The sequence below is a fragment of the Taklimakanibacter albus genome (genome assembly GCF_016595235.1).
GTDB classification, from domain to species: domain Bacteria; phylum Pseudomonadota; class Alphaproteobacteria; order Rhizobiales; family Aestuariivirgaceae; genus Taklimakanibacter; species Taklimakanibacter albus.
Genome location: NZ_JAENHL010000003.1, coordinates 1 through 54,527 on the forward strand (window position 1 = coordinate 1; position 54,527 = coordinate 54,527).

At 63.0% G+C, this 54,527-nt stretch carries 60 protein-coding genes (1 of these 60 running past the window's edge); 35 read left to right on the forward strand and 25 right to left on the reverse strand.

Features of this window, described 5'->3' with window-relative positions:
- Nucleotides 1–188: 188 nt before the first annotated feature.
- Both JHL16_RS00015 and JHL16_RS00020 read left to right on the forward strand, forming a co-directional pair.
- Nucleotides 189–1,202 carry a hypothetical protein gene (locus JHL16_RS00015; RefSeq protein WP_200182862.1) on the forward strand — a complete coding sequence of 338 codons (1,014 nt, stop codon included), beginning with the start codon at nt 189–191 and terminating at the stop codon, nt 1,200–1,202.
- Between the two features lie 84 nt (nt 1,203–1,286).
- Complete coding sequence (locus JHL16_RS00020; protein WP_200182863.1) at nt 1,287–2,210, forward strand: dihydrodipicolinate synthase family protein; 924 nt, start codon at nt 1,287–1,289, stop codon at nt 2,208–2,210.
- 20 nt (nt 2,211–2,230) lie between these two features.
- On the opposite strand, the gene JHL16_RS00025 is transcribed toward JHL16_RS00020, so the two are convergent.
- The 4 genes from JHL16_RS00025 to JHL16_RS00040 are packed head-to-tail and all read right to left on the reverse strand — an operon-like array spanning nt 2,231 to nt 6,329.
- Complete coding sequence (locus tag JHL16_RS00025; protein ID WP_200182864.1) at nt 2,231–3,049, reverse strand: ABC transporter permease; 819 nt, start codon at nt 3,047–3,049, stop codon at nt 2,231–2,233.
- A complete protein-coding gene (locus JHL16_RS00030; RefSeq protein WP_200182865.1) occupies nt 3,046–3,942 on the reverse strand; it encodes an ABC transporter permease in 897 nt (298 codons plus the stop codon). Before JHL16_RS00030 ends, JHL16_RS00025 begins: the two co-directional genes overlap by 4 nt.
- Before the next feature lie 55 nt (nt 3,943–3,997).
- Nucleotides 3,998–5,185: an ABC transporter substrate-binding protein gene (locus JHL16_RS00035; RefSeq protein ID WP_200182866.1), complete on the reverse strand. Its 1,188-nt coding sequence runs from the start codon at nt 5,183–5,185 to the stop codon at nt 3,998–4,000.
- Entirely contained in the window at nt 5,178–6,329 is a 1,152-nt protein-coding gene (locus tag JHL16_RS00040) for an ABC transporter ATP-binding protein (protein ID WP_200182867.1), read from the reverse strand. Before JHL16_RS00040 ends, JHL16_RS00035 begins: the two co-directional genes overlap by 8 nt.
- A gap of 242 nt (nt 6,330–6,571) precedes the next feature.
- Here JHL16_RS00040 and JHL16_RS00045 point away from each other — a divergent pair, with 242 nt between their 5' ends.
- Genes JHL16_RS00045 through JHL16_RS00055 form a run of 3 tightly spaced genes read left to right on the forward strand, consistent with a single transcriptional unit; the run spans nt 6,572 to nt 11,076 of the window.
- On the forward strand, nt 6,572–7,228 hold the full coding sequence (locus tag JHL16_RS00045; protein ID WP_137856448.1) for an RraA family protein: 657 nt from the start codon (nt 6,572–6,574) through the stop codon (nt 7,226–7,228).
- An 8-nt stretch (nt 7,229–7,236) separates the two neighbouring features.
- A complete protein-coding gene (locus JHL16_RS00050) occupies nt 7,237–9,306 on the forward strand; it encodes a hydantoinase/oxoprolinase family protein (RefSeq protein WP_246770705.1) in 2,070 nt (689 codons plus the stop codon).
- A 9-nt stretch (nt 9,307–9,315) separates the two neighbouring features.
- Nucleotides 9,316–11,076, forward strand: coding sequence for a hydantoinase B/oxoprolinase family protein (locus JHL16_RS00055; RefSeq protein WP_246770706.1), 1,761 nt, complete (start codon nt 9,316–9,318; stop codon nt 11,074–11,076).
- Between the two features lie 126 nt (nt 11,077–11,202).
- On the opposite strand, the gene JHL16_RS00060 is transcribed toward JHL16_RS00055, so the two are convergent.
- Nucleotides 11,203–12,225 (reverse strand): LacI family DNA-binding transcriptional regulator, encoded by a 1,023-nt coding sequence (locus JHL16_RS00060; protein ID WP_137856450.1) that lies wholly within the window; start codon nt 12,223–12,225, stop codon nt 11,203–11,205.
- Nucleotides 12,226–12,325: 100 nt separating this feature from the next.
- Between JHL16_RS00060 and JHL16_RS00065 the strand changes: the two genes are divergently transcribed.
- From JHL16_RS00065 to JHL16_RS00105, 9 genes are all read left to right on the forward strand, one after another.
- Nucleotides 12,326–12,700, forward strand: a complete 375-nt coding sequence (locus tag JHL16_RS00065) for a RidA family protein (RefSeq protein WP_200182868.1) — start codon at nt 12,326–12,328, stop codon at nt 12,698–12,700.
- Nucleotides 12,701–12,961: 261 nt separating this feature from the next.
- A complete protein-coding gene (locus JHL16_RS00070) occupies nt 12,962–13,477 on the forward strand; it encodes a PTS sugar transporter subunit IIA (RefSeq protein ID WP_200182869.1) in 516 nt (171 codons plus the stop codon).
- Nucleotides 13,474–13,887, forward strand: coding sequence for an NUDIX hydrolase (locus JHL16_RS00075; protein WP_200182870.1), 414 nt, complete (start codon nt 13,474–13,476; stop codon nt 13,885–13,887). The genes JHL16_RS00070 and JHL16_RS00075 overlap by 4 nt, the downstream gene beginning before the upstream one ends.
- Nucleotides 13,888–13,893: 6 nt before the next feature.
- On the forward strand, nt 13,894–14,994 hold the full coding sequence (locus JHL16_RS00080) for a carboxynorspermidine decarboxylase (RefSeq protein ID WP_200182871.1): 1,101 nt from the start codon (nt 13,894–13,896) through the stop codon (nt 14,992–14,994).
- A gap of 39 nt (nt 14,995–15,033) precedes the next feature.
- The gene (locus JHL16_RS00085; RefSeq protein ID WP_200182872.1) at nt 15,034–16,317 is read left to right on the forward strand and encodes a saccharopine dehydrogenase family protein; all 1,284 of its coding nucleotides are present in this window, start codon (nt 15,034–15,036) and stop codon (nt 16,315–16,317) included.
- A gap of 198 nt (nt 16,318–16,515) precedes the next feature.
- Nucleotides 16,516–17,790 (forward strand): serine hydrolase, encoded by a 1,275-nt coding sequence (locus JHL16_RS00090; RefSeq protein WP_200182873.1) that lies wholly within the window; start codon nt 16,516–16,518, stop codon nt 17,788–17,790.
- 108 nt (nt 17,791–17,898) lie between these two features.
- Entirely contained in the window at nt 17,899–18,672 is a 774-nt protein-coding gene (locus JHL16_RS00095; RefSeq protein ID WP_246770707.1) for a copper homeostasis protein CutC, read from the forward strand.
- Between the two features lie 16 nt (nt 18,673–18,688).
- Entirely contained in the window at nt 18,689–20,161 is a 1,473-nt protein-coding gene (locus JHL16_RS00100; RefSeq protein WP_200182875.1) for an amidase, read from the forward strand.
- 81 nt (nt 20,162–20,242) lie between these two features.
- Nucleotides 20,243–20,599, forward strand: a complete 357-nt coding sequence (locus JHL16_RS00105) for an endonuclease domain-containing protein (RefSeq protein ID WP_200182876.1) — start codon at nt 20,243–20,245, stop codon at nt 20,597–20,599.
- Nucleotides 20,600–20,670: 71 nt separating this feature from the next.
- Here JHL16_RS00105 and JHL16_RS00110 read toward each other — a convergent pair whose 3' ends face one another.
- Nucleotides 20,671–21,450 (reverse strand): SDR family NAD(P)-dependent oxidoreductase, encoded by a 780-nt coding sequence (locus JHL16_RS00110; protein ID WP_200182877.1) that lies wholly within the window; start codon nt 21,448–21,450, stop codon nt 20,671–20,673.
- A 244-nt stretch (nt 21,451–21,694) separates the two neighbouring features.
- Here JHL16_RS00110 and JHL16_RS00115 point away from each other — a divergent pair, with 244 nt between their 5' ends.
- From JHL16_RS00115 to JHL16_RS00135, 5 genes are all read left to right on the forward strand, one after another.
- Nucleotides 21,695–23,074 (forward strand): ABC transporter substrate-binding protein, encoded by a 1,380-nt coding sequence (locus JHL16_RS00115; protein WP_200182878.1) that lies wholly within the window; start codon nt 21,695–21,697, stop codon nt 23,072–23,074.
- Nucleotides 23,075–23,240: 166 nt separating this feature from the next.
- Nucleotides 23,241–24,116 (forward strand): carbohydrate ABC transporter permease, encoded by an 876-nt coding sequence (locus JHL16_RS00120; RefSeq protein ID WP_200182879.1) that lies wholly within the window; start codon nt 23,241–23,243, stop codon nt 24,114–24,116.
- A 4-nt stretch (nt 24,117–24,120) separates the two neighbouring features.
- Nucleotides 24,121–24,993, forward strand: a complete 873-nt coding sequence (locus JHL16_RS00125) for a carbohydrate ABC transporter permease (protein ID WP_200182880.1) — start codon at nt 24,121–24,123, stop codon at nt 24,991–24,993.
- Between the two features lie 130 nt (nt 24,994–25,123).
- Nucleotides 25,124–26,266: a CobW family GTP-binding protein gene (locus tag JHL16_RS00130; protein ID WP_200182881.1), complete on the forward strand. Its 1,143-nt coding sequence runs from the start codon at nt 25,124–25,126 to the stop codon at nt 26,264–26,266.
- A gap of 18 nt (nt 26,267–26,284) precedes the next feature.
- Nucleotides 26,285–26,632: a Spx/MgsR family RNA polymerase-binding regulatory protein gene (locus JHL16_RS00135; RefSeq protein ID WP_200182882.1), complete on the forward strand. Its 348-nt coding sequence runs from the start codon at nt 26,285–26,287 to the stop codon at nt 26,630–26,632.
- Between the two features lie 2 nt (nt 26,633–26,634).
- On the opposite strand, the gene JHL16_RS00140 is transcribed toward JHL16_RS00135, so the two are convergent.
- On the reverse strand, nt 26,635–27,513 hold the full coding sequence (locus tag JHL16_RS00140; protein WP_200182883.1) for a dimethylarginine dimethylaminohydrolase family protein: 879 nt from the start codon (nt 27,511–27,513) through the stop codon (nt 26,635–26,637).
- Nucleotides 27,510–27,734, reverse strand: coding sequence for a sulfurtransferase TusA family protein (locus JHL16_RS00145; RefSeq protein ID WP_200182884.1), 225 nt, complete (start codon nt 27,732–27,734; stop codon nt 27,510–27,512). Before JHL16_RS00145 ends, JHL16_RS00140 begins: the two co-directional genes overlap by 4 nt.
- 82 nt (nt 27,735–27,816) lie before the next feature.
- Between JHL16_RS00145 and JHL16_RS00150 the strand changes: the two genes are divergently transcribed.
- The 8 genes from JHL16_RS00150 (at nt 27,817) to JHL16_RS00185 (ending at nt 35,758) form a co-directional block, all read left to right on the forward strand.
- Complete coding sequence (locus JHL16_RS00150) at nt 27,817–28,404, forward strand: MOSC domain-containing protein (RefSeq protein ID WP_200182885.1); 588 nt, start codon at nt 27,817–27,819, stop codon at nt 28,402–28,404.
- A 2-nt stretch (nt 28,405–28,406) separates the two neighbouring features.
- On the forward strand, nt 28,407–29,009 hold the full coding sequence (mobA, locus tag JHL16_RS00155) for a molybdenum cofactor guanylyltransferase MobA (protein WP_246770722.1): 603 nt from the start codon (nt 28,407–28,409) through the stop codon (nt 29,007–29,009).
- Nucleotides 29,006–29,515, forward strand: coding sequence for a molybdopterin-guanine dinucleotide biosynthesis protein B (gene mobB / locus JHL16_RS00160; RefSeq protein ID WP_200182887.1), 510 nt, complete (start codon nt 29,006–29,008; stop codon nt 29,513–29,515). Before mobA ends, mobB begins: the two co-directional genes overlap by 4 nt.
- A complete protein-coding gene (locus JHL16_RS00165; RefSeq protein ID WP_200182888.1) occupies nt 29,512–30,048 on the forward strand; it encodes a DUF924 family protein in 537 nt (178 codons plus the stop codon). Before mobB ends, JHL16_RS00165 begins: the two co-directional genes overlap by 4 nt.
- Before the next feature lie 80 nt (nt 30,049–30,128).
- Entirely contained in the window at nt 30,129–30,497 is a 369-nt protein-coding gene (locus JHL16_RS00170) for a hypothetical protein (RefSeq protein ID WP_200182889.1), read from the forward strand.
- A 219-nt stretch (nt 30,498–30,716) separates the two neighbouring features.
- Entirely contained in the window at nt 30,717–32,231 is a 1,515-nt protein-coding gene (locus JHL16_RS00175; protein WP_200182890.1) for an ATP-binding cassette domain-containing protein, read from the forward strand.
- Between the two features lie 245 nt (nt 32,232–32,476).
- Entirely contained in the window at nt 32,477–35,038 is a 2,562-nt protein-coding gene (locus JHL16_RS00180; protein WP_200182891.1) for a GcvT family protein, read from the forward strand.
- 336 nt (nt 35,039–35,374) lie between these two features.
- Nucleotides 35,375–35,758: a DUF1344 domain-containing protein gene (locus JHL16_RS00185; RefSeq protein ID WP_200182892.1), complete on the forward strand. Its 384-nt coding sequence runs from the start codon at nt 35,375–35,377 to the stop codon at nt 35,756–35,758.
- Nucleotides 35,759–35,781: 23 nt separating this feature from the next.
- Here JHL16_RS00185 and JHL16_RS00190 read toward each other — a convergent pair whose 3' ends face one another.
- The 8 genes from JHL16_RS00190 to hisB all read right to left on the reverse strand — a co-directional run bounded on the left by JHL16_RS00190 (nt 35,782) and on the right by hisB (nt 41,192).
- Entirely contained in the window at nt 35,782–36,411 is a 630-nt protein-coding gene (locus JHL16_RS00190) for a LysE family translocator (protein ID WP_200182893.1), read from the reverse strand.
- A gap of 253 nt (nt 36,412–36,664) precedes the next feature.
- Nucleotides 36,665–37,615: a type I pantothenate kinase gene (gene coaA, locus JHL16_RS00195; RefSeq protein WP_137856474.1), complete on the reverse strand. Its 951-nt coding sequence runs from the start codon at nt 37,613–37,615 to the stop codon at nt 36,665–36,667.
- A 3-nt stretch (nt 37,616–37,618) separates the two neighbouring features.
- Complete coding sequence (locus tag JHL16_RS00200) at nt 37,619–37,960, reverse strand: phosphoribosyl-ATP diphosphatase (RefSeq protein ID WP_200182894.1); 342 nt, start codon at nt 37,958–37,960, stop codon at nt 37,619–37,621.
- 29 nt (nt 37,961–37,989) lie between these two features.
- The gene (hisF, locus tag JHL16_RS00205) at nt 37,990–38,751 is read right to left on the reverse strand and encodes an imidazole glycerol phosphate synthase subunit HisF (protein WP_200182895.1); all 762 of its coding nucleotides are present in this window, start codon (nt 38,749–38,751) and stop codon (nt 37,990–37,992) included.
- A complete protein-coding gene (hisA, locus tag JHL16_RS00210) occupies nt 38,751–39,482 on the reverse strand; it encodes a 1-(5-phosphoribosyl)-5-[(5-phosphoribosylamino)methylideneamino]imidazole-4-carboxamide isomerase (RefSeq protein ID WP_246770708.1) in 732 nt (243 codons plus the stop codon). Before hisA ends, hisF begins: the two co-directional genes overlap by 1 nt.
- Entirely contained in the window at nt 39,479–40,129 is a 651-nt protein-coding gene (gene hisH / locus JHL16_RS00215; protein ID WP_200182897.1) for an imidazole glycerol phosphate synthase subunit HisH, read from the reverse strand. Before hisH ends, hisA begins: the two co-directional genes overlap by 4 nt.
- The gene (locus tag JHL16_RS00220) at nt 40,126–40,599 is read right to left on the reverse strand and encodes a DUF2628 domain-containing protein (protein WP_200182898.1); all 474 of its coding nucleotides are present in this window, start codon (nt 40,597–40,599) and stop codon (nt 40,126–40,128) included. Before JHL16_RS00220 ends, hisH begins: the two co-directional genes overlap by 4 nt.
- Entirely contained in the window at nt 40,599–41,192 is a 594-nt protein-coding gene (gene hisB, locus JHL16_RS00225; protein ID WP_200182899.1) for an imidazoleglycerol-phosphate dehydratase HisB, read from the reverse strand. Before hisB ends, JHL16_RS00220 begins: the two co-directional genes overlap by 1 nt.
- Nucleotides 41,193–41,418: 226 nt before the next feature.
- Here hisB and hslV point away from each other — a divergent pair, with 226 nt between their 5' ends.
- Genes hslV through hslU form a run of 3 tightly spaced genes read left to right on the forward strand, consistent with a single transcriptional unit; the run spans nt 41,419 to nt 44,304 of the window.
- A complete protein-coding gene (hslV, locus tag JHL16_RS00230; RefSeq protein WP_200183085.1) occupies nt 41,419–41,964 on the forward strand; it encodes an ATP-dependent protease subunit HslV in 546 nt (181 codons plus the stop codon).
- The gene (locus tag JHL16_RS00235; RefSeq protein WP_200182900.1) at nt 41,958–42,992 is read left to right on the forward strand and encodes a hypothetical protein; all 1,035 of its coding nucleotides are present in this window, start codon (nt 41,958–41,960) and stop codon (nt 42,990–42,992) included. Before hslV ends, JHL16_RS00235 begins: the two co-directional genes overlap by 7 nt.
- A 7-nt stretch (nt 42,993–42,999) precedes the next feature.
- Nucleotides 43,000–44,304: an ATP-dependent protease ATPase subunit HslU gene (gene hslU / locus JHL16_RS00240; protein ID WP_200182901.1), complete on the forward strand. Its 1,305-nt coding sequence runs from the start codon at nt 43,000–43,002 to the stop codon at nt 44,302–44,304.
- 66 nt (nt 44,305–44,370) lie between these two features.
- On the opposite strand, the gene JHL16_RS00245 is transcribed toward hslU, so the two are convergent.
- The 4 genes from JHL16_RS00245 to JHL16_RS00260 all read right to left on the reverse strand — a co-directional run bounded on the left by JHL16_RS00245 (nt 44,371) and on the right by JHL16_RS00260 (nt 47,297).
- Entirely contained in the window at nt 44,371–44,739 is a 369-nt protein-coding gene (locus JHL16_RS00245) for a helix-turn-helix domain-containing protein (RefSeq protein WP_200182902.1), read from the reverse strand.
- The gene (locus tag JHL16_RS00250; protein ID WP_200182903.1) at nt 44,736–45,323 is read right to left on the reverse strand and encodes a Smr/MutS family protein; all 588 of its coding nucleotides are present in this window, start codon (nt 45,321–45,323) and stop codon (nt 44,736–44,738) included. The genes JHL16_RS00245 and JHL16_RS00250 overlap by 4 nt, the downstream gene beginning before the upstream one ends.
- Nucleotides 45,320–46,483: a murein transglycosylase A gene (gene mltA / locus JHL16_RS00255; protein WP_200182904.1), complete on the reverse strand. Its 1,164-nt coding sequence runs from the start codon at nt 46,481–46,483 to the stop codon at nt 45,320–45,322. The genes JHL16_RS00250 and mltA overlap by 4 nt, the downstream gene beginning before the upstream one ends.
- A 100-nt stretch (nt 46,484–46,583) precedes the next feature.
- Nucleotides 46,584–47,297 (reverse strand): Tim44/TimA family putative adaptor protein, encoded by a 714-nt coding sequence (locus JHL16_RS00260; protein WP_200183086.1) that lies wholly within the window; start codon nt 47,295–47,297, stop codon nt 46,584–46,586.
- A gap of 118 nt (nt 47,298–47,415) precedes the next feature.
- On the opposite strand from JHL16_RS00260, the gene JHL16_RS00265 reads away from it, so the two are divergent.
- Both JHL16_RS00265 and secB read left to right on the forward strand, forming a co-directional pair.
- Nucleotides 47,416–47,877: an FxsA family protein gene (locus tag JHL16_RS00265; RefSeq protein ID WP_200182905.1), complete on the forward strand. Its 462-nt coding sequence runs from the start codon at nt 47,416–47,418 to the stop codon at nt 47,875–47,877.
- A 79-nt stretch (nt 47,878–47,956) separates the two neighbouring features.
- Complete coding sequence (gene secB / locus JHL16_RS00270) at nt 47,957–48,526, forward strand: protein-export chaperone SecB (protein ID WP_200182906.1); 570 nt, start codon at nt 47,957–47,959, stop codon at nt 48,524–48,526.
- 85 nt (nt 48,527–48,611) lie between these two features.
- Here secB and dnaQ read toward each other — a convergent pair whose 3' ends face one another.
- The 5 genes from dnaQ to JHL16_RS00295 are packed head-to-tail and all read right to left on the reverse strand — an operon-like array spanning nt 48,612 to nt 52,140.
- Complete coding sequence (gene dnaQ, locus JHL16_RS00275) at nt 48,612–49,307, reverse strand: DNA polymerase III subunit epsilon (RefSeq protein ID WP_200182907.1); 696 nt, start codon at nt 49,305–49,307, stop codon at nt 48,612–48,614.
- Nucleotides 49,308–49,317: 10 nt separating this feature from the next.
- Complete coding sequence (gene coaE, locus JHL16_RS00280) at nt 49,318–49,908, reverse strand: dephospho-CoA kinase (protein ID WP_200182908.1); 591 nt, start codon at nt 49,906–49,908, stop codon at nt 49,318–49,320.
- On the reverse strand, nt 49,905–50,747 hold the full coding sequence (locus JHL16_RS00285) for a shikimate dehydrogenase (protein WP_200182909.1): 843 nt from the start codon (nt 50,745–50,747) through the stop codon (nt 49,905–49,907). The genes coaE and JHL16_RS00285 overlap by 4 nt, the downstream gene beginning before the upstream one ends.
- Nucleotides 50,744–51,331, reverse strand: coding sequence for a Maf family protein (locus tag JHL16_RS00290; RefSeq protein WP_200182910.1), 588 nt, complete (start codon nt 51,329–51,331; stop codon nt 50,744–50,746). Before JHL16_RS00290 ends, JHL16_RS00285 begins: the two co-directional genes overlap by 4 nt.
- Complete coding sequence (locus tag JHL16_RS00295) at nt 51,328–52,140, reverse strand: pyruvate, water dikinase regulatory protein (RefSeq protein ID WP_200182911.1); 813 nt, start codon at nt 52,138–52,140, stop codon at nt 51,328–51,330. The genes JHL16_RS00290 and JHL16_RS00295 overlap by 4 nt, the downstream gene beginning before the upstream one ends.
- A gap of 384 nt (nt 52,141–52,524) precedes the next feature.
- Here JHL16_RS00295 and hemE point away from each other — a divergent pair, with 384 nt between their 5' ends.
- The 3 genes from hemE to rho form a co-directional block, all read left to right on the forward strand.
- Nucleotides 52,525–53,559, forward strand: coding sequence for a uroporphyrinogen decarboxylase (gene hemE, locus JHL16_RS00300; protein ID WP_200182912.1), 1,035 nt, complete (start codon nt 52,525–52,527; stop codon nt 53,557–53,559).
- Nucleotides 53,560–53,565: 6 nt separating this feature from the next.
- Complete coding sequence (gene hemJ / locus JHL16_RS00305) at nt 53,566–53,997, forward strand: protoporphyrinogen oxidase HemJ (protein ID WP_200182913.1); 432 nt, start codon at nt 53,566–53,568, stop codon at nt 53,995–53,997.
- A 204-nt stretch (nt 53,998–54,201) separates the two neighbouring features.
- Nucleotides 54,202–54,527: the beginning of a transcription termination factor Rho gene (gene rho / locus JHL16_RS00310; protein ID WP_200182914.1), read on the forward strand. It continues 958 nt past the right edge of the window; the window shows 326 of its 1,284 coding nt (coding positions 1–326); its start codon is at nt 54,202–54,204; its stop codon lies off the right edge, out of view.

The following is a 54,527-nucleotide window of genomic DNA, read 5'->3' on the forward strand; positions in this document are numbered from 1 at the left end:
CCTGGCTGCGTCCCAATAGAGTGTGGCGTGGCGTTCGCCACGTGGCGGACTAACCCTCTGAAATTCAAGGAGAATGACCCCTAAACTAGAAGACTCAAAATCTGTTGCTCGCAAGGGCGTGGGGGTTCGAGTCCCTCCAGGGGCACCACATCAAGCGGCCGGGCTGTTTCGAGCGGCGGTCTAGGACCATGCAGCATTCGCTCCCCAAGGAATCTCCACAGCCCGTATTCCTGGCGCGCGCACGCGCCGGCTTCGATTTGCCGGTCATCGATGTAACCCATCCCCGCTTCGCGATTGCCGAAGACGAAGCAGCGCTCATTGCCATGAAAGAGGCGTTCCAGCGCGACCACCGGCAACGGCGTTTCATCCCGCACTTTCTCTTGCGCTTCATGATCCGGCAGCTGGCGAAAAGGTCGCGGCTGGCCGCCGCCTTGTTCACCTCTAGGGCAAGCTATCTCGACAGCCTCAGCACCTATGCGATGAAGCTCGGCCCGGAAAACCTGGTGCCGCCCTATGACCATCCGGCCGACCGGCGCTTCGCGGCATCACCGCATGTGAAGCTGCTCCGTCTGCGCATGCAGCAGGTCGCGGGACTCATGGCCGAGGCGATCGCCGGCGATGACGCGTTTCACGGTGAGGAGCCGCTTCACCTCATCGATATCGCCGGCGGGCCGGCGCTCGATGCGATCAACGCCCTGATCCTGCTCAGGCAAAAGCGGCCCGAGCTGTTGCGCCGGGCAATCGCGATCCATGTCCTCGACCGCAATCCCGACGGCGCATTCTTCGGCGCCAATGCGCTTGCCGCGTTGACGCGAAGCGGCGGACCGCTCAGTGATCTCGATATTTCCTTCACGCCGCATGATTATGACTGGAGCGACACAAGCCCGCTGGCAAAGCTGCTGGTGGATATCAAAGCGTCGGGCGGGGTGATCGGGGCCTCGAGCGAAGGCGGCCTGTTCGAATATGGCAGCGACGACGCGATCATCGATAATCTGCGCATCTTGCATGACGGCGTCCGCTTCGTCGCGGGCTCGGTGACCAATGACGATGAGATCAGGCGGCGCATGATCGCGATGTCGGGCTTCAAGGTCATTCCGCGCGGGTTAAGAGGATTCGCACCGCTCGCTCAAGCGGCACACTATGAGATCATCGCAAGCCGCACGGCACTCCTCAGCGAGCAGGTTCTGCTGCGTCCCTGCTGATCGGCGGCAAACCGGCCCCTTTGACTAGATGCCAAAAGGCGGGCACTAAGACCTCATCCGCCTCGCCTTCGAAGGGAGAACTTCATGGCCAATGACACACTCGCCGGCGTTTTCGCGCCCGTGCTCACCCCCTTCGACAAGACGCTGAAGGTGGATGCGCCGCTCTTCGTCAAATATTGCAGCTGGATTCTGTCGCAAGGCTCGGGCCTTGCCATGTTCGGCACCAATTCGGAGGCCAACTCCCTCACCGTCGATGAGAAGCTCGAGCTTCTGGGTCTCGCCGTCGAGAACGAACTGCCGGTCGACAGGATGATGCCGGGCACCGGCGCCTGCGCGCTTCCCGATGCGGTGACGTTGTGCCAGGCCGCCGCCAAGGCCAAGACCGCCGCCACGCTGATGCTGCCGCCCTTCTATTACAAGGCGGTGTCGGATGACGGACTCTTCGCCTTCTATGCCGAGACGATCGAACGGGTCGGCGACGCCAATCTGAAGATCTGCCTCTATCACATTCCGCAGGTGTCAGGCGTCGCGATCAGCCTGCCGCTGATCGAGAGGCTCATCAAGCAGTATCCGGACACCGTCGTCGGCATCAAGGATTCGGGCGGCGACTTCGCCAACACCAAGGCCATGCTCGACGCCTTCCCGGAGTTCCGCGTGTTCTGCGGCTCGGAACGCTTCCTGCTCGAGACGATGAAACATAACGGCGCGGGCTGTATCTCGGCGATGGCCAATGTGCATCCGGGCGCCATCGTCAATCTCTATGAGACGCGCGCCAATGACGGCGCGCAGACCAAGCAGGACGCGCTTAACGCGACGCGTGCCGCCTATGACGGCATCCCGATGATCGCGGCGCTCAAGCGCACTGTCGCCGAATATGGCAAGGCGCCCGGCTTCAAGACGATGCGCCCGCCCCTCGTCGATTTCAGCGACGAAGGCTGGGAAGCGCTCAAGACAAAGCTCGGCGCGCTCAGCCTCAAGACGCCCAATCTCGATAAGGCGCTGAGCTAGCGGCTCTTCGGGCGGATGCGTTATTCCTTGCGCGTCAACAGCCGCATCGCCGCCAGCGTCAACAGGAAGCTCGCGACGGTGATGACGGCGCTCAGCGCATAGATGAGCGAGACCTGGGTGCTGTGCGAGGATGACGCCGTCCACAGATAATAAGGCAGGGTGATGATGCCGCCGCGCGCATAAAGCGTGCGCGGCAGTTCGTTGAAGGACAGCAGGAAGCTGAAGAACAGCGACGCCGAGATGCCAGGCATCAGCAAGGGCAGCTCGACATCGAGGAAACGGCGCAGGCGGCCGGCGCCCAAATCGCGCGCCGCATCGAGCAGGCGGCGGTCGAAGCGCACCACGACGATCAGGATGCAGAGCAGCGCGAAGGGCAGCGCCCAGATGAAATGGGCGAGGAACACCGACCAGAAGCCGGTGCGGATGCCGATAAGGCCACGATAGAAGATCAGGATGGCGATGCCGATGAGAATGCCCGGCATCACGATCACCGACAGATAGGTGGCGAGAAGACTGCCGCTCCTGCGGGCGAGCGGGACGGCGCGCCCGATCAGCAACGCCGCGGCCGTGGCACTGAACGAGACGAGGAGGCCGATGCCGACACTGGTGGCGAGCGGCTTCAGCCATCTGGCGTTCTCGCCCTCGAACAGCGAGGTGTACCACTCGATGGTGAGCGGCCAGGGAATGCCGGTCAATGGCTGCGCGCTGAAAGACAGCAGGATCAGGCCGACGATCGGCAGATACAGCAGGATCATGGCGAAGACGCCGCAGGCCACGGCGAAGCGCACGCCATTGCGGGTGAAAAGTCCGGCGGGCGGCAGGCTGTTCGGCTTCCTCATGCCTGCATCTCCGCGAAGATGCCGCCTTCGCCCGCCTGCCGGCGCGCCAGCACGAGCCGCGCGACGAGGAAGGCCAGCAGCATGGCGAGGACGAGCAGGCTCGCCAGTGCCGCCGCACCCGGATAATTCATCGCGCGGATGAGATCATCGAAGCTTTCGGCGATGAGGGCGACATTGCCGCCGCCCAGAAGCGTCGAGGCGACATTGTCGCCGAGCATCGGAATGGCGGTGAAGACGAGGCCGGCGGCGATACCGGGAAGCGCCAGCGGTACGACCACATGGCGCAAGGTGGTGAAGGCATCGGCACCGAGATCGCGGCTGGCCTTGATCAATTCGTCGTCGATCAGCGAGAAGGAAATGAACAGCGGCCATACCATGGACGGGAAATAGGGTCCGATCAGGCCCAGATGCACCGAAAATTCGGAGAACAGCAGCCAGCTCACCGGCTCGGGCGAGATGCCGGTCTGGGCGAGGAAGATGTTGACGAGGCCTTCGCTGCCGAGGATCGAGCGCCAGACGATGGTGCGCGCCGCGGGGCTCAGGAAAAACGGCACGACCAGCAGGATGAGCAGGGTCGATTTGAGCCAGCCCGGCTTCAGGCCTTTGGCGAGCCAGAGGGCGAAAGGAAAAGCGAGCAGCAATTCGATGAAAGTCACGGCGGCGACGATGCGCAAGGTCCGCAATACGATCTCGATGCGGAAGTCGACCAGGATGTCGGCATAGGCCTTGGTCGAAAAGGCCCAGACGAAACCGAGCCCCTTGCCCTGGATGAAGGAGATCACCAGAAGCGACAGGATCGGCAGGAGCACGCCCAGTACCCACAAAACGGTGATTGTGCCGATCGCCGCCTGCTCGACGCCGGTCCCAGCCTGGCCTTTGCGGATGGCGGACATGATCGCAACCTTGAGGAATACGGGCGGAACCGGAGACCGGCCCCGCCCTCAGTTATCAGGCGTTGCGGAAACGCGCCATTTCGGCGTCATGGGCTGCCAGATCGTCGGGTGCGCCGCCGATCCAGAAGTTCGGGTTGAGGAACTTGGTCTTGACCTTGGTGATATTGGCTTCGACCGCGGCGATCTTGTCGGCGGGCCAGCCGGCCGCCTTGGCGTATTCGAGGCCCAGATCCATACGCGAGCCGGTATAGCCGCGCAGGACCGCGAGCTCGGCCGCATAGGAGCCGCCCAGGAACCAGTCGAGGGCGCGATAGATCTCCTCGAGATTCTCACGCGCCGCCGCCTGCACCGGGATCGAGGTTGCATGCATCCAGTTGATATGGAAGTCGCTGCAGGTGGCGTATTCGACATCCTGGCCGCGGCCCTTGACGTCCTTCACCGCCGGCTCCCAGCAGCGCTGCACCAGCACCTCGCCATTGACGAAATTGGCGATCTGCTCGTCATAGGTCTTCCACAGATTGCGGAACTGCCCGGCCTTCTTGCGCTCGATCATGTAATCGGCGGCCGTCTTCACTTCGCTCGCCGTCATATTGGCGGGATCGGCGATCTCGGCGAGCTTGCGGTCCTTCAGATACATGCCGCCGATCATCAGCGCGATATTGTCGCCATCGATCGAGGCCTTGCCGAGCGTCTTTTCGTTGTTGAGCAGGATGTCCCAGTTGAGCGCTTCAGGCGGGCGGGCGAGGCCGAGCTTCTCGGGATAATAACCGAAGCTGTCGGCATTGTAGTAGAGCGGCACCGCCCAGTCCTTGTCGTCACCGGCATAGAGCACCGGGCTGCGCTTCACGCTGTCGGCGATGCCGGCATAGTTCTTGAGGCGTGACGTGTCGAGCTGCGCCACCTGGCCCTGCTTGACCATCGGCTTCTGGACGCCGGCCAGCGTGTTGATGAGATCGAAGCGCTCGCCCGCGTCATTGGCGAGGATCTCGTTATAGAGAGCGCCCACATCGTCGACATTGAACGAGGTGAACTCCATCTTGAGGCCGGTGTCCTTCTCGAACTGGCTCCAGTCCTTGAGCGCCACCGTCGGTCCGCCCATCATGCGGATGGTGCCGGGGGCGGCATGGGCGCGCCTGATGCTGTGATGGATGAGCGAGGGTGCGGCGAGCGCACCGACGCCGGCGGCAAGAGCCTTGAGCACCGAACGCCGGCGCAAGGGTCGGCCTTTCTTATGGTCAGTCATGTTTCTTCCCTTTCGATGATGTTTCTTCTTGGCCTGCACTTTCGGGCCCGATGCTGCCGATGACGCAGGTCTCGGGTGCGAAATTCAAATCGGCTTGTGGCGGCAGCACGTCATCGGCGCCGTCGAGACGGACCATCAGGTCGCCGACCGGACTCTTGAACGGCACGTCGGTGAAACGGCCCTTGTAGACGGGCGTGCCGGCCGTGCCGCGCAGATGATTGGTGCGGTCGGCGTTTTTTGCGACGTGGATATGCTCGGCCCGGATGGCGGCGAAGGCGGTATCGCCGGGACGCAAATTTTTGGCGACGACACGGCCGCGGATCGCCTGGCCGGCGATGTCGATCTCGGCGTCCTGGGCCGCGACACGAAGAATTCGGCCACGCAGGACATTTTCGAAGCCCATGAAACGCGCGGCGAATTCGGTGGCGGGGCTGGCAAACAGATCGCGCGGGCTTCCCATCTGCTCGATCGTGCCGGCGCGCATCAGCACGATGCGGTCGCTCATCGTGATGGCTTCCTCCTGGCTGTGGGTAACCAGGATGAAGGTGGCGCCGGTCTTGCGGCGCAGCTCGATCAGCTCGAGCTGCATGTCGAGGCGCAGCCGCTCATCGAGGGCGCCGAGCGGCTCATCGAGCAGCAATATGTCGGGACCCATGACCAGCGAACGCGCCAGCGCCACGCGCTGCCGCTCGCCGCCGCTCAATTGATGAATGCGGCGGCCATATTTGTCGGGCAGCCGCACCAGGGCCAGAGCCGCTTCGGCGCGGCGGCGGCGCTCCTCCGGCGCCACCTTGCGGATGCGCAGGCTGTATTCGACATTCTCGCCGACGCTCATATGCGGAAATAGCGCATAGTGCTGGAACACCGTCGAGACATTGCGCGCCTCGGGCGGCACGCCGACGATCGAATGGCCGTTGAGGCGCATCACATCGGCGGAATCGGGTTCTTCCAATCCGGCAATGACCCGCAGCAGCGTGGATTTGCCGGACCCCGACGGGCCCAGAAGCGTGAGGAACTCGCCCTTGGCGACGTCGAGGGAAATGCCCCGCAAAGCGAGCACGCCGGAATAGCTCTGCTGCACATTGGCCAGAGTCAGGATGGGGTCGGATTCTGTCCCAGGTCCGGTGGTCGCCAGTTCAGACATTGTCCCGCTCTGCTTGGATGAAGTCCGGATCGCCGCCTTTAAAACCGGCAACCGTTTACTTTATCGTTACAGATAAAATAGACCGCGCTTCAGAAAGAATGTCAAGCGCCACGTATTGCTGAAATATATGGCATATGATTGCTATTCGACAGCATCGACACAACACCTTCCAAGAGGGTGCCCTTGACGAATTCGTGATTTTAGCTTTAACGTTTTATATCTTCAATCGCGAGGTCACTCTCATGCATGCCACCGCCACGCTCCGCGAGCATCTCTATACGGCCGTCCTTTCCGACGTGATGGACGAGATGGGACTGACCAAGCAGGCGATGCGTCCCTTCGTGCGCCCCGTCGACGACACGCTGGTCTTCGTCGGCCGCGCCCGGACCGCGCTGTTCACCAACACCTATTCGGTGCTCGAGGGCGAAAACCCCTATGAGCTGGAGATCCGCCTGGTCGACGACCTCAAGCCCGGCGATGTGGCGGTCGTCGCCTGCGGCGGCCCGACCGACCGGATCGCGCCCTGGGGCGAGCTTTTGTCGACGGCGGCCACCGCGCGCGGCGCCGTCGCCTGCGTCACCGACGGGCTGGTGCGTGACGTGCGCCACATCAAGGCGATGAAATTTCCGGTCTTCCATGGCGGCATCGGGCCGCTCGACAGCCGCGGCCGCTGCCGGATGATCGAGATGGATCGCCCGATCGAATGTGCCGGCGTCTGGGTCACCGCCGGCGACTGGGTGTTCGGCGATATCGACGGCGTCGTCATCATCCCGCAAGGTGTCGCCGACGAGGTCTTCACCCAGGCGCTCGACAAGGTGACGCGCGAGAACCGCACGCGCGATGAATTGCGCGCCGGCAAGTTGCTGGCCGAAGTCTACGAAAAATACGGCGTGCTCTGAGGCGCGCCATGACCTTGCGCTTCGCGATCGACACCGGCGGCACCTTCACCGACCTCATCGTCGGCGAGGCGGATGGCAGCCTCACCATGCACAAGGCGCCGACGACGCCCGCCGATCCGGTGGCCGGCGTCATCGACGTGCTGAAGGTCGCGGCGGCCGCCAAAGGCGAGAAACTCGCCGATTATCTGGCGCAGGGCGAAGTGCTGGTGCACGGCACCACCCACGCGATCAACGCCATCGTCACCGGGCGCACCGCGCGCACCGCCTTCCTCACCACCGAAGGGCATCCCGATACGCTGGTGTTCCGTGAAGGCGGGCGCCAGGACGCGTTCAATTTCACCATCCCTTACCCCGAGCCTTTCATCCCCAAGGCGCTGACCTTCGAGGTCGAAGAACGGATCATGGCGTCGGGCGATGTGCGCACGGCGCTCAACGAGGCACGGCTCACGGCACTGCTCAAGGAACTGCCCGGCAAAGGCGTCGAAGCGATCGCCGTCTGCCTGTTGTGGTCGATCGTGAACCCTGAGCACGAGCTCGCGGTAGGCCGGTTGATCGAAAAACATCTGCCCGGCATGCCTTATACGCTGTCGCACCGGATCAATCCCTCGATCCGCGAATATCGCCGCGCCATGTCGACCTCCATCGATGCGGCGTTGAAGCCGATCATGGGCAGCTATATGCGCGGCCTTGACCAGCGGCTCAGCGATGTCGGTTTCGCCGGCAGGCTCCTGGTGGTGACCTCGCAAGGTGGCGTCATGGATGCCGCCGAAGTGGCAGAGCAGCCGGTGCATCTCATCAATTCCGGTCCGAGCATGGCGCCGGTCGGGGCGCGCGCCTATTGCGGCGGCAGCGATACGAATACGCTGATCGTCGGCGATACCGGCGGCACCACGTTCGACGTGTCGCTGGTGCGCAACGGCCGCATCCCACGCACCCGCGAAACCTGGCTCGGCAAGCCCTTCTCCAGCCATCTCACCGGCATGCCGTCGGTCGACACCAAAAGCATCGGCGCCGGCGGCGGCTCGATCGCCTGGGTCGATGAGGGCGGCCTCCTGCATGTCGGGCCGATCAGCGCCGGCGCGGTGCCCGGGCCTGCCGCCTATGGCCGCGGTGGCACGCGTCCGACGGTGACCGACGCGTCGGTGGCGCTGGGCTTCATCGATCCCGATCATTTTCTCGGCGGCAGGATGAAGCTCGACCGTCCGGCGGCGGAAGCGGCGATCCTACGCGATGTCGCCAAGCCGCTCGGGCAAAGCGTCGAGGCAGCGGCGGACGCGATCATCGAGCTTGCCACCGAACATATGGTGCAGGCCATTCTCGACATCACCGTCAATCAGGGTATCGATCCACGGGAAGCCGCCTTCGTCGCCGGCGGCGGCGCGGCGGGGCTGAACTGCGTGGCGATCGGCCGGCGGCTCGGCTGCCGCAAGGTGCTGGTGCCGGAAACGGGCGCGGCGCTCGCCGCGGCGGGCGCGCTGGTGTCGGATCTCGTCGCCTATCACCAGGCGATGCTGCATGCGACGAGCCGTGAGTTCGATTTCGCGGCGGTGAACAAGGTGCTGGCCGATCTCGAGGCGCGCTGCGATGCGTTCCGCCGCCAGATCGGGCCTGACGCGGTTTTCGTCGGCATCGACTGGGCGACGGAAGCGCGTTATCCCGACCAGGCCTGGGAGATCGAAGTGCCGCTGCGCGCCAGCCGATTCACCGGCGATGCCGATATCGCGGCGCTCGTCGCCGATTTCCACAAGACGCATCAGGAGATCTTCGCGGTGAGCGACGAGGCCTCGCCGATCGAGACGATCGGCTGGGCGGCGGCGGTGCATTGCCGCCTGGGGGCGACGGCGCCGGGCCGCATGAAGAGCCATGACGACAAGGCCATCGGCCAGGACCGGCAGGTCTATTTCAAGGACACCGGCTGGGTGAAGGCCAAGGTGGCCAGCATCGATGCGCTTGCCGGCGATGCGGTGATCGAAGGCCCGGCCATTCTCGAATCGGGCTTCACCTCGATCGTGATCGATCCGGGCGCGACGGTGGCGCGCGACGGGTCCGGCACGCTCGTCATCGATATCGGAGTTTAGGAGGGACGCATGCGTGAAAACCCATCGAATTCCATGAACCGCGTCCAGCTCGCCGTGCTCACCGCCCGTTTCGAAGGCGTGGCGCGCAAGATGGCCAATACGCTCCATCGCACCGGGCGTTCGGGCATCCTCACCATTGCGCGCGATTTCTCCTGCGTGATCCTCACCGCGCAACATGAGCTTCTCACTGCCTCCGACAGCCTGCCCATTCATGTGCTGCGCGGACCGGAAGTCATGTGCCGGACAATGACCGACAATCATCCCGTATTGCGGCGCGGCGATGCCTATCTACACAACTCGCCCTATCATGGCTGCACCCATCCTGCCGATCACAGCATTCTGGTGCCGGTGATCGACGATGACGGCGTCCATCGCTTCACGGTGCTGGCCAAGGGCCATCAGGCCGATTGCGGCAATTCGCTGCCGAGCACCTATATGGGTGCCGCCAAGGACGTCTATGCCGAAGGCGCGCTCATCTTTCCGGCAGTCAAGATCCAGAACGACTATCAGCATCAGATGGACATCGTGCGCATGTGCCAGATGCGCATCCGCGTGCCTGAGCAATGGTGGGGTGACTATCTGGCCACCTTGGGCGCGGCGCGGGTCGGCGAGCGCGAGATCCTGGCGCTCGGGCGTGAGATGGGCTGGCAGGTGCTCGCGGATTATGCGCAGGCCTGGTTCGATTATAGCGAAGAGCGCATGCGCGCCGCCATCCGCACCATGCCCAAAGGCCGCATCACCCGCACAAGCCGGCACGATCCGTTTCCGGCGACGCCCGCCGAGGGCGTCGAGGTCAGCGTCACGGTCGATATCGATCCGGAAGCCGAGCGCATCGAGGTCGATGTGCGCAACAATATCGACTGCATGGAGAACGGCCTCAATCTGTCGGAGGGCTGCGCGCGCTCGGCGCCGATGGTCGGCATCTTCAACTCCATCGACCATACGGTGCCGAAAAACGAAGGCAGCTTCCGGCGCATCTCGGTGCTGCTGAAAGACAACAGCGCGGTCGGCCGGCCGAGCCATCCGACCTCCTGTTCGGTCGCCACCACCAATCTCGCCGACCGGGTGTCGAATCCGGTGCAATGCGCCATCGCGGAACTGCGCGACGGTCTCGGCATGGCGGAATCGGGCGCCTGCATTCCGGCCTCTTCCGGCGTCGTCTCGGGCGTCCATGACGGCGAGCCCTTCGTCAACGAAGTCTATCTCGGCTGTACCGGCGGCGCCGGGACGCCCACCACCGACGGCTGGCTCACCATCATGCATACCGGCAATGCCGGCATGTGCTACCAGGATTCGATCGAGATCGACGAGCTTCGCCATCCGATCTTCGTGAAAGCGCGCCGGCTGATGGCCGACACCGAAGGCGCCGGTCGCTTCCGTGGCGCGGTCAGCGCCTATTCGGAATTCTCGCCGGTCGGCTGCGACATGACGGTCGCCTATGTCAGCGACGGCAATGTCAATCCGGCGCGCGGCGTGCGCGGCGGCCTCACGGGGGCGCCGTCATCGCAATATGTGCGCCGTGCCGACGGCACGCTCGAGCCGATGCCGGGCTGCGCCGAGGTCGTGGTGCAAGCCGACGAGGCGATGGTGTCGATCAGCTGCGGCGGCGGCGGTTACGGACCGCCCGATGAACGCGATCCGGCCATGGTGCTGCGCGATGTGCGCGAAGGCTGGGTCAGCCGTGAACGGGCGGAAAGCGTTTATCGCGTGGCGGTGACAGACGGATTGGAGATCGATGCGGCGGCCACTGAGGGCCTTAGGCGGGGATAATTCCTAACTCCTCATGCTGAGGTGCGAGCGTAGCGAGCCTCGAAGCATGATCCAGGAACAGAGATCATGCCGTTTGCCACCCTTCGAGGGCCGCTTCGCGGCCACCTCAGGGTGAGGGTTGTTCATTCAATCCGATCCACCCGGAACCAGCGTCACGTCGAACAGCATCTCGCGCTGCTTGAAGCGGCCTTCCGACAGACGCTGGAGCAGCATCGCGCCGCCCTGCTTGCCCATCTCATAAGCGGGCGAGGCGATCGAGGTGAGGCGCGGGCGGACATAATCGATGAAGGCGAAGCCGTTGCAGCCGGTGACACGCACATCGCCCGGCACGGCGAAATTGCGGTCCTGCGCCCAGGTGAGCGCGGCGCAGCCCATCTGGTCGTTGCCGCCGAGCAGCGCGTCGGGCAGGCCGCTCCGCTCGACATACCGCGCGATCGCCAGCTGCGTATCGGCGATCTCCTCGCTGCCGCAGGTCACCGTGTCGAGCTTGGCGCCATGACGCGTCGCCGCCGCCAGAGCGCCCGCCTGGCGCTCGGCCATCGCCGGCCAGCTTTGCGCCGGCACCAGCAGAGCAAGGCGCCTGGCACCGCGCTGGATGAGCCGCTCGGCCAAAAGCTCGCCGGCCTTGTGATCGTCCTGGCGGATCGACAGCGTGTCGGTCATGAAGTCCGGCGCCTCGTCCTGGAAGATCACGATCGGCTGGCCGGTGTCCTTGAACTGGCGATAAAGTGCCCGGCGCTCCTGCTGGGTGCCCGACGCCATGATGCAGAGGCCGTCGGTCTGGTCGCGGCGGAGCAGATGCAGGTCGGCGACCGCCGCCCGGCGGATGCCGGTGACCAGAAGACCGTAGCCATTGCCGCTCAGATAATTCGAGATGCCGGCCAGGATGTTGCTGGTCATCGGATCGGCGAGGAAACGCGGCGATTCATCCACGACGATGAGGCCGACGGCGCCGCGCTGCGAGAGCCTGAGATTGCGGGCGCCGGCATTGGGGCGGTAGTTCAATTCGCGAATGGCGGCAGCGACCCGCTCGCGCGTCGCCTCCGACATCAGCTCGAGGCGGCCATTGACGACGTTGGACACCGTCGTCATGGAGACGCCGGCCCGCCTGGCAATATCCCGCAAAGTCACTCGCCCGTCATCGGCCATGTCGTGTCGGCTCGTTTTCTCATCACTTTAACGTTACTCTAAACGAAAAACTCAGGCCCGCCAGCCGCCCGCCGCGCCCATCCCCATAAAGGAAAACACCATGTTCACAAGGATCATCGACCCCGCCGCCGCCCCCAATACCGGCGCCTATTCACCGGCCCTGAAAGTGGGCGATTTCGTCTTCGTCTCCGGGCAAGGACCGATCGATCCACACGGCAACATCGTCGCCGGCAGCATCGAAAGCGAAGTGGCGCTTACCCTCGACAATGTCAGACGTCTTCTCGCCGCCGCCGGCGCCCGCATGGATCAGGTGGTCAAATGCACCTGCTATCTCGCCGACATTGCCGATTTCGACGCGTTCGACGGCGTGTATCGCAGCTATTTCGGCGACGTGATGCCGACGCGCACGACTGTCGCTGCAGGTCTCGCCGGCATCAAGATCGAGATCGACGCGATGGCTTATGTCGGGAAGTAAGAAGTGAAAAGGTTGACTTCCCGGCGATAGCCACTACGTTCCCCACACCATGATCACGTTTCCGAAACGTCATATTAAAGGAGCCCGGCTCGCCAAAGCCGGCCTTTCGCCCGGGCGCGCTTAACACCATTCCCGCGTCCGGGATCATCGGGCTTTTCTCCATACCGTCTTGAACATCAGGCGCGCTTTCGCGTGCCCAGGGCATTTTCCTCGTGAGCCCTGGCACGTCCGGGCGCCCGCGGAGTTTTTGCCGTGAGTTTCGTGGATCTCTTTCAAACCGAAGACATCATCCTGGATCATCCGGCGGACACCGCGTCGCTGGTGCTGGAGGCCGTAGCCCTTCACCTGGCTGCCCGCAGCGGCGCCGACATGGAGACGATCCATGCGGCGCTCACCACCCGCGAGGATGTCGGCTCGACGGCCATCGATCACGGCGTCGCGATCCCGCATGCCAGGCTCGGCTGCGTCGCAACGCCCACCGCGATGCTGATGCGCCTCGCCCGCCCGATCGAATTCGATGCCCATGACGGCCATCCGGTCGATCTCGTCTTCGCGATGATCTGGCCGGCGCTGCCGAAAGAGAGCGCGCTCATCGGCCTTGCCGAATTGTGCCGGCTCCTGCGCGAGCCGCCGCTGCTGCATTGGCTGCGCGAAGCCGCCAATCCACGCGAGGCGCGCATGCTCCTGTGCTGTGCAGCTGAGATCATCGCGTCCCGCGATGCGCGCAGCCGCTTGCGCCTGCCGCCACGCGGCACGCTGGCGCCGGTGCCGGCATGAGCGCGCCGGTCCGGCTGCAATATGGAGCGCTGCCACTCCGTCCGTCGGCCTCAGGGAGGAGCGACATATTGCTGATTACCTCGCGCGACACCGGCCGCTGGATCATACCCAAAGGCTGGCCGATGCGCGGCAAGGACGGCTGGGAAGTCGCGGCGCGCGAAGCCTTCGAGGAAGCCGGCATCGAAGGCGAGATACAAGCGCAGGCGATCGGCGCCTATCATTACACCAAGCGCCGGCCCGCCGGACGGTCGCTGACCTGTCGCGTCGAGGTCTTTCCCTTCGGCGTGGTGAGCGAGCTCAAACGCTGGCCGGAACGGCATCAGCGCCGCCGCCAATGGTTCACCGCCGTGGAAGCCGCCAGCCTCGTCGATGAAGACGAGCTCAAATCCCTCATTCTCAGTGTCGAGTGAAGAACGATGACCGTGCAGACGCCTTATTACCTGATCGACAAGACGAAGCTCACGCGCAATCTCGCCCGGATCGACGAGTTGCGCGCACGTTCCGGCGCCAAGGTGCTGCTGGCGCTCAAATGTTTCGCCACCTGGTCGGTCTTCGATCTCATGCGCCCGCATATGGACGGCACGACATCCTCGTCGCTCAACGAGGTACGGCTCGGCGCCGAAAAATTCGGCGGCGAGACGCATGCCTACAGCGTCGCCTTCGCCGATCACGAGATCGATCAGGTCATGTCGCATGCCGACAAGATCATCTTCAATTCGATCAGCCAGCTCGAGCGTTTCGCCCACAAGGCGGCGGGAATCGGACGCGGCCTGCGTCTCAATCCCGGCATCAGCTCGTCGGGCTTCGATCTCGCCGATCCGGCGCGCGCCTATAGCCGGCTCGGCGAATGGGATCCGGAGCGGATCAAAACCGTGCTCGGCCGCATCGACGGCTTCATGATCCACAATAATTGCGAGAATGGCGATTTCGCGCTGTTCGACCGGATGCTGGGCGAGATCGAGGAACGCTTCGGGCTGCTCCTGCGTGAGGTCGACTGGGTGAGCCTCGGCGGCGGCATCCATTTCACCGGCGAGGATTATCCGCTCGCCGATTTCGCGGACCGCCTCAAGCGCTTCAGCGCACGCCATGGCGTGCAGGTCTATCTCGAGCCCGGCGAGGCGGCGGTGACGAAAAGCACGACGCTCGAAGTGACGGTGCTCGATACGCTGCACAACGGCAAGGATCTCGCCATCGTCGACAGCTCGATCGAGGCGCATATGCTCGATCTCCTCATCTACCGGCAAAGCGCCAAGATCGCGCCCGATGCCGGACCCTACCGCATCATGATCTGCGGCAAGTCCTGTCTCGCCGGCGATATTTTCGGCGAGTTTGCTTTCGCCGAACGGCTGAAGCCCGGCGACCGGCTCTCGATCCAGGATGCCGCCGGCTACACGATGGTGAAGAAGAACTGGTTCAACGGCGTGCAGATGCCTTCGATCGTGCTGCGCGAGCCCGATGGCAGCCTGAATCTCAAACGCGCATTTTCATATGAGGATTATCTCGCGAGCCTGTCGTGAGCCCTCGCTAACCCCCTCGAAAGGAGGCACCCACCCGAAATGAAGAAGAACGTCCTCATCATTGGCGCCGGCGGCGTGGCGCAAGTCGTCGCGCATAAATGCGCGCAATACAACGATCTCCTGGGCGACATCCATATCGCCTCACGCACCCTCGGCAAATGCGAGGCGATCATCCGCACCGTCCATGAGAAGCGCAATGCGGTGACCGGCCGGCATCTCGCGGCGCACCGGCTCGACGCGCTCGATGTCGAGGCGACGGCGGCGCTCATCCGCGAGACCCAAAGCCAGATCGTCATCAATGTGGGCTCGTCCTTCCTCAATATGTCGGTGCTCTCCGCCTGTCTTGAGACCGGCGCCGCCTATATCGACACGGCGATCCATGAGGACCCTGAAAAAATCTGCGAGACGCCGCCCTGGTACGGCAATTACGAATGGAAACGCCGTGACGACTGCGCCGCGAAGGGCGTCACCGCGCTCTTGGGCGCCGGCTTCGATCCGGGCGTGGTCAATGCCTATGCGCGCCTCGCACGCGATGAGTATTTCGACCGGATCGAGTCCATCGACATCATCGACATCAATGCCGGCGATCATGGGCGTTATTTCGCCACCAATTTCGATCCCGAGATCAATTTCCGCGAATTCACCGGGCAGGTCTGGTCGTGGCAGAAGGGTCAATGGACGGCGAACAGGATGTTCGAAGTGGCCCAGGAATGGGATCTGCCGGTGGTCGGCAAACGCATGACCTATATGACCGGGCATGACGAGATCCATTCGCTGTCGCGCACGCTCGATGTGCCCAATATCCGATTCTGGATGGGTTTCGGTGAACGCTACATCACCGTCTTCACCGTGCTGAAATCACTGGGCCTGCTTTCGGAGCAGCCGGTGGCGACGGCGGAAGGCCAGACAGTGATACCGCTGAAGGTGGTGAAAGCGGTGCTGCCCGATCCCTCGTCGCTGGCGCCCGATTACACCGGCAAGACCTGCATCGGCGATCTGGTCAAAGGCGTGAAGGACGGCAGACCGCGCGAGGTCTTCATCTACAATATCGCCGATCATGCCGAAGCCTTCCGCGAGGTCGGCAGCCAGGCGATCTCCTATACGGCGGGCGTGCCGGCGGCGGCCGCCGCCATCCTCGTTGCCCGCGGCGACTGGGATGTCGGCAAGATGGCGAATATCGAGGAATTGCCGCCCAAGCCGTTCCTCTCACTTCTCGACGAGATGGGCCTTGCTACAAGAGTCAGGGACGAAACCGGCGACCGGCTGCTGAATGAAACAGCGGATGTGAGCGAACAACCGGCGCAATTGCGGCGCCGGGCCTGAACGTATCCATGGCCGTCCGTAAGGGCGGCCATGGAACCCGGCACGGCAATCCGGGCGGCCTTACGTAATCTCGACAAAATTTGATCTTAACCTGATATTTCGCGGGATTTACCCTTCAGGCTATAGGTTGATCTTCGTCTCCGGCTGAGGTACTTCGGCAAGAGAGACGGGGCGTTAAGAGATTAGAAGGAAGACATTGTGGCGGCACGGTTACGTCTCAAAGCCATAAGCCTGATCATTGCAGGCAGCCTTGCCGCGACGCCGGCCCTCGCCGGACCTTCACTCGTCTTCGACGCCGCCACCGGCGAAGTCATCTCGCAGGATCGCGCCGGCGAGCCCTGGTATCCCGCCTCGCTCACCAAATTGATGACCGCTTATGTCGTCTTCGAGAAATTGAAGCGCGGCGAGATGCAGCTCGACCAGAAGCTCACCGTCTCCGAGCTCGCCTCGAGCCAGCCGGCGAGCAAGGTCGGCATGCGGCCGGGCTCGACCATCTCCGTCGATCTCGCTTTGCAGATGCTGCTCGTCTATTCCGCCAACGACATGGCCTATGTCCTCGCGGAAGGCACCAGCGGCACCTATACCGAATTCGCCAAGCGGATGAATGCCGAGGCCAAACGGCTCGGCATGACGGCGACGCATTACGCCAATCCGAACGGCCTGTTCGATCCGCGCCAGGTGACGAGCGCCCGCGATATCGGCGTGCTCGCCGCGGCATTGCTGCGCGACTATCCGGAACATGCGCATTATTTCTCGCAAGCCGCGGTGACGCTGGGCAAGCGGCAATTGCGCAACCGCAATAGCCTGTTGCGCCAGATGAAGACGGCCGACGGCATGAAGACCGGCTTCGTGTGCAATTCCGGCTACAATCTCACCGCGTCCGCGAGCGAGAACGGCCGCAAGCTGATCGCCATCGTGCTCGGCGCTCCCGGCGGCAAAGCGCGCGCCGATCTCGCCGAGATGATGCTGACCGCCGGCTTCGCCAAGCCGCCGCAGCCGCAACAGATCCGCATCGGGCAGATCGCCAATATGGAGCTGGGCTCGGTGGTGCCGGCCGACATGACATCGGCCATCTGCAAGGGCAAGCCCACCGCCGTCGCCAAGGCCTCGACGCTCACCGGCTGGGGCGTTTCCTTCGGCTCCTATGACAAGCCGGAAACCGCCGATATGGCGCTGCGCGGCCGCCTCCTCGGCGTGCGCGACATGGTCGACAACTCGGTCAACGGCGTGGTGCGGGTGCCGGGCGCCAATGGCTTCAATGCCATGGTGTGGAATCTCGACCAGTCCGCCTCGCTGTCGGTCTGCTCCACCTTCCGCAAGCAGAATGGCTATTGCGAAGTGATGACGCCGGAAAGCTTCGCCTCGATCGCCGCGCTGGCGCGTGCAACCGAAGAGCGCATCCAGCCCGCCGCGGCGCAGGAAACGCCGGCGCCGAAGAAAAAGAAGAAAGTGCAGAAGAAGAAGTCGCCGTAACGATCGGCCCATGAGTTTCCCGCACATCGGCTGATCCGAAAACGCTGCATCTTTTCACCTCCAGCGCAGCTTCCGGTCTCTTGAAATCTCCGCGCGCTTATGCGCTCAATGCCCGCGGTCCGCCGTGATCTGGGGTCTTTCGGGGTGATCTACGAAATTTGCGTGGATTCTGTCGCAGGCGTGCGCGCCGCCAAGGATGCGGGTGCGCAACGCGTCGAGCTGTGCGCCAATCTTCTCGAAGGCGGCACCACGCCGAGCCTCGGCCTCATCCGCGCCGCGCGCAAGGTCGCCGGCATCGGTATCCATGTGATCATAAGGCCGCGCGGCGGCGACTTTCTGTTCAACGATGATGAATATGCGGTCATGCTGACCGATATCGCCGCCGCCAAGGCCGAAGGCGCCGATGGCGTGGTGATCGGTCTCCTGACCGCCGAGGGCGACATCGACGCCGACCGTTCAGCCAGGCTGATCGCCGCGGCGCGGCCATTGTCGGTGACCTTCCACCGCGCCTTCGACATGGCGCGCGACCCCTTCGCGGCGCTAGAGACCCTGATCAGGCTCGGCGTGGAGCGGATCCTGACCTCCGGCCAGGAAGCAAGCGTGCTCGAAGGCCTGCCGCTCATCTCGGAGCTCATCCGGCGCGCCGGTGAGCGCATCATCATCATGCCGGGCGGCGGCATCACTTCCCGCAATGTCGCGCGCATCATCGCGGCGGCGCATCCGCAAGAAGTGCATTTCGCGGCGCTCACGGCGGAAGCCGGCGGCATGCAGTTCCGCCGTGGCCATGTCTTCATGGGCGGTGAATTGCGCCCGCCCGAATTCGACCGGCTCGTCACCTCGGGCGGCATCATCGCCCAGGTGATCAAGAACACAAAAGATTGAGGAGGAAACCCTGTCCATGAGCGAAGATCTTGCGAAAACCGAATCGGCGGCCAGCCTGGCGAAGCGCATCCGCGCCAAGGAGGTCTCGCCGGTCGAGGTGCTGGACGCCGCCATCAAACGCATCGAGACGCATAATCCCAAGATCAACGCACTCGTCATCTTCGGCTATGAGGATGCGCGCAAGGCCGCCAAGGCGGCGGAGGCCGCCGTCATGCGCGGCGACAAGCTCGGCGCCTATCATGGCGTGCCGATCGCGATGAAGGACTGCTTCGACTTCAAGCCGGGCTGGGTCACCACCTTCGGCGGCATCCGCGCGCTCAAGAACTATGTGACCAACATATCCTGCATGTTCACCGAGCGCATGGAGAAAGCCGGCGCCGTCATGGTCGGCAAGACCAACAGCCCGGTCTTCGGCTTCCGCGGCACCTGCGACAACTATCTCTTCGGTCCCTCGCGGAACCCGTTCGATCTCACCAAGAACACCGGCGGCTCATCGGGGGGTGCGGCCGGCGCGGTGGCGGCGGGCCTCCTGCCCATGTGCGAAGGCACCGATGGCGGCGGCTCGATCCGCATCCCGGCCTCCTGGTGCGGCGTCTTCGGCTACAAGCCGGCCTTCGGCCGTGTGCCGCTGGTGACGCGCCCCGATGCGTTCGGCGGCAATGTCCCCTTCATCTTCGAAGGCCCGATCACCCGCACCGTCGAGGACAGCGCGCTGGCGATGACGGCGCTCCAGGGCTACGATTCACGCGATCCCTATTGCATCGAAGGCGAAGCCGATTTCATGGGCGCGCTCAAGCGCTCGATCGCCGGCAAGAAGATCGCCTATACGCGCGACTATGGCATCTTTCCGGTCGACAAGCGCGTGATCGAGGTGACCGACAAGGCGGTCAAGGCGTTCGAGGAAGCAGGCGCCCATGTCGAGGAAGTGAAGATCGACATCCCGCATTCGCACATGGCGCTGAGCGACATGTGGTGCCGGCTCATCGCACCCAAGCAGGTGGCGGCGCTCGAAGGCTTCAAGCGCGAGGGCATCGATCTCAAGCGTGATCACTACAACGATCTCCCGCCGGAGCTCTGGTACTGGGACGAGATCGGCCGCAAGCTGACGGTGAATGACTTCATCAATGACGAGATCATGCGCTCCGACGTCTTCGACGCGCTGCGCAAGGTGCTCGACCGCTATGACTATCTGGTGGCGCCGACACTCTCCTGCCTCGCCGTCGACAATGCGACGGACGGCAATACGGTCGGACCGAAGGAGGTCGAGGGCGAAGAGATCAACCGGCTGATCGGCTGGTGCATGACGTTCCTCATCAACTTCATCGGCTATCCGGCGGCAACCGTTCCGGCCGGCCTCGCGTCGAACGGTCTGCCGGTCGGCCTGCAGATCGTCGGCCGGCGTTACGCCGATGAGGACGTCTTCGCCGCGAGCGCAACCTTCGAGCGCGTCAGGCCGTGGATGGACACGTATAAGCAGGTCAAGCTGTAGGGGGAAACCTTCTCCCTCCCCGGAACGGGGAGGGTGGCGCGTAGCGACGGGTGGGGTCTCTCCGCCGAGGGGACAAATTCCATGGACGATCGCATTGCCTTCGCCCGTTCATTACGCAAGAATATGACGCAGGAGGAAGCTAAGCTCTGGGTCAGGCTCAGAGCCTGGCGCAGCAAGGGCTATCACTTTCGCCGCCAAGCGCCGATCGATGGCTATGTCCTCGACTTCGTATGCAAGTCGCACAAGCTGATCGTGGAAGTAGATGGCAGTCAGCATGGTGAAGACCGCGGGCGCGCGCATGATGAGAAGCGCGACGCGCATTTCCGCGCCAAGGGATACCGGATCGCGCGTCTATGGAATGCGGATGTCAATCAGGATCCTGATGCGGCGGCGGATACTGTGTGGGCGTTTCTGCACGGGGAAAATCCCTTTGCATAGACGGTCGGCACGACCCCACCCGGCGCTGCGCGCCACCCTCCCCACGCTTCGCGTGGGGAGGGAGAGATGGTTCACCACAGCGTGTAGCCGCCGTCGATCACGAAGCTCGCGCCGGTGACATAGTTGGAGGCATCGGAGGCGAGATAGACGGCGAGGGGGCCGATCTCGTCGGGCTCGCCGGTGCGGCCCATCGGCACCTGGCGCACGAAGGTTTCGATGACCTCGGGATGCGATTTCGACCAGACGAGATTGGGCTCGGTCATGAACAGGCCGGGGCAGATGGCGTTGACGGTGACGCCGCGCGGCGCCCAGTCGGCCGCGGTGGCGCGGGTGAAATGGATCACCGCCGCCTTGGTCGTCTCATAATGGCGCCCGCCAATGCCGCGATTGGCGATCATGCCGCTGATCGAGGCGATATTGATGATCCGGCCCTTGCCGCGCTTCAGCATCTCGGTGCCGAACATCTTGGTGCAGAGGAAGACATGGGTCAGGTTGAGATCGACGCCGGTCTGCCATTGATCGAGCGAGGTTTCCTCGATCTTGGCCGCAAGATTGCGGCCTCCGACATTATTGACCAGGATATCGACGGGGCCGGCTTCGGCGATCACGCGGGCGCAGAGTGCCTCGCAAAAGGCCGGATCGGCGATGTCGCCCGGATAGGTCCGGACCTCGCGGCCGCGCTCGCGCACCTCGTCGGCGGTCTTGGCCAAAGCGGCCGGATCACGCCCGTTAATGATGATGTCGGCGCCCGCTTCCGCCGCCGCCAGCGCAATGACCCGCCCGAAACCGCGGCTGCCGCCGGTAATGAAAAGACGCTTTCCATCCAGGCGGAAACGATCGAGCACATTCATTGGCTAAACCCCATTGAGATGTCTTGGCACCTTCATATTATCTGATAATCTAGGGCTTCCGACCTGTCGAGGCCTCTTCAAGAGGAGGACACCGAATACGTGCAGATATGCCTGTTCCGTTCCGCTCGACCGGAACTCATGGTTCAGCGGCGGCAGCCATTGCAGGTACGGACATCTTCGACAATCGTGTTTGCCAACTAAAACGACAGCCCCCAAGGGCTGAACAACAATTCGGGAGAAAACGATGAAGATACGCAAGGAAGAGGAATATCTGGTTCAGGATGCGCTGGCCAGGCAATTGCGGCAGGGCCGCATCGACCGGCGCGAATTCCTGACCCGCAGCCTGGCCGCGGGGCTTGGCCTCGCCGGCGTCGGCGCCGCGGTGAAAGGTGGCATCGGCTCGGCGCGCGCGCAGGACCGGCCGCTGACCCCCACCTTCTATCAGTGGATCCAGGATCTCCACCCGAGCATTCCGAAGGTGAATGAGAAGTTCCCCGACATCAATTACCAGATCGCGCCGGTCGAAGGCTTCGGCATCGAGCGCTTCGTGGCCGAAGCCAAGAACAAGGAAAGCACCTGGGACGTCTATGTCGGCCAGACGCCATTCGTCGAAATGACGGCGATGAAGGAAGCCGGCGTCATCGAGCCGTGGGACGATTATATCCCGAAGGACGTGCTCGACGACATGATCCCCTCGATCCGCGCCGAGAACACGATCGACGGCAAGCTTTATGGCTGGCCGTTCTTCCTCGACGTGATCGGCAATTCCTGGCATTCGGGCCTGACCACCAAGGCCGGCCTGCCGGACGCCGCTCCCGCCACCTGGGACGAACATCTCGCCAATGCCAAGAAGATCATGGATTCGGGGACGGCTCCGTTCGGCGCCACCTTCGATTCGCATGGCTGGCGCTCGCTGGCGCCGTTTGCACACAGCATGAGCTCGAATGTCTACACCTCCGAGGGCCTGTTCGACTTCACCAGCGATGCGGCGGTCGAAGCCCTCAAGCTGATGAAGAGCATCATGGCGGTGTCGCATCCCGACATCCTGCTCGAAGGCGCCTCCGACGGCGGCGTCAACGGCACGCCGGACGAAGTGGCCTTCGCCGCCCAGCGCGTCGGCTACTTCACCAAATACTTCAACGCGCCGTTGCGCATGGCCCAGAACTGGGACGACCAGAAGGCCCTGCATCTCGGACCCTTGCCGAAATTCGCCAATGGCGAAGGCTCGACGGTGTTCTGGACCACCGGCAGCGCTTTGTTCAAGCACGGCAAGAACAAAGAGAAGGCGGCCGAATACATCAAGGCGCTCACCTATGACGCGCAGATCTGGAAAGACTCGATCGCCGGCACCGAAACCAGCCATCCCGGTCAGCTGCCGCCCTACAAGTCGATCTACGCCGAATGGGAAGCCAAGAAGCCCGACTGGATGCCGGACTTCGTCTCGCTGGTGCGCGGCCAGCTCGACAAGGCCAAGGCCATCAACAACCATATCTTCGGCCTGCAGCAATTCGTGATCGGCAAACCGATCTGGGAAACCTTCCTCAAGGGCGAGGAAGCCGATCCCAAGGCGGCGCTGCAGAAGGTCGTGGACGCCGTCCAGGCCGAAATGAAGCGCGGCAAATAACTTAAGAGGCGCGGGAACCGGATTCGGGTCCGGTTCCCGTTTGCTCTAATCCGCGTATTCTGCAAAGCTTGGATTAATGGTTGAGACGACCGCTTCCGATCGGATGACCACGAGTCTGGCGCCTCAGAGCCGTTTGGCCGAGCGCTTGGCCGCCTTACGAAATACGATGAGCGCCTGGTGGTTCCTGCTGCCGGCCATCGTCTTCTTCGTCGGCTATCAGGTCTATCCGATCTTCCGCGTCCTGTGGATCAGCTTCACGGACTATGAATTCCTGTCGAGCGATCCGGCGCAGTTCGTCGGCTTCGCCAATTACATCACGGCCCTCAACGATCCCCTGATGTGGGCGAGCCTGTGGCGCGCCGCCCTCTTCACCTTGATGTTCCTGCCCGGAACGATCATTCTGCCGCTGCTCCTCGCCATCCTCATCGACAAGGTGACGAATGCCAAGCTCGCCACCTTCTATCGCGTGGTGCTGCTGATCCCGGCGGTCATTCCGAGCACGCTCGTCTTCGTGCTGTGGAAGTGGATGTATAATTACCAGGTCGGGCCGATCAACCATTTCCTGGTCGACGTGACCGGCCTCTTCACCTTGCAGAACGCACCGCAGTGGCTGGGCGGCACGCCGCTGACCTTGCCCGCCATCGCGGTGATGGAATGGTGGTGGGGCCTCGGCTATCACACGATCTTCTTCCTCGCCGGCCTCGCCGCGATCCCCAAGGACCTGCCGGAAGCGGCGCGCATCGACGGGGCGAGCGAGTGGAAGATCTTCTGGCACATCACACGCCCGGCGCTGGCGCCGATCATGATGATCCTCGTCGTGCTGCGCTTCGGCAGCGCCATGGCGGTGATCGATGAATATCTGATCTTCGGCGGCTTCAACCGCGACACGCCGACCTATACCTGGACGATCTTCATGTATGACCAGGCCTTCAAGCTCGGTCTGTGGCGCCAAGGCTTCGCCGCGGCGATCGGCATGATCGGTGCACTCGGCATGATGGTGGTGATGGTGATCCTGATCCGCATCTTCAGGCCGAAGGGATAGGACCATGAGCGACGCCGCCCTCAGCGCAAAGCCGGAACGGAGCTGGTTCGCCGAGAACAAAGCCTCGATCATCCGCCATGGCGTGATCAACATCTTCATGCTGATCATTCTGGCGCCGCTCGCCTGGGTGCTGATGATGTCGATCAAATCGCGTCCCGACGCGATGCGCGGCGATTTCTGGCCGCGCAAATTCGACTTCGGCACCTATGCCTATGTGTTCGAGAAGATCGACACGCTGCCGGTAAACTTATGGAACAGCATCTATGTCACCGGCCTCACGACGCTGTTCACCAGCATCTTCGCGATCCTCGCCGGCTATGCGCTGGTCCATATGCGGCCCAAGGGCGGCGGCATCATCGTCGCCGCTTTGCTCGTCTCGCTCTATTTCCCGACCCGCGTGGTGTCGATCATCAGCGTCTATGAGATCCAGAGCTATCTGGGCCTCATCAACAAGACCTGGGGCCTGATCCTGCCCTATATCACGCTCAACCTGGCGATCAGCATCCTCATCATGCGCAGCGTCTTCCAGCTGGTGCCGCATGAGGTGGTGGAGGCGGCCAAGGTCGACGGCGCGGGACCGGTGCGCACCCTGTGGGAAATCGTGCTGCCGATGGCGCGCAACGGCCTCGTGGTGATCTTCATCGTCAATTTCGTCACCGCCTGGGGCGAGTTCCTGCTCTGCTCGACGCTCACCAACGACCAGACGGCGCGCACCATGCCGGTGGTGCTGGCGGGCGCGCAAGGCGGCCTCGGCCAATGGTCATGGCCCAATCTCGCCGCCGTCTACATGATCGTGGTGACGCCCGGCATCATCGCCTTCACTTTCGCGCAGAAGCTCTTCTTCAAGGGCCTGATGGAAGGCGTGGTGAAGGGGTAATCCCTTGAAATTCAAGGCGATCTGTCGCCCTTCGGCACGAGCTCCATGCGTGACCGGTGAATCGCCCATGCTCCCGGTGAGCTACCACAGGGGCTGACGGCGGGCGATCCATCCCCTATATCACCGGCCCATGAGTGACATGCAGATCCTGCCCGTTTCGGTCATCACCGGCTTTCTTGGCGCCGGCAAGACCACTTTGCTCAACAGCCTGCTCAAGGATCCGATGCTGGCCAATGCCGCCGTGATCATCAACGAGTTCGGCGAGATCGGCATCGACCATCTCCTGGTCGAGCGCTCGGAGGAGAATGTCTTCGAGATGTCGTCGGGGTGCCTGTGCTGCACCATTAGGGGCGATCTCATCGACACGATGCTGAAGCTGATCGCCAGGCGCGACGGCGGCGAGCTCAAGGCCTTCGACCGCATCATCATCGAGACCACCGGCCTCGCCGATCCGGCACCCGTGCTGCATACGGTGATGAGCGAACCCGACCTTCTCAAACGCTGCCGGCTCGAAAGCGTCATCACCGTCGTCGATGGCGTCCAGGGCGAGGCGACGCTCGATGCCCATGCGGAAGCGGTGAAGCAGGCGGCCGTCGCCGACCGACTGGTGCTGACCAAGCTCGACCTCCTCACCGGTCGCGAAGGCGAGGATGCGCTTCATTCCTTGATCGGCCGCTTGCGCGCGCTCAATCCGGCGGCGCGTATCCTCACCACCCATCGGGGCGAAGCGACGGCGGCACGGCTTCTCAACAGCGGCCTCTATAATCCTGAGACCAAATCACTCGACGCCCGCGCGTGGCTCAATGCGGAGGCCTATGAGGCGGGCGAGAAGCGCCGGCGCCACCGTCATCACGGCCATCATCATCACGATCACGGGCATGAGCACAGCCATGATCATCATGACGACGTGTCGCGCCATGACGATCATATCCGCTCCTTCACCTTCGCGGATGACCGCGCCATCAGCGCCGCCGGCCTCGACATGTTTCTGGGGCTCTTGCAGTCCTTCCACGGCGCCAACATGCTGCGCATGAAGGGCATCGTGAAGGTCGCCGACGATCCTCTGCGCCCGGTCGTTCTGCATGGCGTGCAACATATCTATCATCCGCCGGTCAGGCTCGCGGCCTGGCCCGACGGCGATCAGCGCACGCGTCTCGTCTTCATCGTGAAGGATATCGAGAAGCGCCTGATCGAGGATCTGTTCAAGGCCTTCACCGACCAGATCACCGGCGCCGGCGCCTTCCACACCGACAAAACCCTATCTCTCAACTAACTGTCCGGAGACTTCCCGATGCTCAAGATGTTCGGCCTCAAGAAATGCACGACCTGCCAGAAGGCGATGGGTTATCTCGACCAGAAGAAGAAGGCCTATAACTTCAGCGACGTCAGGGAAGATCCGATCAGCAAGGACCAGGTCGCGAAGTGGTCGAAGGCGCTGGGCGGCTGGGAGAAGATGATCAACCGCGCCGGCTATACCTGGCGCGGCCTGCCCAAGGGCGAAACCGAGAATCTCACCGAGGCCAAAGCGGTAACGCTGGCGGTCAAGAATCCCTCGCTCATCCGCCGCCCGCTCATCGAGCACAGAGACGGCTCGGTGACGGTGGGCTTCTCTGACAAGGTGAAGGGATTTATCGGGTAGATTTACCCGCGCACCAGCGGCCTGGTCATGCAGGTCGGGCCGCCTTCACCTTTACGGCAGATCTCGTCACCCTTGATCACCTCGACCTTGACGCCCGCCACTTTCATGCGGCGTTCGGTTTCGGGATTGCCGGCCACCATCATCGCATGGCGCGGGCCCAACGCCAGGACGTTGCAGCCCATCGAGTCGAATTCCCTGTCCGGCACCTCGACGAAGCCGATGCCGCGGCTTTCGAGGAATTGCACCAGACGCACCGGCATCAGCGGCAGATAGACCACCGCCAGATCCTTATCGAGCGGGCTTAAGACCGACATCAGATGGAAGACGTCGCTCTTGCCCTTGTAATGCGGCAGGTCGAATTCGAGAATCTCGACATCGCCGCCGGCGAGCTTGCGCAATTGGGCGACGCCCTCGCGGTTGGTGCGGTAGCCGATGCCGGCGAGCAGCGTATGGCGGTCGATCCAGACGAGATCGCCGCCTTCGACCGAGCCCGGCCCTTGGATCTCACCGGCGATCGGAATGCCCAGGCTTTCGAGATGGGCGCCATTGACGGTGGCCTCGCGCCGCCTTTGCGGCTTGCCCATGAAAGGCCTGACCAGACCCCGGGGCGTCACGATCAAAGCGTCATGGGTATAGATCGAATCAAGCGTCAGCCCGTCGCCATCGGGAAGGCCGATGACCTCGGCGCCGGCCGCCTCGAGCACCCGCGTCACCGCGGCGAATTCGCGGTTTGCCTCGGCGAGGTCGGGCCGCGAGTGATAATTGAGCGGCTTCCATTCGGCATCGAGCCGGTGATCGTCCTTGAAGGCGGTGGCGGGGCCGCGCACCGCGACCTTCTTGAGTGAACCCCAGTTGTTGAAGGCGCCGAAATCGTAGCTCATTTGTGCCGGATCCTGAAAATATGACGGCCGTCGCTCGCCTCCTGCGAGAGGAGCTCATGGCCCTGTTCGTTGCAGAAATGGGGAACGTCTATGACGGAAGCGGGGTCGGTGGCAATGAGCCGCAAAATCTCACCGGATTTGAGGCTCTCCAGGCGCTTGCGGGCTTTCAGCACGGGAAGCGGGCATAAGAGTCCCGCCGCGTCGAGTTCATGATCGGTCATGTCATGGTGGGTCATGGGGGCGCACTATAGCGAGCCCGGCTTCGACCTGCTATGCCGGTCCGCCTGACGGGAGGTGTTCGACATGCCGCTGATGACCAAGCTTGCCCAGACCGGACGGGTCGAGGCGCTGCTCAGGAATCCGGACCGCAAAACCGGGCTGGAAAAATCGCGCACCGATGGTTTTGTGCTGCGCTTCGACGGCATCGAGGGCGATTGCCATAGCGGGCTGACGCGCCCGGCCGATGTGCGCACAATCAAGCAATATCCGCGCGACACGCCGATCCGCAATGTGCGCCAGCTCACTCTGCTGTCGGTCGAGGAATTGGCTGATATCGCGGCGATCATGGAGATCCCGGCCGTGAAGCCGGAATGGGTCGGCGCCAATGTCGTGACCTCCGGCATAACCGATCTCACTTTGCTGCCGCCCTCCTCGCGGCTGCAATTCCCGTCCGGCGCCACCATCGTGGTCGACATGGAGAACGAGCCCTGCCGCTATCCGGCCGACATCATCGCCAGCCATAACCCTCAGCAGAAGGTCGGCTTCGTGAAGGCGGCCAAGCACAAACGCGGCGTCACCGCCTGGGTCGAGCGCGAGGGCGCCGTGGCGCAGGGCGATCAGATCACCATCTGGATCCCGCCGCAGCGCCTCTATGGCGCCGCCACCGCGTGACGATGCGGGACGACATTGCCGGCTGCATCCTGGCCGGCGGGCAATCGCGTCGCATGGGCGAAGACAAGGCCCAGCTGGTGCTCGACGGCGTAGCGTTGCTCGATCTCGCCATCGATCGGCTCAGGCCGCAGGTTCCGACATTGATCGTCAACCGCCATGACCTGAAGGTGCCTGTCGATACGCACGGGCTGCCGGTGGTGACCGATGCGGCCGGCGACCATCAGGGCCCGCTTGCCGGCCTTCTCGCGGCGCTCGACTGGGCCGGGCGTCACGGCTTCACGTCCGTCGCCACCGTCGCGGTCGACACGCCGTTCTTCCCGCGCGATCTGGTGACGAAGCTCGCAGGCGCAGCGCAAGGCCTCGACATGGCGGTCGCCAGCTCGGGCGGAAGACTGCATCCGGTCTTCGGCCTGTGGAAGGTGACGCTGGTCCCCGCTTTGGTGGACTTCATCCAAGGCAGCCGGCGCTCGATGCATGACTGGGCCCTATCGCATGGCGCGGGCATCGCGGAATGGTCCTCTCTGCCCTATGACCCGTTCTTCAATATCAACACGCCCGACGACATGGACATGGCGCTCAGGCTGCGTGGCGAGTTTCAGCCATGACGCAAAGGATCATCGGCGTCGCCGGCTTCAAGAATGCCGGCAAGACCACACTGGTCGAGAAGCTGGTGCACGAATTGACCCGGCGCGGCTATCGCATCGCCACCGTCAAACATGCCCATCATTCCTTCGACATCGATCACGAGGGCCGCGACAGCTTCCGCCACCGCGCCGCCGGCGCCAGCGAGGTCGCGGTGGTGTCGCGCCAGCGCTGGGCGATCATCCATGAATTGCGCGATGAAGAGGAGCCGTCCTTCGCGACGATCCTCGCCAAGCTCTCGCCTTGCGATCTGATCATCGTCGAAGGCTACAAACATGGCGACCACGCCAAGATCGAGGTGCGCAATCTGGCGCTCGATCATCCGAAGCTCGCCGGCGAGGACGGAAGCGTCGTGGCGATCGCCGCCACGGGTCCGGTGCCCGACGCACCGGTGCCGGTCTTCGACCGCGACCATGTCGAAGCGCTCGCCGAATTCATCATCACCCGCATGGAGCTCGACCCGAAATGACGCCCGACGACGTGATCGATTTCTGGCTCAAGGCCGGTGAAGAACGCTGGTTCACCAAGAATGTGGCTTTCGATGGCCAGCTGTCGGTGCGCTTCAAGGAGGCCTTGGCCAAAGCCCGCGACGGCGCCTTCGATCACTGGGCGGAAACGCCCAAAGGCATGCTGGCGCTGATCCTGATGCTCGACCAGTTCTCGCGCAACATCCATCGCGGTTCACCACTGGCTTTCGCCGCCGACAAGAAAGCACTGGCGCTCGCCAGGCAGGCGGTGGCGCGCGGCGATCATCTGGCCTTCCCGGCCCCGCTCGCCATGTGGTTCATCATGCCTTTCGAACATGCCGAGGATCTCGATGCGCAAAGGCGCTGCGTGGCGCTGTTCGCGGCGCGCGATCCCAGCGACATGGTCTATTGGGCAACGCTCCATCTCGAGATCATCGAACGTTTCGGACGCTTTCCGCACCGCAATGCCGTTCTGGGCCGGAAGTCGACGCCCGAGGAACTGGCGTTTCTGGCGGCGGGCGGGTTCAGCGGGTAACTTCTTCACCGGCCGGCTTTTCCGTGTTTCAGTTGACAAACTGAACCGATTCAGCTCACTCTGACGCCAGGCAAGGGTCGATGGGTGAAGGCATGCTGAAGCATTTGGGATCGACGATTGCGATCGTCCTCGGTCTGATCATGATCGCCGCGATCGCAGCGCAACCACAGAGCTCACTCCCGATTGCAGGAGCGGTCACCTTGTTTGGCGCCCTGGCCTATCGGTCGTGCAAACGCCGGGGCTTAGGCGAGGTCCCATCGACGGCGCTCCGTAAAGGGCTGGAGACCGCCGCCCTGGTTGCGGCGGTTCTGGTCATTCTGCTCCAGGCTGACCTGAAGCGGCGCCTCATCCTCGATCCCGTCCCCAATATTCTGCCGATCCTCTGGGCGCTGGTGGCCTATGCCATCGCCCTGTTCAGGAAATATCCCGCTTCATTGGCCAAAGGCTGAGGCGGTGTTGTCAATCCGGTGCAAACTGGTCTAGATAGGCCTTGCGCTTCAACCAGGAGGGGAAGGGCGATGTTGCATCAGCACTTCCAGTGCAGAACTCGTGGACCTGTTTCCGCCCCGCGCTCGACGTCGCGGGGCTGACTGAGGAACGCATCGCCGTCTCATCGTCAGCCTTTTTGGGCACAGCCCGTTGTGCCGCCCTGACTTGATGAGACTGCAATGTCCCTACTCTCCGCCAAAGACCTTTCCCTGACCCGCAGCGAGCTCCTGTTCAGAGGACTCAATTTCTCCGTCGCCAAAGGCGACCGCCTCGGCCTCGTCGCGGCAAACGGGCGCGGCAAATCCTCGCTTCTGCGCATCTTGGCGGGCGAGGAAGACGCGACGACAGGAACCGTGACACGCATGCGCGGCCTGGTCGTCGCCTTCGCCGCGCAGGACGTGCCCGCACGTCTCCTGCCTTTAAGCCTCCATGACGCGGTCAGCGACGCGCTCGCCCCCGAGGTCGCCGAAACCGAGAGCTGGCGGATCGATGTCCTGCTCGATGATCTCTTCGTGGACGAGGCCATCAGAGGCCGCGCCGTGGGCAGCCTGTCCGGCGGCTGGCAGCGGACCATGCTGCTGGCGCGCGCAGCCGTGGTCGAACCCGATCTGCTTCTTCTGGACGAGCCCACCAACCATCTCGACATCGGGCGGATCGGCGTGCTGCAACGGTTTCTCCTCGCCTTGCCGCGCGACTGCGCGGTGATCGCGGCGAGCCATGACCGCGCCTTTCTCGATGATGTCACCAACCGCACTTTGTTCCTGCGCCCGGAGGACAGCGAAGATTTCTCGCTGCCCTATTCCCGCGCCCGCGAAGTGCTGGACGAGCGCGACGCGGCGCGCGATCGTCAGTATGAAAACGACATGCGCAAGGTCAAAGCGCTCCGGCAGCAGGCGGCCAAGCTCAAGAATATCGGCATCAATTCCGGCTCCGACCTGCTGGTCGTCAAGACCAAGCAACTGTCGGAGCGGGCCGACAAGCTCGCGGAAAAAGCCCGGCCGGCGCATCAGGAACGCTCGGCCGGGGCGATCCGCCTGACCAACAGCGGCACTCATGCCAAGGCGCTGGTGACGATCAACGATACGGCGATCACGACACCGGACGGGCGGGTGCTGTTCCGCACCGGGAGACTGTGGATCGAAAACGGCGATCGGATCGCTGTGCTCGGCGCCAATGGGACGGGCAAGACCCGGCTGGTCGACAGGCTGCGCGCGGCGCTTGAGGGCGAGGATCCGCAGATAAGAGGTGCCGCGAGCCTCAAGCTCGGCATGTCCGATCAAGCGCTGGCGCAACTCGATGGGTTTCGCACACCCTGGGAGGCGGTCAAGCGGTCCAGCGACCTGACCGACCATCAGGCGCGGGCGCAGCTCGCCGGAGCGGGGATCAGCATCGACGCGCAGTCCGCCCCTCTCGCCAGGCTCTCCGGCGGCCAGCGGGCGCGGCTGGCGACGCTGCTGCTGCGGCTGGCCGAGCCCAATTTCTATCTGCTGGATGAGCCGACAAACCACCTCGATATCGAGGGGCAGGACATGCTGGAAGGCGAGCTGATCGAGCACGGCGCCGCCTGCCTTCTGGTCAGCCACGACCGGGCCTTCGTCAGCGCCGTGGCGACGCGGGTTTGGGTGATTTCTGGCAAGAAGCTGGTCGAGGTCGACGACCCCGGGCCGATCTTCGCCCAGCTGCTGGCGGGGTGATCATGCCAAGGAGGCGAATGACGGTATCGACGGTCATTCCCCTGGCCCCGCGTAGCGGGGCGAGGTAAATCCCGGTACCTCGCAAGATGCGTGTATCTGATAGGGGCTTTCGCCGGGATGACGGAGTTTGGCGAGGAAAGGCCTCGTGTCGGAATCGGCTCGCCCCTGGTCGTTCCATCTCACGACCGTTGAATCAGGCTCACTAATGTGCCCCAATCGGATCGAAGGACACTCGAGGAGTCAACATGTCGGCGTTCCCCGAAAAGGCGAAAGTTGTCATCATTGGGCTGGGCGGCATCGTCGGGGCCTCCATCGCTCATCACCTGATCGAGCGCGGCTGGGACGACATTGTCGGCATCGACAAGTCCGGCGTGCCGACCGATATCGGGTCGACGGCGCATGCCTCCGACTTCTGCTACACGACGAGCCACGATTACCTGTCGGTCTGGACGACGCAATACTCCATCGATTTCTATGAAAAGATGGGTCACTACGCCCGCATCGGCGGCCTCGAAGTGGCACGCACCGGCCATGATGTCTGGATGGAAGAGATCAAGCGCAAGCTCTCCTCGGCCAAGGCCTTCGGCACCCGCGCGCATTATGTCTCGCCGGCCGAAATCAAGAAGCTGTTCCCGCTGATCGAGGAGGATCAGGTGATGGGCGGCATGTTCGATCCCGATGCCGGCCTGGTCATTCCGCGCTCGCAGACGGTCGCCGGCAAGCTCATCGATGCGGCGGAGAAATCCGGCAAGCTGAAAGTTTTCGGCCATACGCCGGCGACCTCGCTCATCGTCGAGAAAGGCCGCATCAAAGGTGTCGTCACCCATCGCGGCACGATTTTGGCCGATCATGTCGTCGTCTGTGCCGGAATCTGGGGCCGGCTGATCGCCGCAATGGTCGGCGAGGACCTGCCGGTGATGCCGGTCGATCATCCGCTGTCCTTCTTCGGCCCGTTCAACCAGTTCGAAGGCACGGGCAAGGAGATCGGTTATCCGCTGCTGCGCGACCAGGGTAACTCCGCCTATATGCGCGACACCGGCGATCCCAAGACCGCCGAGGGCGGCCAGATCGAATGGGGCTATTACGAAGAGACCAATCCGCGCCTCTGCCATCCGCGCGACATTCTCGAAAAGAGCGAAGCGCGTCTGTCGCCCTCGCAACGCGATCTCGACATGGAGCAGATCATCGCACCGCTCGAGCGCGCCATGGCACTCACCCCCATTCTGGGCGAGCTCGGCTATAATGAAAGCCATTCCTTCAACGGCCTCTTACAGGTGTCGGCCGCTGGCGGCCCGTCCTGCGGCGAGAGCCAGAAGGTGCGGGGCCTGTGGTATTGCGTCGCCATCTGGGTGAAGGACGGCCCCGGCTACGGCAAGCTCATCGCCGACTGGATGACCGACGGCCGCACCGAGATCGATCATGCCTCGATCGACTATGCGCGTTTCTATCCGCACCAGCTCGGAGAAAAATTCATCGAAGGCCGCACTTTCGAGGCGGCCCAGAAGATCTACTATCCGGCGGTGCATACGCGCGAGCCCTATGCGACGGGGCGCAATGTCAAGCATTCGCCCTTCTATGAGCGCGAGAAGGAGCTCGGCGGCTATTTCATGGAGCTCGGCGGCTGGGAGCGCGCGCATGGTTATGCCGCCAACGAGCATCTCCTAAAAAAGTACGACAACCGCGTGCCGGTCCGCGAGAATGAGTGGGACAGCCGCCATTTCTGGCGCGTCTCCAATGCCGAGCATCTGGCGATGAGCGAGGATTGCGGCATCGTCAATCTTTCGCATTTCCACATGGTCGACATCGAAGGGCCCGACCATGTCGAGCTGCTCGAATGGCTCTGCGCCGCCAAGATCGGCGGCGACGGCAATGTCGGCAAGGGCATCTATACGCATTTCCTCGATGACGAGGGCATGGTGCGCGCCGATTTCACCGTCTTCCGCATGGCAGACCGCTGCCGTCTCGTGAACGGCGCCGATGCGGGCCCGCGCGACTTCCACTATATGCGCCGCGTCGCCGCGGATCGTGGCCTCGATGTCACCATCACCGACACGTCGGAGAAATATGTCACCATCGGCATCTGGGGGCCGAATGCCCGCGCGACGCTGAAGAAGGCCGTCGCCGATCCGGCCGGCCTCGATCCCGAAAATTTCCCCTTCGCCGCGATCAAGCAGATCGAGATCGCGGGCAAGAAAGTCACCGCCTTCCGCATCTCCTATGTCGGCGAGCAGGGCTGGGAGCTGCATATGAAATATGAGGATGGCCTCGCCGTGTGGGATGCGCTGCGCGCCACCGGCGTGATGGCCTTCGGCGTCGAGACCTATGCGAATTCGCGCCGCATGGAAAAGAGCCTGCGCCTGCAGAATGCGGATCTCCTCACCCAATATAATCTCATCGAAGCCGATCTCGCCCGCCCGAAAGTCAAGGACGCCGATTTCCGCGGCAAGGCGAAACATCTGGAATACAAAGCGCGCGCCCATCAGCCGGCGATGCTGTGCACGCTGGTGATGACGGAGAACACCGACAAAAAAGGTGTGAAGCGCTATCCCCTCGGCAATCTGCCGGTCATGGATCCGCAGACGGGCGAGGTGCTGGTCGATGCGCTGGGCCGTCGCTCCTATACGACGTCCATCGCCTTCGGCCCGACCATCGGCAAGAATATCGCGCTCGCTTATCTGCCCTGGGCCTATTGCCAGGAGGGCCGGAAGCTCCATATTGAATATTTCGCCGAGACCTATCCGGTCGAGGTCGCGAGCATCGGCTACAAGCCGCTCTACGATCCAGAGAATCTCAAGCCCAGGAGCTGAGCCGGCACAAGTTGGAACGCATTGTGCTCAAGTTGCTCAGGCGACACCTGAGTATCAAAAATGATACCGGGCGTGAATTGCATAGCACGTCTCCGCTTATCGAAAGCCTGACGTAACTGGCGCTTATACGGAGCTTTTTCTGAGCTTCGCGCCATCTCGCCGGAATCGCTCAGGATTCTTCGATGCAACCGTTATCGATGCGCGAGATTCAGCTTGCGCATGCCGCCGCCCGGCTTTTCCGCTGTAGAAAATTCTGTTTGCCGCCGCATCCCTTCGACACCACGTCAAGGAACGTAATGCCTTTGTTCCATGACCTTTAGTCAAGAGGATATCGCCATGCGGAAAACAATCATTGCACTGACGTTATTGACCCTCCCGCTACTCGGTGGCGCGGCACTCGCCGCGAGCGACAGCGGTATCGTGCGTTCGGCCGACACGCGAACCGGTATGCTTCAGCTCGCCGACGGCGCCAGCTATTATGTGCCCAACCGCCTGACCTTGAGCCGCCTGCAGAAAGGCGACACGGTGCGTGTCCAGTTCGAACGCCGTACCGGCGCTGCCGTCGCCAATGACGTGGTGCGCACCGGCCGCTCGCAAGCTGCCGTGCCGGTCGTGACACCGACGCGCGATACCGCCAATGTGAAGAAGAACTTCGCTATCGACAGCGGCATGTGCAAGGTCACGGCGACCAGCAATCCCTGTTACATCGGCGCCCAGTAACCAAGACTCGTGCCGTCGTCTGGTCAGGGCATCGTCGCCTGCAGGAATGAGGCGAGGGCCAGAACGCTGGTGCCCAGATAGACGGCGGCGCTGCACCATCTGGCGAGACGCGTGAAGCGGGCGCTGCGAAGGCGCTTTTGCGCAAGCCGCGCGATGAAGATCACGCAAGCCAGATCGAAGACGAGGCTCAGCACCACATAAAGCAGGGCCAGCAGGCCGAGTTGGCTGACCAGCGACTGGCTCGCCTGGACGAACGGCATGAAGAACGCCGAATAGAAGAGCAGCGCCGTGGGGTTGCTGACGGTGATGGCGAGGCCATCGATGAACGGCCGCGAGGAGAGACGATGCATCTCGCTTTGCGCCGGCTCGGTGGCGCGCAGGACCGTGTCCGCGGCGAGGCAGGCGAGATAAGCCGCGCTCGCCAGCGAGAACCAGGGGAAGAAGTCACCAAAGAACCGGCTGGACAGCAGGAAGGACAGGCCCAGCAGCCCGACCAGCAACACCTCGCCGAGCCCGATGCCCAGGACCGTGCGCAAGCCCACGACGTGGCCGCCATTGAGCGTGTTGCCGACAATGATGGCCATGACCGGCCCCGGCGTGACGAGCAGGATCGTCGTCGCCAGCAGGAAGGCGCTGATGGTCTGCCAATCCATTGAGTGAGATCTCCGATGTTCGATTGTGGAAGCACGGCGCTCAATTGGGATGGCATTCCTTACCGGGAGGTCAGGCGATCGCCTGTGGTATTTGTCACAAGATGGGAATTTTCTGATCGGGTGATGAAGCCGGCAATCTACCGTCATCCCGGCGAAAGCCGGGATCCATTGAGGGCTCTCAATCGTGAAGCGGACCGCCCAGATTGCGCTTATGGAATGGCCCCGGTTGCCGCCGGGGTGACGGGAAGCGTGCCTACAGCTTCCGGAGCCACACGCTGTGGATGATGTGGTCGGCGCCCTTGCGCAAAATGAGATCGGCACGCTGGCGCGTCGGCACGACATTCTCGCGCAGGTTCACGAGATTGATCGTCTCCCAGATGCGGTTGGCGGTGGCGCGTGCTTCCTTGTCGGTGAGCGAGGCGTAACGATGGAAGTAGGATTTGGGATCGCGGAAGGCGGTATCGCGCAGTGAGAAGAAACGCGTCACATACCAGTCGTGAATGACATCCTCGGCGGCATCGAGATAGATCGAGAAATCGAAGAAGTCGGAGATGAAGGGAATGATCTTGCCATCGCGCGGCGGCCGTCCCGTCTGCAGCACGTTCAGCCCTTCGACGATCAGAATATCCGGCTGGTCGACGGTGACGCGCTTGTCCGGCATCACATTGTAGGTCAGGTGCGAATAGACCGGCGCCGTCACATTGCGCCGGCCGGCCTTGATGTCGGAGAGGAATCGCAAAAGCGTCGGCAGGTCGTAGCTTTCCGGAAAACCCTTCCGGTTCATGATGCCTTCGCGCTCGAGAATCTCATTGGGCAGCAGGAAGCCGTCAGTGGTGACGAGATCGACCTTGGGATGATTGGGCCAGCGCGCCAGGAGACGCTGCAGGATACGCGCCGTAGTGCTCTTGCCGACCGCGACGCTGCCCGCCATGCCGATCACATAAGGCACCTTGGTGCCCTCGGCATGGAGGAACTTGCCGGTGGCGCGGAACAGCTCCTGGGTGGCGGCGACATAAAGATTGAGAAGACGCGACAACGGTAGATAGATCGCCACCACCTCGGCCAGATCGATGCGGTCATTGAGGCCGCGCAGTTCGTCGATATCGGCCTGGTCGAGCGTCATCGGCGTATCGGCGCGCAGTTTCGCCCACGCATTGCGCTCAAAATGGCGGTAGGGCGAGATCTCGTCGCGCAACGAATCCATCGGTTACACCTGCTTGCGGCTTGCCTTCTCGGCGATCCCCGACGTGCCGACGCGCTTTTCGAGCTCGCCCATCACATCGGCCAAAGGCAGGCCCGAAACTTCGAGCAGAACGACCAGATGATAGAAAAGATCGGCGGCCTCGAGCTTGAGATGGTCGCGATCACCCTTGACGGCGGCGAGCGCGGCTTCGATCGCCTCCTCGCCCACCTTCTTGGCGCATTTCTCGATGCCCTGGGACAGGAGCTTGGCGGTGTAGGAAATTTCGGGCGACGCTCCCTTGCGAGCGGTCACCGTGTCGGCGAGCTCGGCCAGGACGTCCAGCCGGTGGCGTAGTGGGTCTGTCATGTTCCGGTCCCTGCCTGGAGTCTTATCACTTATGCGAGCCGCATGGGAATTCCCCGTTCGGCCATGTGATTTTTGGCCTGGGAAATTGTGAATGTGCCGAAATGGAAGATCGAGGCGGCCAGAACCGCGGTGGCATGGCCGTCCCGGACGCCCTCGACCAGATGGTCGAGCGTGCCGACGCCGCCCGAGGCGATGACCGGCACCGGCACACTGTCGGCGATGGCGCGCATCAGCGCAATGTCGAAGCCTTTGCCGGTGCCGTCGCGGTCCATCGAGGTGACGAGCAATTCCCCGGCGCCCAGCGACACGACCTCCTCGGCAAAGGAAATCGCATCTATGCCGGTCGGATTGCGCCCGCCATGGGTGAAAATCTCCCATTTGCCGGGCGCCACCTCTTTGGCGTCGATGGCGACGACGATGCACTGGCTGCCGAATTTCTCCGCCCCCTCGCGCACGAAGCCGCGATTCTTAACCGCGGCGGTGTTGATCGAGACCTTGTCGGCGCCGGCGAGCAGGAGCTTGCGGATATCGTCGGTCGTGCGCACGCCGCCGCCGACGGTCAGCGGCATGAAGCAGGCTTCGGCGGTGCGGCTCACCACGTCGAAGATGATGCTGCGGTTCTCATGTGTCGCGGTGATGTCGAGGAAACACAGTTCGTCGGCGCCCGCCTTGTCATAGGCCTTGGCGATCTCGACCGGATCGCCGGCGTCGCGCAGATTGACGAAATTCACGCCTTTGACGACGCGGCCGTCCTTCACGTCGAGACAGGGAATGATGCGGGCCTTCAGCATCAGGCGGCCTCGGCGATGAGCTTGAGGGCCGCCCGCGCATCGAGACGGCCGTCATAAAGGGCGCGGCCTGAAATTGCGCCTTCGAGAATGGCGCAATCGGGGGCGAGCAGGCGTTTGATATCGTCGATAGAGGCAAGCCCCCCTGAAGCGATGACCGGAATATTCACGGCATGTGCCAGAGATAGTGTCGCCTCGATATTAAGTCCCTTCAAAACCCCGTCGCGATCGACATCGGTGAAAATGATGGCGGCGACACCGGCATCGGCGAAACGCCGCGCCAGATCGATGGCGGTCAATTCCGAGGTCTCGGCCCAGCCTTCGACCGCCACCTTGCCGCCCTTGGCATCAATGCCGACGGCGATGCGGCCGGGAAAGCGCCGGCAAGCATCCTTGACCAGATCGGGGTTGCGCAGCGCAACGGTGCCGAGGATCACCCGCTTGATGCCACGGCCGAGCCAGGTCTCGATCATCGCCATATCGCGGATGCCGCCGCCCAATTGCACCGGGATCTTGATGGCGGCGAGGATCGCCTCGACGGCCGGGGCGTTCACCGGCTTGCCGGCAAAGGCGCCGTCGAGATCGACGAGATGCAGCCAGCGGAATCCCTGCGCCGCGAAATCGCGCGCCTGGGCGGCCGGGTCGTCGTTGAAGACGGTGGCTTCGGCCATGTCGCCGAGCTTGAGGCGCACGCATTGGCCGCCTTTGAGATCGATGGCGGGAAACAGGATCATGGGCGCCATTTCAGGAAATTGGCGATCAGCGCCAGACCGAGGGCCTGGCTCTTTTCGGGGTGGAACTGGCTGCCGGCGATATTGTCGCGGCCGACAAAAGCGGTGACGGCGCCGCCATAATCGGCGGTGGCGATCAGCTGCTCACCGTCGCCCGGCGCCAGATGATAGGAATGCACGAAATAGGCATGCAGGCCTTGCGCGCCCAAAGTGATGCCGTCGAAGAGGGCATGCGGCCTTACCGCATCGAGCGTGTTCCAGCCCATATGCGGGATCTTGAGCGCGGAATCGGACGGCTCAATCACTTTTACATCGCCCTTGATCCAGCCGAAGCCCTTCGTCTCGACATGTTCGAGGCCACGCTCGGCCATCAATTGCATGCCGACGCAGATGCCGAAGAAAGGCTTGCCGCGGGCGACTTCGCCTTCGAGCGTTTCCCACATGCCGGGCACGGCTTTCAGCCCGTCATGGCAGTCGCGGAAGGCGCCGACGCCCGGCAGCACGATGCGCTCGGCCTTGCGTACCCGATCAGGGTCCGATGTCACCAGGATCGTCGCCGATGAGCCACCATCGCGTACCGCGCGCTCGAAGGCCTTGGCGGCGGAATGAAGATTGCCGGAGCCGTAATCGATGATCGCGACGTCGCTCATGTGCGGCTCAGTCCCGGGAAGATGAAATCGGGCTCCGATGATTTCCAGTTGCGCGACAGGCCCGGCGCCGGCGGGACTGGCGGCGGCGGTGGTGCGCTTTGCACCTGCAGATCGGCCGCGCTGAAGAAGCGGATCTCCGCCTCTTCGAGATCATCGCCCTGGACGAGGCCCACTTCCTCATAACCGCGCCTGGCATAGGTCCAGCGCAGCAGGTCATTGGCCTCGAAACCCATGATGATGTTGATCGCCAACCCGAAGATGAGCCGCATCGCCTCGCCGAAACCCAGCGCCTCGGCGACGGCCCAGATCAGCAACTGCGCCGCGACGGCGATGAGGAGGACGACCCACATGCCCTTGGCGGCAAGCCAGAGCAGCGGGAAGACGAGCGCCCACCGGTTGAAACCTTCGCGCACGAAGACGACGTCGTCGGCGCCGCGGCCCTTTTTGTTATGGGCGGTCCACCAGGCCATTATTTGCTGAGCGAGCCTTTGGTCGAGGGAATGCGGTCCTTCTGGCGCGGATCGATCTCGATCGCCTCGCGCAGGCAACGCGCCAGCGCCTTGAAGCAGCTTTCGGCTATGTGATGATTATTGTCGCCATACAGCGTCTCGACATGCAGCGTGACGCCGGCATTCATGGCGAAGGCCTGAAACCATTCGCGCACCAGCTCGGTGTCGAAGTCGCCGATCTTCGGGCGCGAGAACTCGACCTTCCAGATGAGATAGGGCCGGCCCGACACGTCGATGGCGGCGCGCGTCAGCGTCTCGTCCATCGGCAGATGGAGGCTGGCATAACGGCGGATGCCTTTGCGGTCGCCAAGCGCCTTGGCCACCGCCTGGCCGAGCGCGATGCCGGAATCCTCGGTCGTGTGGTGGAAATCGATATGGAGGTCGCCCTTCGCTCTGAGCTTGATGTCGATCAGCGAATGGCGGGCCAGCTGCTCCAGCATATGGTCGAGAAAGCCGACGCCGGTCTTGACGTCATAGGCGCCGGTGCCGTCGAGCGCGACGCTCGCGGCGATCTCGGTCTCGGTGGTCTTGCGTTCGATGCTGGCCTTGCGCATGGCCCTTAACCCCTTGTTGCGGCGGCTCTCTTAGCAGGTGCAGCAAGCCAGTGCCACCCTTTCGCTGCCCCCCGGTTAACCTCATTTTGCCCTGCGCGCTCCCTTGTCGCCAAAGTCGGGGGACTTTGGCGGGAAGCGCGTGCCGGCCTTTTCTTACGCCCCTCCAGGGCTTACATGACGGCCAGCCGGGCCCCCAGGCCTGAGACGGATGACGAAAAGGACTGATATGAGCGATCCCCAGCAGTGGCACGGCACGACCATTTTGAGCCTCAGGAAAGGCAACCGGGTGGTGATTGCGGGCGACGGCCAGGTCTCGATCGGCCAGACGGTCATCAAGTCCAATGCCCGCAAGGTCAGGCCGCTCGCCGGCGGCTCGGTGATCTCGGGCTTCGCCGGGGCCACCGCCGACGCCATGACGCTGTTCGAGCGGCTCGAGGCCAAGCTCGAGCAATATCCGCTGCAGCTCACCCGCGCCTGCGTCGAGCTCGCCAAGGACTGGCGCACCGACCGCTATCTGCGCCGCCTCGAGGCCATGATGATCGTCGCCGATGCCCAAGTAAGCCTGGTCCTGACCGGCACCGGTGACGTGCTCGAACCCGAGCGCGGCGTCATCGGCATCGGCTCGGGCGGCAATTATGCGCTGGCCGCGGCGCGCGCCCTCATCGATACCGACATGGAGGCGGAAGCGATCGCCCGCAAGGCGATGGCCATCGCCGCCGAGATCTGCGTCTACACCAACAACAACCTGACCGTCGAAAGCCTGGCATGCTGACACGCGCCGATCTCGATGAGGCCGTGAGGAGCGGCATCATCACGGAAGGCCAGGCGGCGGCCTTGCAGGAGCTGCCGGCGAGACGACACGCGGCGCGCCACAGCCACGCGCTGAGTGACGAGCGTTTCGTGTTCATGAAGAACTTCAACGAGTTCTTCATCACGCTCGGCATCGTGCTCTTGAGCATCGGCCTCTTCGTGGCCGACAGCACCTTCTTCGGGCTCGGCGCGGCATTTCCGGTCATCTTCATCGCGCTGATGTGGGCGCTCGCCGAATTCCTGACCCGCAAGCACAAGCTCACTCTGCCGAGCATCGTCCTCGCTCTGCTCATCGTGCCGGGCATCGCCTGGTATCTCCACGCCGCGATGAGTACCGGCAGCGACGAGACCGGATGGCGCGGCATCCCGCAGGATCTGATCATCCCGCTCGCGGCGAGCCTTGCGGCGCTTCTTTTCTATCTGCGCTTCCGCCTGCCCTTCACGCTGCTGCTGCTCGCCGGCAGCCTGGTGGTCGCCTTCATCGCCGCCTATGCCCGGTACTTCGACTCCTCCTCCGAGCCTGTCAGCTACGGGCTGGTCCTGTTCACCGGCCTCGCCACGCTGGCCGCAGCGCAATGGTACGACATGTCGGACCGCGAGCGCCTCACACGGCGCGCCGATTGCGGCTTCTGGCTTACCCTCATCGCCGCACCCCTGATCGTGCATCCGATCGCCGGACTGATTTCCTCGGGCGCGGAGATGACGGCGCAGACGAGCCTCATCACCATCGCGGTGGTGATCCTGTTCACGCTGGCCGCCCTCATCATCGATCGCCGGGCGCTGCTCGTCTCCTCGCTCGCTTATCTGGGCGGCGCCATGGTTTATACGTTCACCAGCCTCGGCGGCGAGCAGAACGCGCTGTGGATCACGCTTCTGCTCATCGGCGCCAGCGTCATCCTGCTGGGCGTCGGCTGGCAGCGCGCCAGGCGCGCCGTGATGTCTTTCATCCCCTCACTCCTCACCCAATATCTGCCTGTCGTCAGAAACTGAGTAATCCATGACCGACTTTTCTCCCCGTGAAATCGTTTCCGAGCTCGACCGCCATATCGTCGGCCAGAAGGACGCCAAGCGCGCCGTCGCCATCGCCCTGCGCAACCGCTGGCGGCGCAAGCAGCTCGAGGGACCCTTGCGCGAAGAGGTGATGCCCAAGAACATCCTGATGATCGGGCCGACCGGCGTCGGCAAGACCGAGATCGCGCGCCGCCTCGCCAAGCTCGCCAATGCGCCCTTCATCAAGGTCGAGGCGACGAAATTCACCGAGGTCGGTTATGTCGGGCGCGATGTCGAGCAGATGATCCGCGACCTCGTCGAGGCGGCGATCGGCATGGTGAAGACCGCGCGGCGCAAGGACGTCGAGGCGCAAGCCCATATCAATGCCGAAAACCGCGTGCTCGATGCACTGGTCGGCGTCAATGCCGCGGAAGCGACACGCGACAGCTTCCGCAGGAAATTGCGCACGGGCGAGCTCGACAACAAGGAGATCGAGGTTCAGGTCGTCGATTCGCCCGCCGTGCCGAGCTTCGATATTCCGGGCATGCCGGGCGGTTCGGCGAGCGTCATCAATCTCTCCGACATGCTGGGCAAGGCCTTCGGTCATCGGCTCAAATCCAAGCACATGACGGTGAAAACGAGCCACGAAGTGCTGCTGGCGGAAGAAAGCGACAAGCTGCTCGACCAGGACCAGATCACCCAGGAGGCGATCGACGTCACCGAAAACAACGGCATCGTTTTCCTCGACGAGGTCGACAAGATCTGCGCCCGCTCCGAGCGCCAGGGCGCGGATGTGAGCCGCGAAGGCGTGCAGCGCGATCTCCTGCCGCTCATCGAAGGCACGACGGTGTCGACCAAATATGGACCGGTCAAGACCGACCATATTCTCTTCATCGCGTCGGGCGCCTTTCATATCGCCAAACCTTCCGACCTGTTGCCGGAGCTGCAGGGCCGCCTGCCGATCCGCGTCGAGCTCAAGGCGCTGACGCGTGACGATCTCCGCCGCATCCTCACCGAGCCGGAAGCGAGCCTCATGAGACAATATAAGGCGCTGCTCCTCACCGAAGGCGTGACGCTCGATTTCAGCGACGACGGCATCGACGCGCTCGCCGACATCGCCGCCGAGATCAACGCGTCGATCGAGAATATCGGCGCCCGCCGCCTGCAGACGGTGATGGAGCGGGTGCTCGATGATGTCAGCTATTCAGCGACCGACCGCTCCGGCGAGACGGTGAAGATCGACAAGGCCTTCGTCGAGAAGAATCTCGGCGACCTCGCGCGTAATACGGATCTGTCGAAGTTTATTTTGTAGTTGCTTCTCTTCAACTCCCCCTTCTCCCGCAGGGCGGGAGAGGGGGAAAATTCGGGGAGGGTAAGCTTACTTCTTCTTCTGCTTCTTGCGGTTCAGCACCGCGAGCAACTCCGTGAGCTCTTTCGGATCGAGATCGGAAATGTCGTCCGCCAGGCGGTTGGCGAGCTCGGTCGCTTGCGGCGCCAGGCCGGACGTGTCGATGACGACGCGCGGATGTGAGATGCGGGCGAGCTTTACTACATCCTCGGCTTCATCCCAGATGATGTTGAAGTAGCTGATGATGCGCTGAAGCAGATGCCAGCCGGGGCGCCCGCGTTTGCCATGCTCGAGGGCCGAGAGATAGGCACTCGACACGCCGATCGCCTCCGCCATGTCCTTCAAGGTGACATTGCGCTCAGCCCTGAGCTTGCGCATGCGCTCGCCGAAAGGCGTCATCGCATACCTTTCTCCTTCTTGCGCAACTTCACATAATAGGCGCCGCCACCGCCATGGCGCGGATGGGCCGGCTGGAAGCCGGCGATATGCTGGCGGAAGCGCGGCTCGTGAAACCATTCCGGCGCCAGGCGGCGCAAGCGGCCCTGGCGCTCGGGCGCGTGATAGGTATCGGAGCCATGCAGCGTGTGGCGCGCAAAGGGCGACGCGCCCTTGCCGGTGATGACGAGCACGAGACGCAGGCCTTGCGCGCGTGAATCGACCAGGAAGTTCAAGAGCCGCTCATGCGAGCGTTCGATGCCGGTGCCATGCAGGTCGATACGCGCCTCGATCTCGACCTGGCCGCGGGTCATGCGCCGCTCCTGGCGCCGGTCGAGGCCGGTGATCGGCGGCGGCTCGTGGCGGTGCGCCGGCGGTCGCGCGATCGGCTTCGCGGGTTCGGCGGATTTGGACTTGGCTTTCACCGCGGGCGCCGGCGGCTCGGCCTTCGGCGGCGCTTTCTTCTTTGCCCTGGCCTTGTGGAGCGGCTTGACGGTCCGGGCGACATCCTCCCACAGCGCATAGTCGGGCGGGAGCTTGCGGGTCATTGCTTGCCGAGGAGCCTCTTCGCCAAAGGCTTGGGCAGCAGCACGATCATGCGGCCGGGGCTTTTCATATGGCCGGCGGTGAGGGCGGCATCTTCGCCGGCACCCCAGAAGACATCGCCCCGGGCGTGGCCCTTGATGGCGGTGCCGGTATCCTGCGCCACCAACAGGCTGCGGAAGGGCGTCAGCGTGCCGCTCTCACCCCTGGGCGCTTGCGTGTCGAGCCAGACCGGTGTGCCGAAGATCCAGAGAGAGCGGTCGATGGCGAGCGAATGATAGGGCGTCAGCGGCACCTTCTGGGCGCCGGGGGGCCCGAGCTTCAGATCCTCCGCCGTCACCTGTCGGAAGAACACGAAGGATTTGTTCTCCCACATGAGGGCGCGCGCGTCCTTGGGGTTCTTCCGCATCCAGGCGCGGATCGCCTGCATCGACACGTCCTCGCGAGGGAGGATGCCGCGTTCGACGAGGAGCCCGCCAATGGCGGTATAGGGCAGGCCGGTCTTGGCCGCATAACCGAGCCGCATCAGCTTGCCATTGGGTAGTCTTACGCGCCCCGAGCCCTGGACCTGGATGAAAAAGGCGTCGGCCCAGTCCTTGAGCCAGACCAGCTCGAGGCCGCGGCCCTTGAGTGCGCCCTCCTCGATTTCGCGCCGGGTGAAATAACCGTGCGGCGCGCCGTCGACCATGCGGCCGTAAGCGAGCCCCAACTTCTTGGCGGCGCGGGTGTCGAAGGCAACGAGATCGTCGGGCCTGGCATAGACCGGCACCTTGTAGTCGCCGCCGGGCTTCAGGCTGCCTTCGGCTTCCGGTTCATAATAGCCGGTGAACAGGCCTTGCGGCCGTGCCGGGTCACGCACGATCAGCGGCGTGAAGGTTTCCTCGAAGAAGCGGCGCGGATCGGCGCTCGCTTTCAACTTGGAGCAGACGGCGAGCCAGTCGCGCCTGGTGCCGCCAAAGACGACCTTGCGCTGAAAGGCGCTTCCGCTCGCCTCGATCTCGGCGCAGGAGCGTTTGAACGTCGCCAGCGCCTGGCGGTGGTCGGCCTCATGCCAGCCGGCGATGCGGTCGAAGGAGGTCGGTTCGAGAATCGGAGCCGCGGCGCTCATGATCGACGAGATGACCACAAGCACGGCGGAACTCAAGAGGACATTAAGCTGGCGCATCGGCTTGTCCGAAAAACCGTTTCACACTTTTCGGGCCGATGAAGTCATTCTTGCGCATCGGCTTATCCGAAAAACCGTTTTACACTTTTCAGGCCGATGCTTAGCCCAGCTCGTCCGTCGCCACCAACTTCCAGTTGGGATCACGCGAGGCGGTGTCGCGCTCGAAGGTCCACACATCGGTGACCTGGCGCACCTGCTTGGGGTCGCCCTCGATGACCTCACCCGCCTTGTTGAGCGTGGAGGAGATGAATTCGGCGACGAAGCGCAGCGTGATGGAGGCCTTCTTGCCTTTGAGATCGGCATTGGCGATTTCAGCCTTGTCGATGCCGACGAAACGCGATTCGAGGACATTGCCGGCTTTCTCGCGATCGTCGATCGCCTTGGCGAAGCCTTCATAGACATCGCGCGCCAGCAGGTTCTTGAGCGACTGACGGTCACCTTGCGCGAAAGCCGTCACCACCATCTCATAAGCGACCTTGGCGCCGTCGACGAAGATACGGGTCGAGAAGTCAGGGTCGGTGCCGGCGATCTTCTCCAGGCCCTTGGCGACGGGGGACTCGGCCTCGGCATAACCCGACCAGACGGGCTCCACCGGCTTCTCCAGGCCCAGATGTTCGGGCGCGTTCTCGCGCTGGGGCATATTGATGACATTGCCGTTCGGTTGCGGCTTTTCGGCGCGGCGTTGCGCGGCATAAGGATCGAGAGGCGGACGCTCAGTGCCGGTCCGCTTCCCCAGGACCGACCGCAGGCGCAAAATGACCACCACTGCAATCGCAAGGATCAGCAAATTGAGTGGATCAAAAGCCTGATTCATCATTTCGGCGGGTCTTTCCGTCTGGCATAAATTGAAGTCTGGGTCGTTGCCTCCTTATATAGGAGGGCTTGGGCACGGTCCAAAGACCGTAGTCCTTTCAGTTTCCTACAGGTTTCAGGTGATCAGAACCATATTTTTTGTCCTTTTTGCGCTGGGGCTGTTCGAGCTGTTCCTGCTGGTTAAGACCGGGCAGTGGTTCGGCGCCTGGTTTCCCGTCCTGGCGGTGATCCTGGGCTTCATGGCGGGCGGGGTGACCATCCGCCATACCGGCATCAAATCCCTGAACGAGATCGCCCAGGCCAGCCGCACCGGGCAGACCGGCGCTCAGGCGGCGATTGGAGGAATCCTGGGCTTTTTCGCCGGTGTCCTGTTCATCCTGCCGGGGCTGTTATCCGACGTGGCGGCGATCCTGCTGCTCATTCCGGTCAGCCGGCGTCTGGTCGAAGCCTATATGGTCCGCAATGGCGTCCGCCAGAACCGGGCTCCGGGCTCGGTGGTGATCGATGGCGAGGCGGTCGAAATCATCGACGACCGCCTGCCGCCCCAGGATAAGAACGACAACTCCCCCTGGAGCCGGTAGTGCCGGAAAGCTTGCGGCCCCTCGGACATTCATGATAGCTGGCGGGCCGACATCCCCTTCAGGAAAGGCATGACAGCCCATGGCCAAGACGCCAAAGAATCCGGCCGCCAATTCGACCAATGGCGGCGCGCATGACGACGAGGCGACCGAGGCAGCCGCCGCGCCGGAAATCGGCACGATCGATCTCGAGGCGACGACGCCGCAGGCAGGTGCTCAGCCGTCGATGCGCATTCTCGGCCAGTATTTGAAGGATCTGAGCTTCGAGAACCCGAATGCACCGGCCTCGCTCGCGCCGCAGAAGACGCAGCCCGAGATCAGCATCGGCATCAATGTGAATGCCCGCAACCTGGCGCCCAATGATTTCGAGGTCGAGCTTCACATCGACGCCAAGGCGACGTCGGAAGGCAAGGTCGTCTTCGCCGCCGAGCTTCTCTATGCCGGTGTGTTCCGGATGGAGAACTTCCCGCAGAACATGCTGCATCCGGCCGTGCTCATCGAATGCCCGCGCATGTTGTTCCCCTTTGCCCGCCAGATCCTCGGCGAGGCGACGCGCAATGGCGGCTTCCCGCCCCTGATGCTCGACCCGATCGATTTCGCCGGCATGTATCAGAAGCGCATGGCCGCGCAGGCCAACCAGGTCACGGCCTGAGCCGACCGACCACAACATCTTCCGTGTACTGAGTTAAATTCGTGAAAGCCGGACAGCCCTCCTCGCAAGGGGAGGGCTGAACGTATCAATTCAGAATTTCGTTCCACATCGCCTTATCGCCAAGCTCGGCAAGGAGCGCTTTGTGGGCGGCGATCTCGGCTTCGGTGAGCCGGCTCGGCAAGGGATGCGGCCTCGCCCTGACAATGCCTTGCGGCGTGATGGCGGCGGCGCGGGCCGTCATTGCGATGGCCGACAGCGAAAGTGCTGTCTGGCGGCCGCCGATCAATTCCAGATAGACATCGGCCAGCAATTCCGAGTCGAGCAGCGCGCCGTGCTTCTCGCGCTTCGAATTGTCGACGCCATAACGTTTGCACAGCGCATCGAGGCTGTTCGGCCCCATCGGATGCTTCTGGCGCGCCAGCGCCAGCGTGTCGATGACGCGCTCGGGCAGGATCGAGGGGCCTTTGACGCGCGCCAGCTCGGCATTGAGGAAGCCGACGTCGAAGGCGGCATTGTGGATGACCAGGCTCGCGCCATCGATGAACTCGATGAATTCCTGGGCGATCGCGGCAAAGACCGGCTTGCCGCGCAGGAACTGTGTCGACAAGCCGTGAATGGCCTCGGCATCGGGCGGCATGTCGCGCTCGGGATCGATATAGTGATGGAAGGTCTTGCCGCTCGGTATGTGATTGACGAGCTCGACGGCGCCGATTTCGACGACGCGGTGGCCTCTCGAATGATCTATGCCGGTGGTTTCGGTATCGAGGACGATCTCGCGCATTGGGCTCGAATCACTCAGGTTTAAGCTCGGCAATTATACGCCGGACCTGAGCGCGGGCGTGATCGAAACCACGGTCGCTGTCCACAATGAAATCAGCGCGGGCGCGTTTTTCAGCATCGGGCAGCTGACGCGCCAGAATGCTCGCGAATTTCTCTTCCGTCATGCCGGGACGCGCCAGGACGCGCTCACGCTGCACGGCTTCGGGGGCGGAGACGACAACGATCTTGTCGACGTCGCGATAACGCCCGGTCTCGAACAGCAGAGGAATATCGAGGACCGCCAAGGGCGCCTTGCGCCGGCGCGCCTGACTCAGGAAGTTTTCCTGCTCGGCCCGCACCAACGGATGCACGATGGCTTCGATCTTCTTGAAGTCGTCAGGGTGGCCGGCGAGATGGCGCGCCAGTTTCTGCCGGTCGATCGCCCCATCGGTGATGACAGCGGGAAAGGCATCAGCGATGGGTGCCACCGCGGCGCCGCCTTTTTCATAGAGCTGATGCACTACGGCGTCCGAATCCGCCACGGGTACGCCCTCCTCGGCGAACATCCGGGCCGTCGCCGTCTTGCCCATGCCGATCGATCCGGTGAGACCGATGACGATCATCGCCGGTAGCCGGGATCGATGTCGCGGGCGACCAGGTCATAGAGCTCTTCGGTCACTTCCGGCCGGGTGCCGAACCACAGATCGAAGCCGCGCACCGCCTGGTGCAGCAACATGCCGAGGCCCGGCACGATGGCGTTGCCGCGGGCCTTGGCGCGCTGGAGCAGATCCGTCTCGAGCGGCGTGTAGACGATGTCGGTGACGAGTGCTGTTTTCGGCAGATTGTCCAGGTCGACGGTGAGCGGCGGCTGCCCGGTCATACCGAGCGACGTCGTGTTGATGAGGAGATTGGCGTGCCGCAGGATTTCGGCCGCTTCCGTCCAGTCGCGCGGCTCTACCTTCGCTCCGAAGTCGCGCTGGAGTTCCTCGGCCTTGGCGCGGGTCCGGTTGGCGATGAGGAGGCGCGCCGCGCCGGCATCGATGAGCGCCCCGACGAGCGCGCGGGTGGCGCCGCCGGCGCCCAGTATGACGACCGTCTGGCCCTTGGCGCACCAGCCGGGATGGCCGGCGGTGAGGCTGGCGAGGAAACCTTCACCATCGGTGCTGGTGCCCCAGAGCTCGCCGTCGCGGGCGAAGACGGTGTTGACGACGCCCAGTCGGGACGTGGCCGCATCGGCCGTGCCCACGGTGCGGAAGGCGGCCTCCTTATGCGGCAAAGTGACATTGCAGCCGGCGAAACCCTGGCCAATGAGGCCTGAGAAAAAGGCGGGTAGCTCCTCCGGCTTGACCGGGATGCGCTCATAGCTGCCTTCGATGCCATAACGCTTGAGCCAATAGCCGTGAATGATCGGCGAACGCGAATGGCTGATCGGCCAGCCGATGACACAGGCTTTCCGGGTCATGCCGGCAATACTCCCTTGCGCCGCAGGAAATCGAGCAGCGGCAGCAGCGGCAGGCCCAAAATGGTGAAGTAGTCCCCCTCGATCCTGTCAAAGAGCTGCGCGCCACGGCCCTCGAGCTTGTAGCCGCCGACCGATGTCGTCACGTCCTGCCCCACTTCGCGCAGATAATCGGTCAGGAACGCCTCGGAGAAGTCCCGCATGGTCAGGCCGGCCTGGCCCAGATGCTGCCAGGCGATCTTGCCGTCCTGGGCGCAGCACAGGGCGGTTTCCAGCACATGCCGACGGCCGCGCAGATCGGTCAGTTGACGGCGGGCGGTTTCGACCGAATCTGGCTTGTCGAAGGCCCTACCTTCGAGATTGAGGACTTGATCCGCCCCAATCACCAGGGCGCCTGGATATCGATTCGTCACCGAAACGGCTTTTGCGGCAGCCAGTTTTAGCGCCAGATCTCCAGGAGATAGCCCGGGGGATTGTCGTTTCAGCTCCGTTTCGTCCACCTCCGGCTTCACGGACTCGAAGGTAATACCGGCCTTGGCCAGCAGCTCGCCGCGGATCCGGCTGGTCGAGGCCAGGATCAGTTTCATGAATCGGAGCCCTTCGCCTCGTGACGCTCGCGCATCAGATTGATCACCGCGGCGGCGGTTTCCTCGATCGAGCGGCGGGTGACGTCGATGATCGGCCAGCCATGGCGGGCACAGAGCTTGCGCATATGAGACAGTTCGGCAGCGATCGACTCCTGATCGACATAGTCGGTCTCGCCCTGCTCGTTCATGGCGAGCAGCCGGTGCTTGCGGATCTGGGCGATGCGCTCGGCACTGGCGATGAGGCCAACAACCAGCGGCCGCGTCACGGTTTCGAGTTCCTTCGGCGGCGGGATATTCGGCACGATCGGGATATTGGCGGTCTTGATGCCGCGATTGGCGAGATAGATGCTGGTCGGCGTCTTGGAAGAACGGCTGATGCCGGTCAGCACCACATCGGCCTGATCGAGATCCTCCGCATGCTGACCATCGTCATGGATCATGGTGAAGTTCAACGCATCGATACGGCGGAAATACTCCGCGTTGAGTGCATGCTGGCCACCGAGCTGCGGTCGCGACTGGGCGTTGAGATATTGGGCGAGGCTGGCGATGACGGGATCGAGAATCGAGATGCAGGGTATGGTGAGCTCGCCGCATCTTTTCTCGAGCTGCGCCCTGAGCTCGGTGTCGATCAAGGTGAAGAGCACGACACCAGGCTGGCTTTCGATCTCGGCGAGAGCGCGCGACAACTGTTTCGGCGTCCGCACCAGCGCATAGATATGCTCGACCGGCTGATAGTCGGCATAATAAGCCATGGCGGCGCGCGCCACTGTATTGAGCGTTTCGCCCGTCGCGTCCGAGATCAGGTGCATGTGGAAAAATCTAGGCGAGGACACTGGAGCGCCGGTTACTCAATTGTGGATAAGATGGGCTCGGTTAAGACCCTGGAAAGGTTTCTATCATTTAGTCCAGGATGTAATCCACAGTTTCGCCACGAAGAATTCAGGTGGCTCATTGTGTGGAGAAGCGTGCTCCTGTTGAAGAGACCGCAACATTCTGTGGACAAATTCCGCAGGCTTCCCGCAACGCCTTGAAATACTTATATTATTCTGACCGCGCTGTTTTATGCCGACGGCCTGGATAGTTGTGATAACACGTCGCGGTTGGCAAGGGCTGGGCAAGATCGTTATTCATGACTCTCGGCCCCCATCATCCTAATCAGAATCTATTCTCTTCTTCTTTATTGGTATGTACTCATGAGTCATTCGGCACTGCTCGACGTCTTGAAGGGAAGGAAGCCTTCCCGCCGACCCGTGTGGTTCATGCGCCAGGCCGGACGCTATCTTCCGGAATATCGGGAAACGCGGGCCAAGGCCGGATCGTTCCTGAAATTGTGTTATGCGCCGGAGCTCGCCAAGGAAGTCACACTGCAGCCCTTGCGGCGCTACGATCTCGATGCGGCGATCGTCTTTGCTGACATCCTGGTCGTGCCGCAGGCGATGGGGCTGGGTCTTGCCTTTGCGGAAGGCGAAGGGCCGATCGTGGAGAAGATCACCGGGGCCGAGCGGGTCAATGCGTTGCGGCCGCTCGATGAAGCAGATGAGGTGCGTCTCGTCTGCGAGACGGTGCGTCTGGTGAAAGCGGAACTGCCTGCCGATATTGCGCTCATTGGGTTTTGCGGCGCGCCGTGGACGGTCGCGAGCTACATGATCGGCGGCGGCGGTGAAAATGGACGGGAAGCGGCACGGGTCGTGGCGGCGGCGAGACCGGATTGGTACGCGGAACTGATGGACCGGGTGATCGAGGCCTCAGCGACCTATCTGGTGCGGCAGATCGATGCCGGGGCGGATGTGGTACAGATCTTCGATTCCTGGGCGGGAGACTTGCCGGGCTATCTGCAGGAACGGCTGGTCGCCGAGCCGATTGCGGCGATCATGGAAAAGGTACGCCGGCAAAGGCCAGGCGTGCCGATTATTGTCTTTGCGCGGGGCGCCGGGGCCGGACACAAGCGGATCGGTGAGATCACCCAGGCCGAATGCTTAGGGATGGAAACCTCGATGCCGCTCGGCTGGGCGCGGGAAGTCCTGAGTCCGGCGCATGTGATCCAGGGCAATCTCGATCCGCTGCTGGTCGAAGCTGGCGGCAATGTGCTCGAGGAAGGGGTGAGGCTGGTTGCCGGCGCCTTGCCGAGAGAGCGTCATATCTTCAATCTGGGGCATGGAATGCGGCCGGGAACACCACCTGCACATGTCGAACAGGTGGTTAAGGACTTGCGCAGGCTGGATGGGTGACTATCTATGGCGTATCTCTGGCTCAAGGCGTTTCATATCATCGCGATCGTGGCCTGGATGGCCGGCCTGTTCTATTTGCCGCGGCTGATGGTCTATCACCGCCGGACCGCAGTCGGCGGCGAGACGTCGGAGATCTTCAAAACCATGGAGCGGCGGCTGCTCAAGGCCATCATGTATCCGGCCATGGGCCTGTCATGGCTGCTGGGTCTGGCTTTGATCTGGGTCACGGATGCGCTGGCTTATCCAAGCCTGTGGCTGGTGGTTAAGCTGCTGGCCGTAGCCGCCATGACGGGTTTTCATCTCTGGTTGGGGAGTTTCGTCAAAGCCTTCGCGGAGGACGAGCGGCCGCGGGACGAGCGGTTCTTCCGGCTCATCAACGAGATCCCGACCGTTCTCCTGATCGTGATCGTGATCATGGCGGTGGTAAAGCCGCTGTAAAATTAATAGTTTCCAAGGAAGCCGGATTTTGTTAAAGGTCCAGTGAAGCATTGACCGGTTCAAGGTTCCCCCCTCAAAGAACCGGCAGGATTCTTCTCCAGAATCAGCTCCCTCCCTCACCCGCCGGGCCGTTGTTTAAAACCCGGCACCTCAACACCCGACATGTAGTCAACGCCGCCTGAGCGGCGTCTATGATAACCCCCCATGACAAGCATTTCAGAACTCAAAGAAATTAAACTCCATTCGCTCAAAGAGAAAACCCCGGCCGAACTTCTGGTGATCGCCGAAGAACTGCAGGTGGAGAATGCGAGCGCGCTCCGCAAGCAGGAGCTGATGTTCGCTATCCTCAAGAGCCTCGCCGCGCGCGATGTCGAAATCATCGGCGAAGGCGTCGTCGAGGTGCTGCAGGACGGCTTCGGCTTCCTGCGCTCACCGGACGCGAATTATCTCGCCGGTCCCGACGACATCTATGTCAGCCCGAGCCAGATCCGCCGCTTCACCTTGCGCACCGGCGACACGGTCGAAGGACA

Excerpts from the sequence above, each read along its gene's own strand:
- JHL16_RS00250 (WP_200182903.1), bottom strand. The coding sequence starts at position 45,323 with ATGACCCGCAAGCTCCCGCCCGACTATGCGCTGTGGGAGGATGTCGCC.
- JHL16_RS00015 (WP_200182862.1), top strand. The coding sequence starts at position 189 with ATGCAGCATTCGCTCCCCAAGGAATCTCCACAGCCCGTATTCCTGGCG.
- dnaQ (WP_200182907.1), bottom strand. The coding sequence starts at position 49,307 with ATGCGCGAGATCGTCCTCGATACCGAAACCACCGGCATAGATCATTCG.
- JHL16_RS00295 (WP_200182911.1), bottom strand. The coding sequence starts at position 52,140 with ATGCACCTGATCTCGGACGCGACGGGCGAAACGCTCAATACAGTGGCG.
- JHL16_RS00235 (WP_200182900.1), top strand. The coding sequence starts at position 41,958 with ATGCTGACACGCGCCGATCTCGATGAGGCCGTGAGGAGCGGCATCATC.
- JHL16_RS00145 (WP_200182884.1), bottom strand. The coding sequence starts at position 27,734 with ATGACCGATCATGAACTCGACGCGGCGGGACTCTTATGCCCGCTTCCC.
- JHL16_RS00095 (WP_246770707.1), top strand. The coding sequence starts at position 17,899 with ATGCCCGCGGTCCGCCGTGATCTGGGGTCTTTCGGGGTGATCTACGAA.
- JHL16_RS00285 (WP_200182909.1), bottom strand. The coding sequence starts at position 50,747 with ATGACCCGGAAAGCCTGTGTCATCGGCTGGCCGATCAGCCATTCGCGT.
- JHL16_RS00025 (WP_200182864.1), bottom strand. The coding sequence starts at position 3,049 with ATGAGGAAGCCGAACAGCCTGCCGCCCGCCGGACTTTTCACCCGCAAT.
- JHL16_RS00170 (WP_200182889.1), top strand. The coding sequence starts at position 30,129 with ATGGGTGAAGGCATGCTGAAGCATTTGGGATCGACGATTGCGATCGTC.
- JHL16_RS00030 (WP_200182865.1), bottom strand. The coding sequence starts at position 3,942 with ATGTCCGCCATCCGCAAAGGCCAGGCTGGGACCGGCGTCGAGCAGGCG.
- hslV (WP_200183085.1), top strand. The coding sequence starts at position 41,419 with ATGAGCGATCCCCAGCAGTGGCACGGCACGACCATTTTGAGCCTCAGG.
- hisB (WP_200182899.1), bottom strand. The coding sequence starts at position 41,192 with ATGCGCAAGGCCAGCATCGAACGCAAGACCACCGAGACCGAGATCGCC.
- hslU (WP_200182901.1), top strand. The coding sequence starts at position 43,000 with ATGACCGACTTTTCTCCCCGTGAAATCGTTTCCGAGCTCGACCGCCAT.
- JHL16_RS00105 (WP_200182876.1), top strand. The coding sequence starts at position 20,243 with ATGGACGATCGCATTGCCTTCGCCCGTTCATTACGCAAGAATATGACG.
- JHL16_RS00120 (WP_200182879.1), top strand. The coding sequence starts at position 23,241 with ATGAGCGCCTGGTGGTTCCTGCTGCCGGCCATCGTCTTCTTCGTCGGC.
- secB (WP_200182906.1), top strand. The coding sequence starts at position 47,957 with ATGGCCAAGACGCCAAAGAATCCGGCCGCCAATTCGACCAATGGCGGC.
- coaA (WP_137856474.1), bottom strand. The coding sequence starts at position 37,615 with ATGGATTCGTTGCGCGACGAGATCTCGCCCTACCGCCATTTTGAGCGC.
- JHL16_RS00125 (WP_200182880.1), top strand. The coding sequence starts at position 24,121 with ATGAGCGACGCCGCCCTCAGCGCAAAGCCGGAACGGAGCTGGTTCGCC.
- hisH (WP_200182897.1), bottom strand. The coding sequence starts at position 40,129 with ATGAGCGACGTCGCGATCATCGATTACGGCTCCGGCAATCTTCATTCC.
- mobB (WP_200182887.1), top strand. The coding sequence starts at position 29,006 with ATGACGCAAAGGATCATCGGCGTCGCCGGCTTCAAGAATGCCGGCAAG.
- JHL16_RS00190 (WP_200182893.1), bottom strand. The coding sequence starts at position 36,411 with ATGGATTGGCAGACCATCAGCGCCTTCCTGCTGGCGACGACGATCCTG.
- hisA (WP_246770708.1), bottom strand. The coding sequence starts at position 39,482 with ATGATCCTGTTTCCCGCCATCGATCTCAAAGGCGGCCAATGCGTGCGC.
- JHL16_RS00115 (WP_200182878.1), top strand. The coding sequence starts at position 21,695 with ATGAAGATACGCAAGGAAGAGGAATATCTGGTTCAGGATGCGCTGGCC.
- JHL16_RS00175 (WP_200182890.1), top strand. The coding sequence starts at position 30,717 with ATGTCCCTACTCTCCGCCAAAGACCTTTCCCTGACCCGCAGCGAGCTC.
- JHL16_RS00080 (WP_200182871.1), top strand. The coding sequence starts at position 13,894 with ATGACCGTGCAGACGCCTTATTACCTGATCGACAAGACGAAGCTCACG.
- JHL16_RS00260 (WP_200183086.1), bottom strand. The coding sequence starts at position 47,297 with ATGAATCAGGCTTTTGATCCACTCAATTTGCTGATCCTTGCGATTGCA.
- JHL16_RS00150 (WP_200182885.1), top strand. The coding sequence starts at position 27,817 with ATGCCGCTGATGACCAAGCTTGCCCAGACCGGACGGGTCGAGGCGCTG.
- JHL16_RS00110 (WP_200182877.1), bottom strand. The coding sequence starts at position 21,450 with ATGAATGTGCTCGATCGTTTCCGCCTGGATGGAAAGCGTCTTTTCATT.
- JHL16_RS00185 (WP_200182892.1), top strand. The coding sequence starts at position 35,375 with ATGCGGAAAACAATCATTGCACTGACGTTATTGACCCTCCCGCTACTC.
- JHL16_RS00245 (WP_200182902.1), bottom strand. The coding sequence starts at position 44,739 with ATGACGCCTTTCGGCGAGCGCATGCGCAAGCTCAGGGCTGAGCGCAAT.
- JHL16_RS00180 (WP_200182891.1), top strand. The coding sequence starts at position 32,477 with ATGTCGGCGTTCCCCGAAAAGGCGAAAGTTGTCATCATTGGGCTGGGC.
- JHL16_RS00140 (WP_200182883.1), bottom strand. The coding sequence starts at position 27,513 with ATGAGCTACGATTTCGGCGCCTTCAACAACTGGGGTTCACTCAAGAAG.
- JHL16_RS00020 (WP_200182863.1), top strand. The coding sequence starts at position 1,287 with ATGGCCAATGACACACTCGCCGGCGTTTTCGCGCCCGTGCTCACCCCC.
- JHL16_RS00135 (WP_200182882.1), top strand. The coding sequence starts at position 26,285 with ATGCTCAAGATGTTCGGCCTCAAGAAATGCACGACCTGCCAGAAGGCG.
- JHL16_RS00290 (WP_200182910.1), bottom strand. The coding sequence starts at position 51,331 with ATGAAACTGATCCTGGCCTCGACCAGCCGGATCCGCGGCGAGCTGCTG.
- JHL16_RS00075 (WP_200182870.1), top strand. The coding sequence starts at position 13,474 with ATGAGCGCGCCGGTCCGGCTGCAATATGGAGCGCTGCCACTCCGTCCG.
- JHL16_RS00085 (WP_200182872.1), top strand. The coding sequence starts at position 15,034 with ATGAAGAAGAACGTCCTCATCATTGGCGCCGGCGGCGTGGCGCAAGTC.
- JHL16_RS00100 (WP_200182875.1), top strand. The coding sequence starts at position 18,689 with ATGAGCGAAGATCTTGCGAAAACCGAATCGGCGGCCAGCCTGGCGAAG.
- JHL16_RS00130 (WP_200182881.1), top strand. The coding sequence starts at position 25,124 with ATGAGTGACATGCAGATCCTGCCCGTTTCGGTCATCACCGGCTTTCTT.
- JHL16_RS00045 (WP_137856448.1), top strand. The coding sequence starts at position 6,572 with ATGCATGCCACCGCCACGCTCCGCGAGCATCTCTATACGGCCGTCCTT.
- mobA (WP_246770722.1), top strand. The coding sequence starts at position 28,407 with ATGCGGGACGACATTGCCGGCTGCATCCTGGCCGGCGGGCAATCGCGT.
- JHL16_RS00040 (WP_200182867.1), bottom strand. The coding sequence starts at position 6,329 with ATGTCTGAACTGGCGACCACCGGACCTGGGACAGAATCCGACCCCATC.
- JHL16_RS00060 (WP_137856450.1), bottom strand. The coding sequence starts at position 12,225 with ATGGCCGATGACGGGCGAGTGACTTTGCGGGATATTGCCAGGCGGGCC.
- JHL16_RS00200 (WP_200182894.1), bottom strand. The coding sequence starts at position 37,960 with ATGACAGACCCACTACGCCACCGGCTGGACGTCCTGGCCGAGCTCGCC.
- coaE (WP_200182908.1), bottom strand. The coding sequence starts at position 49,908 with ATGATCGTCATCGGTCTCACCGGATCGATCGGCATGGGCAAGACGGCG.
- JHL16_RS00165 (WP_200182888.1), top strand. The coding sequence starts at position 29,512 with ATGACGCCCGACGACGTGATCGATTTCTGGCTCAAGGCCGGTGAAGAA.
- mltA (WP_200182904.1), bottom strand. The coding sequence starts at position 46,483 with ATGCGCCAGCTTAATGTCCTCTTGAGTTCCGCCGTGCTTGTGGTCATC.
- hemJ (WP_200182913.1), top strand. The coding sequence starts at position 53,566 with ATGGCGTATCTCTGGCTCAAGGCGTTTCATATCATCGCGATCGTGGCC.
- JHL16_RS00035 (WP_200182866.1), bottom strand. The coding sequence starts at position 5,185 with ATGACTGACCATAAGAAAGGCCGACCCTTGCGCCGGCGTTCGGTGCTC.
- JHL16_RS00065 (WP_200182868.1), top strand. The coding sequence starts at position 12,326 with ATGTTCACAAGGATCATCGACCCCGCCGCCGCCCCCAATACCGGCGCC.
- hisF (WP_200182895.1), bottom strand. The coding sequence starts at position 38,751 with ATGCTGAAGGCCCGCATCATTCCCTGTCTCGACGTGAAGGACGGCCGC.
- hemE (WP_200182912.1), top strand. The coding sequence starts at position 52,525 with ATGAGTCATTCGGCACTGCTCGACGTCTTGAAGGGAAGGAAGCCTTCC.
- JHL16_RS00220 (WP_200182898.1), bottom strand. The coding sequence starts at position 40,599 with ATGGCCTGGTGGACCGCCCATAACAAAAAGGGCCGCGGCGCCGACGAC.
- JHL16_RS00050 (WP_246770705.1), top strand. The coding sequence starts at position 7,237 with ATGACCTTGCGCTTCGCGATCGACACCGGCGGCACCTTCACCGACCTC.
- JHL16_RS00055 (WP_246770706.1), top strand. The coding sequence starts at position 9,316 with ATGCGTGAAAACCCATCGAATTCCATGAACCGCGTCCAGCTCGCCGTG.